General features: G+C 64.9%; 16 protein-coding genes and 1 pseudogene. 9 read left to right on the plus strand and 8 right to left on the minus strand.

The features are described from left to right. Positions 1–200: 200 nt before the first annotated feature. Positions 201–2438, plus strand: coding sequence for a 3'-5' exonuclease (locus ACFP3H_RS18250; RefSeq protein WP_378607609.1), 2238 nt, complete (start codon positions 201–203; stop codon positions 2436–2438). Here the strand turns inward: ACFP3H_RS18250 and ACFP3H_RS18255 are convergent. Beyond that, on the minus strand, positions 2431–7374 hold the full coding sequence (locus tag ACFP3H_RS18255) for a DEAD/DEAH box helicase (RefSeq protein ID WP_378607611.1): 4944 nt from the start codon (positions 7372–7374) through the stop codon (positions 2431–2433). The two genes, ACFP3H_RS18250 and ACFP3H_RS18255, sit on opposite strands and share 8 nt — an antisense overlap. Continuing rightward, complete coding sequence (locus tag ACFP3H_RS18260) at positions 7371–10751, minus strand: hypothetical protein (protein WP_378607613.1); 3381 nt, start codon at positions 10749–10751, stop codon at positions 7371–7373. Before ACFP3H_RS18260 ends, ACFP3H_RS18255 begins: the two co-directional genes overlap by 4 nt. A gap of 204 nt (positions 10752–10955) precedes the next feature. On the opposite strand from ACFP3H_RS18260, the gene ACFP3H_RS18265 reads away from it, so the two are divergent. After that, positions 10956–13097 carry a DEAD/DEAH box helicase gene (locus ACFP3H_RS18265; RefSeq protein ID WP_378607615.1) on the plus strand — a complete coding sequence of 714 codons (2142 nt, stop codon included), beginning with the start codon at positions 10956–10958 and terminating at the stop codon, positions 13095–13097. Here ACFP3H_RS18265 and ACFP3H_RS18270 read toward each other — a convergent pair. The 3 genes from ACFP3H_RS18270 to ACFP3H_RS18280 form a co-directional block, all read right to left on the minus strand. Then, positions 13094–18277, minus strand: coding sequence for an AAA domain-containing protein (locus ACFP3H_RS18270; protein WP_378607617.1), 5184 nt, complete (start codon positions 18275–18277; stop codon positions 13094–13096). The two genes, ACFP3H_RS18265 and ACFP3H_RS18270, sit on opposite strands and share 4 nt — an antisense overlap. Positions 18278–18383: 106 nt before the next feature. Then, on the minus strand, positions 18384–19805 hold the full coding sequence (locus tag ACFP3H_RS18275) for a serine/threonine-protein kinase (RefSeq protein ID WP_378607619.1): 1422 nt from the start codon (positions 19803–19805) through the stop codon (positions 18384–18386). Next, positions 19798–20502, minus strand: coding sequence for a hypothetical protein (locus ACFP3H_RS18280; protein WP_378607621.1), 705 nt, complete (start codon positions 20500–20502; stop codon positions 19798–19800). Before ACFP3H_RS18280 ends, ACFP3H_RS18275 begins: the two co-directional genes overlap by 8 nt. A gap of 238 nt (positions 20503–20740) precedes the next feature. Here ACFP3H_RS18280 and ACFP3H_RS18285 point away from each other — a divergent pair, with 238 nt between their 5' ends. From ACFP3H_RS18285 to ACFP3H_RS18295, 3 genes are read left to right on the plus strand one after another with little or no spacing between them, the layout of a single operon-like run. Next, complete coding sequence (locus ACFP3H_RS18285) at positions 20741–23608, plus strand: helicase-related protein (RefSeq protein WP_378607623.1); 2868 nt, start codon at positions 20741–20743, stop codon at positions 23606–23608. A gap of 2 nt (positions 23609–23610) precedes the next feature. Continuing rightward, the gene (locus ACFP3H_RS18290; protein ID WP_378607625.1) at positions 23611–28197 is read left to right on the plus strand and encodes an Eco57I restriction-modification methylase domain-containing protein; all 4587 of its coding nucleotides are present in this window, start codon (positions 23611–23613) and stop codon (positions 28195–28197) included. 16 nt (positions 28198–28213) lie between these two features. Further along, entirely contained in the window at positions 28214–32347 is a 4134-nt protein-coding gene (locus ACFP3H_RS18295; RefSeq protein ID WP_378607627.1) for an NACHT domain-containing protein, read from the plus strand. A gap of 296 nt (positions 32348–32643) precedes the next feature. On the opposite strand, the pseudogene ACFP3H_RS18300 reads toward ACFP3H_RS18295, so the two are convergent. Next, a pseudogene (locus tag ACFP3H_RS18300) lies at positions 32644–33788 on the minus strand (IS3 family transposase). A gap of 886 nt (positions 33789–34674) precedes the next feature. Here ACFP3H_RS18300 and ACFP3H_RS18305 point away from each other — a divergent pair. The 3 genes from ACFP3H_RS18305 to ACFP3H_RS18315 are packed head-to-tail and all read left to right on the plus strand — an operon-like array spanning position 34675 to position 45485. Continuing rightward, positions 34675–41040 (plus strand): DEAD/DEAH box helicase, encoded by a 6366-nt coding sequence (locus tag ACFP3H_RS18305; RefSeq protein ID WP_465263766.1) that lies wholly within the window; start codon positions 34675–34677, stop codon positions 41038–41040. Beyond that, positions 41040–43247, plus strand: a complete 2208-nt coding sequence (locus tag ACFP3H_RS18310) for a 3'-5' exonuclease (protein WP_378607631.1) — start codon at positions 41040–41042, stop codon at positions 43245–43247. Before ACFP3H_RS18305 ends, ACFP3H_RS18310 begins: the two co-directional genes overlap by 1 nt. Before the next feature lie 21 nt (positions 43248–43268). Then, on the plus strand, positions 43269–45485 hold the full coding sequence (locus ACFP3H_RS18315; RefSeq protein WP_378607633.1) for a 3'-5' exonuclease: 2217 nt from the start codon (positions 43269–43271) through the stop codon (positions 45483–45485). 697 nt (positions 45486–46182) lie between these two features. On the opposite strand, the gene ACFP3H_RS18320 is transcribed toward ACFP3H_RS18315, so the two are convergent. Then, positions 46183–46560 carry a hypothetical protein gene (locus tag ACFP3H_RS18320; protein WP_378607635.1) on the minus strand — a complete coding sequence of 126 codons (378 nt, stop codon included), beginning with the start codon at positions 46558–46560 and terminating at the stop codon, positions 46183–46185. A 112-nt stretch (positions 46561–46672) separates the two neighbouring features. Next, positions 46673–47755, minus strand: a complete 1083-nt coding sequence (locus ACFP3H_RS18325; protein WP_378607636.1) for a thioredoxin family protein — start codon at positions 47753–47755, stop codon at positions 46673–46675. A gap of 111 nt (positions 47756–47866) precedes the next feature. Between ACFP3H_RS18325 and ACFP3H_RS18330 the strand changes: the two genes are divergently transcribed. After that, positions 47867–49165, plus strand: a complete 1299-nt coding sequence (locus tag ACFP3H_RS18330) for a dicarboxylate/amino acid:cation symporter (protein WP_378607638.1) — start codon at positions 47867–47869, stop codon at positions 49163–49165. Positions 49166–49228 lie beyond the last annotated feature (63 nt).

Raw genomic sequence — 49228 nt, forward strand, 5'->3', positions numbered from 1 at the left:
CGCCGATCCGCAGAGAACCTGTTGCCGCCCAGGCCCTTTCACAGACATAGATGCGTTCCGACGCTCGCGCTGTTCGCATTTCAGATAACGAATGGTCCACGATCGGGGCGCAGCGGGCTTGCCGTAGCAGCACCAACGATCGCCCATGTGGGACCGCGCCAATAGTATTGCCCCGACGAGCGAGAACGAACGGGGAAACTGTGGCACAGGTCGTGGTGGCGTCGAACAACAAGTCGATGCCGAAGCTGAGCGGTGTGGTCAAGGATCGCATCTACCGCTACCTCGACCGCGTGGGCGCGGATGACACCAGTGTCGATCTCGGCATCGAGACGTTGCCCGGCGCGGTCGACCCTCGGGTACGAACCGGACAGGTCGACCCCGAGCATCGCGTGATCATGTTCCGGATCGAGGACAAGTCCGGCGATCCCACCTATATCTATCTGGGCACCTGGCACAGCGACACTGCCCGCGAGCTGGCGGCTGCGTCGACGTTGCAGGTGAACAAGGTCAACGGTGTGCTGGAAGGCATTGTCGGCGCGCTGGACGGCAACAACGACCGACGCAAACGCACCGTCGTTCCGGACCGCCGTGGCAACCTCGTCGAGCTGGCCGCGCAGTCGCCGACCGGCTACCTCGCCCGCGCCGGGTACACCCTGATCCAGCTGACCGAGCATCTCGGTCTCGGCGGCGAGCTCGCCGCGGCCGCACTGGCCGCCCCCGATCGCGACGCGATCCATCTCGCCGCCCAGGACTCGCCCGTGACCTGGCAGCTGAACGCCGTGCTCGAGCTGGCCGCAGGCCGTGGCATCGACGAGATCCGGGAAGGACTTGGCTTCACCGATCAGCCGGTCGACCACGATCTGGACGAGAACGAGCAGATCCTTGCCGCGCTGGCGCATCCGGCCACCAAGATGCAGTTCACGCTCGTCGACGACAGCGACGAATTGCGCCGGGTGATCGAGGAGGGCGATTTCAAGGCGTGGCGCACATTCCTGCACCCGAACCAGAGCCGCTTCGTGGAGAAGGATAACCGCGGCGCGTTTCGTCTCTCCGGTGGTGCGGGAACCGGGAAAACCGTTGTCGCACTGCATCGGGCGCGCTACCTCGCGCGTCGTGATCCTGATGCCCGTATCGTCGTCACCACCTTCAACAAGACCCTCGCCAAGTCGCTGCAGGATGATCTGCGCGCACTGGATCCCGGTGTCGTTCTCGCTGAGAAGCCCGGCGACAAGGGTGTGTACGTGGCCGGTCTCGACAAGCTCGCAGCCGCTGTCCTCACCAACAGCCGAGAACTCGAGCGGAGCTTCGCGGCCGTGTACGGTCCGGGCACCTCGACCCGGCGTGGCAAGCGGTGTGGCGCGGAGTTCGGCTGGGCCGAGGCGGTCGACGCGGCGGGCACCGACCTCGATCCGCGGCTGCGCACCGCGTCGTTCCTGGCTGCGGAATACGTCACCGTCGTGCTGGGCAACCGGGTGACCTCGCGTGAACAGTATCTGCGGGTGCCGAGGGCCGGACGTGGTGTTCGACTGTCACGTCCGCAGCGGGTCGCGGTCTGGCAGATCTTCGAGCAATACCGCAGGATCGCCCGGGCCGCCGGTCGACTCTCGTTCCCCGAGGTGCTCGCGGTGGCGGCGGCCGAGCTACAGCTACGCGCCGAGTCGGCCGGTGAACGCCCCGCCGACCATGTCATCGTCGACGAGGCGCAGGACCTGCACGCCACCCACTGGTCGCTGTTGCGGGCGCTGGTCGCCGAGGGCCCGAACGACCTGTTCATCGCCGAGGACTCCCACCAGCGCATCTACGGTCAACCGGTTGTGCTCAGCAGACTCGGGATCAACATTCGTGGCGGCCGATCCGCCAAACTCACGCTCAACTACCGCACGACCGCCCAGAACTTGCATTTCGCGGTGAGCATCCTCGAAGGCGGCGAATACCGCGACCTGGAGGAAGGCGAGGAATCGACAGCCGGGTACACCAGTGCCCGCCTCGGACCCAACCCCCGACTCATCGAATGCCCTTCTGTCACCGAGGAACTCGGTGTCATCGCTGATCAGATCAAACAGTGGATCGAGGTCGATAAGGTCGCCCCGGGCGATATCGCGGTCCTGGCCAGGGCACAGCAGGACCGTGATCTGATCGCCCGCGCCCTGCGCGAACGGGAGGTGAACGTCGAGATCCTCGATGACGAGCTACCAGGCGGCGACCGCGCGTTGGTGTTGACGATGCACCGGGCCAAGGGCATGGAGTTCCGGTGCGTGATCCTCGCGGGTGTCGATAGCGAGCATGTCCCCTCCCAGGCACAGCTTCGCGGCATGCCGGAGGAGGAGCTGGCCGAGGCACAGCAGCGCGAACGGTCGCTGCTGTACGTCGCGGCCAGCCGCGCGCGCGACGAGCTGGTGGTGACGTGGAGCGGTCAGATCTCGGAGTTGCTCACCTGATCGCCACCAGTGCGCTGACCCGCTTCGCCGCGTCGGAGGATTCGATCGCGATCACGTGGTAGCCGTCACCGCTCAGCCCCGAGTCCCGATCGCTGTCGAGGCCTTCCACCACAACGACTTTCGATGAAGGCCACGCCAGCTCGACCGGCCAGTAGTGTCGACCCTCCTCGATGCCGATCTCCGGTTGCGGCACACCGGCTTCGGCCAGTTCGGCGAGCAGCGCTCGCACCACCTCCGACATTCCGCCGGGCGCGAGGTCCCAGTCTCGCGCCACCGCGTCCTTTTCCTCGCCGGGCAGACCGATCCCGCCGAAGACGGCCAGCGCGCCTTCCCGGGTGAGCCGGTCGTGGAACCGTTCGTTGCGGAACGAGCGCAGACAGCCGTAGCACGAGGTCTCGATGCCGCAGTCACAGTGCGCGACCCGGTCGGCCGCAGCGCGCAACACCAGATCGAGTTGTCCCGCGATCTGTTTCGACGCCCCCGCCCCGGCCGGCACCGTGTCGAACAGCACGATGCTGCGTCGCCCGTCCGCGCTCCACGACAGCGTTCCGTCGATGTCGTCGCGACTGATCTCCAACGCCTCGGAGGCGCCCTCGAGCAGCGCGTACAGTACCGACAGCCAGCGTGCCTCGGACTCGCGCGTGTAGGCCAGTTGGGTGGAGAAGGTGATCTCGGCGACATCGGTCTCGTAGCGGTGCGCCAGCGAGACCACTTCCAGCGGGCCCGAGCACGCGATGCCGGTCGCGGGCCGGTGGTGCCCCTTGGATTTCGCGCGATTCGGTCCGAACGGATCGGCCCACCCGCACCACTCGCACAGCAGGAACCCGCCACCGGAGCCTTCGCCGATCACCGCCAGCCGGGCCCTGGTACCCGAACGCGCCCGCACCTCGACTCCGGTGGACGCGCGCCACGGCGGCAGCTCGACCGATTCGCCGATGTGTTCCACATAGCTTGCCCCGAACCAGGACCGTTTCGGCGGCTCGGATTTCACGTCCTCGGGCTTGCGATCGGCGACGAACCCGAATTCCGGTAGCACACAGCGCTTGGTCTGCTCGAACTCGGCTTCACAGTTGGAACAGACCGGTGGCCCGTCCAGCACGTGCCCGCACTCGAAGTGGTTGCACTCCTTACACACCCGGTACTGGAGGGTTTCGAGTTCGCGCTTGGGAAGTTTGTGCAGACCCCGCGAGGTCCACAATTTGCCGCCGGCGACCACCTGGTTGCCGGGCGCGTAGTCGTAGATGGCCTGGCCGAGATCACGGGAGAGCTCGAGCCGGGCACCGACGGTTCCCTCGCAATGGGAGGTCCGCAGTTCCACGGTGTCGACCGGAAATCCGTACTTGGGCAGGACATTCTTGTTGGCCAGGTAGCCGAGCAGCTGACGCTTGTTGATGGTCTCCAGGGTCTTCTGCAACTTCTGGGCGAGCGCGAACTGCCGTTCGGCGGTGGCCTGCGAGATCAGCTCGTCGAAGGTGGCGATATCGGTGCGAATGTCGTTCTCGGCGTCAGCCAGCTGGTCGCACAGTCGTCCTACCCACGCGTCGTCCTCGACGCCGATCTCATCCTGGATCGGTCGCGGCAGCGCGGCCCGCAGCGATTCGCGGACCGACTCGGGTACCGGACTCAAGAACTGCCGCAGCTGCGCGGCCGCCGAATTTTGCTGTCCCGGTTCCGGTGTGAAGAACTGGCCAGCCTGGCGCCACTCTTTTCCGTAGCGGTCGTAGCAGTGCCGGAAGTAGGCGGCCAGTGCGATCGAGTGGGCGTGGCGTCGCCCGATCCGGTCGTTGTCGATCGGTATCCACGGAATGCGCATGCGCCCGGCGATCATCGATTCCGGGTTCTGGAATTTCGACAGATCATGGGAACTGCGTTTCGCATAGGTCACCACCAGTGCGGCCGAGGCCGCACGGCGCCCGGCTCGACCGGCTCGCTGCACATAGTTCGCGGTTTTAGGCGGCATATTGCGCAGCATCACCGATTGCAGATCACCGACGTCGACACCGAGCTCGAACGTGGTCGAGCACGACAGCACGTTGACCTGTCCGGCGACGAAGTTACGTTGGATCTCGGCGGCCGCGGTCGCCTCCCACTGAGCGGTGTGCTCGGCCGCGGACAGGGGCAGCATCGCCATCGTGCGGTAGGCGGTGCGGTAGTGGTTGGTGTCGTCGGTGTCGGGCAGGGAGAACGGCGTCAGTAGTCCGTCACAGTTCCCCTGCGGGCACAGGTCGCGAATGTTGTGGGTGGTCAGGCGGCGGCACGCACCGCACTGGTACCAGTCGCACTCGGCGCCGGGCCGGATCCGCAACTTGTTCTGATCGAGCTGAAAGAGCGACCCGGCGACCCGATCGTTCTGCTCGGCCAGAAAATTCCTGTCCAGCAAGAAGTCCCAGCACGTCTCGAGCACCCGTTCCGCCATGTCGACCTGTGCTCCCACGGCCGCGAGAACCTTGCGCACCAAGAGGATCCGGTTGTTGGTGGTGCCGGGCTTGCCGCCGGGCAACCAGCTGATGATGCGGCGGTTCCGATCGGCGGAGCGTGAGCGAATCCAGATGTGATTGGCCCGGGGCTCGAAGATCGGATGCGTGATATCGACGTCGTCGAGCACGCTCATCGCCCCTTGCAGGCGAATGGTTTTCACGAGCTCGTCGAGCAGCCCCCAGAACTCCTCGTCGGTGATCCCGAACTTCGCGAACCCCGCGGGTACCCGGAACTCCCTTGGGCGCTTGAGCGATACCGCCAGCAACCCGAGTCCCTCGAGGGACATGCGCTGGTCCATGGCCATGAGTTCGGCCATCACCCACGGATTGACCTGTCGGCGCATCGCGGTGCGGGTCGCGTTCTCGTCGAAGTGGAAGGCGGCGTCGGCGACAGCGCGCGCCCCGTCAGCCAGATCCTCCGGACTCAGTTCGTCCCCGGCGTATTTCGGCGAGGCCAGAGTGTGCGCGAGGTAGCGGCGCTCGAGCATCCGCCCGTAGGTTTCGGCGAGGTAGGGCGCCGCGAAGGCCGCTGCCTGCCGTGAGTCGGAAAACATCAGCAGCTTGCGACCCCCGCCGACATTGACCGCGGTCTCGTCATCGGCGGCGGGCAGGTTCTGATACAGCGCGGTGGTGATGACCGCGGGCGCGGCATTGGTATCAGTCCGCAGGCGTCGGATCACCTGCCGCGACCTGGCCCCGCATTCGGTGCATTTGCTCATGATCCGTTGCGCACCTGGATGTTCCCGCACTCGCAGCAGTGGACCACCAGGGCAGTCGAGCCCGCACGACCCGGCACCCCCGTCGAGCCTGCCGCATCCCGAACACAGTGATCGAATCCCGGTACTCCGGTCCGCTCCGGCGTCCTCGTCGAGGGTCGCGTCGTCCTCGTCGACCAGGTCGGCGGCGTCGCTGTCGGTGATGACCAGCCATTTGACTTTCGAGTCCCGCTTGGCGGGCCGAAAGTACTCCCGACCGCCGAACGATTGCGGTTCTCCCGCCAGGTGCACGGCGCCACAGCGCTGGCAGGTGCCGAACTCGAACACCGCCCGGCCCGTCACCGGGTCGATCTCGTGCCGGCTCAGCAGCACCCTCGGCGCGTCGTCGGTGAAGCTGACGAAGGCCCCCTCGGTGGCCCGCACGAACAGGTGATAGCGCGCGGAGAGCACCGGGTTACCGTCCGCGCCGGTCACTTTCGATCCGATGGCGACCAGGGCTTCGAGTTTGGCCGCCGCGAGCTCGTCACCGGGCCACAGGTGCGCGGCCAGGTCGGTCAGGTTCGCCGGCCCACCGCGCGCGTACTTCTTGAGGTCGGCGGTCCGACGTTCGGCGTGCAGCGCATCGGCGATGTCGCCCGTGGCCGCGTTGGCACCGATCCCCGCCAGATCGGCGTCGGGCTCGGCGAGCCGGAGCAACGTGTCGTCGTCGAGCTGCCAGGTCGGTTCGGGTCTGCGCGGCATCCGGGTCGCGGTGATCAGATCCTGCCGGTCGAGGTCGCCGTCGACGAATTCGAACGGCACGTCGAAGAGCTTCTTCGCGAACAGCGTCGCCTCGAGCCCCTGTTTGTCATCGGTACTGCCCGACAGTGAGGCCGAGGTGGCGATGCACTGCACCGGGCGATCTCCGGCGACGCGATCTCGCAACCGCCGCAGCAACAGTCCGACTTCGCTGCCCTGGGCCCCGTCGTAGACGTGTGCCTCGTCGAGTGCGATGAATCGCCAGGTCTGCGCGTACTTTCCGTCGAAGAGCTCCATATCGCGCGGACGCAACAGCAGGTACTCGAGCATCGCGTAGTTGGTGAGCAGGATGTTGGGCGGGGATGTCCACATCTCCTCGCGACTGAGCAGTTCGTTGGGAAGTCGTTCAGCGCCGGCGAACATCGTCCGGTACGCGGACAGGGCATCGGCGGTGCGCTCCTTGGTCTCACCGGTGTATCGGCCGAAGGTGATATCCGGTGTGCCGGCGAGCAATTGGCGTAGCCGCTTGAGCTGATCATTGGCCAGCGCGTTCATCGGATACAGCAGCAGCGCCCGCACTCCCGGCCCGAGTGTGCCAGCGGCTTTCTCCGCGATCAGCGCGTTGAGGATCGGCAGCAGAAAGCTTTCCGTCTTACCGGAACCGGTTCCCGTGCTCACCACCAGATTCCGGCCCGCGACGGCCTTGCGCACGGCCGTTTCCTGGTGCTGATAGAGCGGCCGGTCCAGGGCGATGGTCTGGGCGAATTCGGTGAAGTCGGGATGGAGAACACCCTCGGAAATCAACGACCGCAACGACGCGCCTGCCGCATAGGGCGGTGTGAGTTCGAGCAGGGGTCCCTTGGTGAGCAGGGAGGTCTCGTCCACCGCGCGGTCGAACGCGGCGGAAAGGGCCGGATCACGCGGTGCCAGGAGCGTTTTCAGGTACCTCTTGTACCCGGCTTCGATATCTGCGCCTGCCGCGAGTGGATCGAGCCGCTCGGTCACCGTGGTTCTCCGATCGTGTTGACGAGGTCGTGGTGCAGGGCATAGGAGGCGAGCGCGTCGGCGATGAGCACGTCGGTGGCCACCAACGCCGGGCACAGCGCGGCCAGTCGTGCCCATGATTCGCGCATCGGTGCGGGCATCGTCCAGTCTCGGATCACCGAGCGGGCGCGCAGCCGGGCGACGGCGGCGAACAACAGCGACTGCATCGACAGCAGTAACCACGGGAATTCGGTGGTGTCCGCACCGGTCAGCGCCTCGTTGCGGGCCTTGACCAGGTCGTAGACCGATGCCGAGGCACGGCTGAGCAGTCGCGTCAGCTCCGCCGAATACACCGTCATCGTGGTCCGCTCCGGATCGTCGCACCAGACCAACCGTTGGGCGAAGGCCTCGAACACCGCGCTGCGGCGGGTGTCCTCGTCGAGCAGGGCCGCGGGCACGATCTCACAGGCCTGTTTGATGGCGGCGAACTGCTCGTCGGGCATGTAGTGCAACGGAACGGTCTTCGCGTCGAAGATGTCGGCGCACGCGGCACGAGGATCACCGGAGAGCAGCTCGATCAGTGCGTCGCCACCGTAGTTGACCAGATCGGCGCGCATTTCCACGGCGGCCGAATTCGCCTGGTGGAGTGCGACGAAGGGCAGGTCGGCCACCCCGACCAGGCATCCGAGCCATGGGTCGGTGAGGGTGCCGGTGCGAATCGGTGAGGACAGATCCTGTTCGATCACGCCACTGCTGATCAACAGCGCCGGGACGTCGTTGCGCGCGATCGTGCTGCGGTCCAGCGCCTCGACCGAGGATCGCGGATCGGCGCGCAGCACGTCGAGCAACCCCGACCGCACCGAGGATCGGTGCACCTGTCCGACGCGAGCGGCCGCGTAGACGGTCCAGGCCTCCGGCAGGGCCGAGGTGGTGCGCGGCAGCTCGCCCTCGCCGGCCAGGTATCGCGCCAGTTCGGATCGGCCGAGATCCGCGTCGCGCATCCACCCGGGTTGCACGACGGTGTAGGCGGTGTCGTCGGGATGTTCGGGCGCGGTGATCACGCCCCATGGGTCGTCGACGAACACCTGCACGGTCAACGGACCCGCGTCGACGAATTCCTCGGGCAGGGTCGCTCGTCCCGCGTTCAGTGGGACCTGGATCGGCGCCGACCACGGGGCGGTGCACGGCCAGACGTAGGTGGCCAGGTCGGCATCGGTCGCACCCTCGAAAACCAGCTCACCGTCGCGCAGAACCACCCCCTCGCACAGCCTGCGCGGCTGGATCCGGGCCAAGGTCACCGAGGTGGTCGCACCGTCGGTGTCGACAACACGCACCACGAGCCGCGACCGCCGCATTCCCCGCACCGTGTCGGCGAATTCCCTTGTCGGAACCTGGAATACGTTGTCGCGAAGAGCCTGCGGCTTCGCACGCTGGACGACTGCACCGGCGTCATCGATCAGCACGATGGCGACGTCGACCTCGCCGGGAACCCGCGCGGCGGCCATCCGGTACTCGGCGAGATCGTCGTTGGTCAACACCGGCGCCACTGTCCGCCAGCGCGCGGCGGCACCGATCGGATCCACCCGCAGTTCCACCGCGGGTGGCCGGACCATCAGCCGCTCGGTCACCGCCCCGGCGGTGACCGTGAGATGCGCTTCCCGGTCGGTGACGCCGAAGGCGATCTCGGGTCGGTCGATCCGCAAGGGCGCCTCGGCCGACACCGCCGTGTGCGTCGGCGCCAGCCCGTTCGGGACCGGCACCCGGAATTCGGCCGCGTGCTCGACGACGAGCCCTTCGGCGAGAAACAGGCTGTGCCGGATGTCCTGGCCGAGCGGGCCGCTGATGACCACGTCGAACAGGCCGAGCAGGCCCGGTTCCAGCCCGTCGAACGGGTCGAGCGAGGTCGGCTCGGTATCGGATTCCCAGATGTCGTCGGCCAGCCAGTCCACAGTGCCCGCGCGGCGCACGCGCACCCGCCAATCCACCGGTTCGACCACGTGGGCGGGCAGGTCCACGGCGGGTCGCTCGGCGTATACGGGCAGCCCCGACCGGGTGTACACCCCGTCGACCGCGTCGGGCAGAAACAGCCGAGCCGCCCCGGTCCGCCGCACCTGCCGCACGGGCCCGGACCGGTTGTCGTCGTGCAGGGCGACGGTGTCGGTGTCGGTCAGGTCGTAGACGCGCGCCACCCAGTCTCGCCAGCCCACCGGGGTCGCCTCGGTGAGAAAGTCGAGCGGCGCACCGGTGTGCGCGTCGGTGAGCCGCGCTCGCGCCGGGTGCACGGCGATCACCTCGCCGCGCGGCAACGCCACGTGACGCGACAGGTGCCTGCCCTGTTCATCGAAGATCAGCAGCGGATCGACCTTGTCCACCAGTGCGATTCGGTAGTGCTGACCGGCACCTTCATGTCGAAGGACCACCTCACGTACCCGATGTGGCACCGGGACCGGGGTCGGTGGCTGCGCGTCGGCCGCAGCGAGCCCCCACCCGCGGCGCGCGTGCACACTGGTGGTCTCACCGTCGAAGGACACCAGCCAGGGAACATCCGCGGATTCCGACAGATACGGAACCTCGATGACGAGCTGATCGTCGGTGCGCGAGTAGGCCAGCGCGGGTCGTCGCGCACGCACCGAGCGGGCGGTGGCGACCGGGCTCGCGCCGAAGGGTCTCTTGCTCCACCGCGAGATCAATGCTTCGAGCAGCAGGTTGGGAATGCCGGTGGTGGCGGTATCCAGGGTCATGTCGTTGGCGAAGTCGGGATGTTCGGTGGTGTAGTCGGCGAATTCGATGATCCGGTCGACGATGTCGACCGCCACCTCGCCACCGTGTTGGAGGAAGTTGCGCACCGGTGCGTCGAGATGGTTGAGGCGATACTCCAGCCCGGGCTGGGTGAGCCATTCGAAGACCGCGGCACCGTTGGGGTCGCGCCCCTGCGCGATGTGCTGTTCGATGAGGTCGATCAGATCGTCCAGGCAATGCACCGGCACCCCGGCGTGCACGGCCATCATCTGCACGTATTGGGTACCCAACTCCGGAAACTGCCGCATCCCGAACTTACGGAGAAACACCGGAAGCCTTGCGCGAAGCAGGTTCTCGAAGTCCTGTTCGGGGCGCAGGTCGAGTTCGGCCCAGAAGCTCTCCCAGTATTTGCCCTGCTCGTAGTCGAGCCCGGCGTGACCGATCAACGTGGTCAGCGTCAAGGCCGGGAAGGTGTCGATCAGCCGGGGCACGCCCAGTTGGGCGCGGTGCTGGCGGATCACCTGGCCCAGCAGATCTCTGGTGCGCCCGATCTCGTCGTGGTCGAGATTCAGCTCCGCGAACAGCGAAACCTGTTCGAGTCGTCGCGCCTGTCGGAATTCCTCGTCTCCCGCTTCGCGCCACGCGAACGTATCCGGCACCGCCGCTCCCCTTCGCCCAGCCGCTACCCACACACCGTCACGGCAAACCTTCCAATCAGCTCGCCCATCATCGCACCACTCGACGTGACTGTGTTGCTGAGTCGAGTACCTGGGTGCACCGCACTACGGTGCTCCGCGAAGACACGGTCCAGCCGCTACCCTCGTCCCAGGCCGGACAGGGCCGACGCGGGAAGGCGGTGCGGTATGGGTAGTGGACTGACGGAGCGGATCGTCACGATCTTGCGCGCTCAACCCAACCTGAGCGCACCCCAGATCGTCGCGTGCCTGGCCGAGCCCGGTGTCGACCGCTCGGTCATCAATCGCCTGCTCTACGCCGAGCACACCCGGTTCATCGTCGACGCGTCGGCCAACCCACCACGCTGGTCGCTGTTGCCGACACCGCCGTCGACCCGACCACCGACCGTCTCCTCGCCCGCACCGGCCCCCTCGCCACCACCGGAGCCCGCCCGTTCGCCGGCGTCGAAAGCGCCCATCGATACCGACGCACGACCGCTGCGAGAGTGGCAGCGTCGCGCACTCGACCGGTGGATCGACGGGGGACGTAAAGGCGTGGTCGAGGCCGTCGACGGCACCGGTAAGACGGTGCTCGGCGTACGGGCGATCGCCGAAGCCGTCGCCGCGTGCACGCCCGCTGTCGTCGTTGTCGCCGACCACCAGCAGTCCACCCGCTGGATGAACGAGCTGGTGGCGGTCGCCCCCGACTGCCGTGTCGCCGGGCCGAGTACCCATTCGCGGCCCGGCGACCAGCGCACCTGGGACGTGGCGATCGTGACCCCGGCTACCGTCGCCCGCCTGCGCCAGATCGCTCCCGTCGCCCAGTGTTCGGAGGCGCTGCTCGTCATCGATGATGTCGATCGGTACACCGACGGCGTGTTCGCCCAGGTTCTCACCGACCAGTTCACCACCCGTTTGGCTCTCACCCGCGCCCTCGATCGTGGTGACCAGACCGTACGGACCAAGCTGCTGCCCTACTTCGGCCCTGTCCTCGCCGGGTGTGACTACGCGACGGCTCGCGCCGACGGGGTTCTAGAACCGATCACCCTGATTCACGTCGCGGTCGATCTCGACCCGAGGGAGCGGGCCCGACTCGACCGCGCGCAGGCATTGGTCGACCGGGAGTGCGACACTCTGGTCGGAACCTATGGCGCACCCGAATCACCCGCTGAGTTCCGGGCTTTCGTCGAAGCGCTCGCGGTCGGGCGCGGCTCCGGCGCCCACCACGCGAACCGGTACCTGTCGGCGGTCGCCGATCGAGCCACCGCCCTGGCCGAGAGTTCGGCCAAACTGGATCTGGTCCGGACGCTGCCGACCGACGTGCTCGCCGCCACGCAGTCGGTCGTCTTCGTCGATCGGCCGGTCGCGGCCGGTCAGGTCCACCGGGTTCTCACCGAGAACGGCCTTGCCACCGCGACGACGAATCCCACCCTGACCGCGCAGCAACGATCCGCCATCGCGGAGGGTCTGCGGAACAGATCCCTGTCGATCCTGGTGGAACAGCGCGTGCTCGATCCGACGCTCACCGTCCCCGGAGCCGAGATCGCGCTCATGCTGGCCCGCGCTCGCGACAGCACCCAGGTGGTCCACCGGCTCAGCCGGATCGTGCGACCGGGCACCTGTGCGCGTCGGCGGCTCGTCATCGTGGCCTTCGTCGCCGGGTCGGCCGAGGACCCGCGCCACGATGACTCCGGAACCACAGCGGTCATCCGTCCGCTGGCCGAGGACACGATCCGAACAGATCTCGCCGGCCTGATGACTTTTCTGCGCGAATGGCTCGACGCGCCAACGGTACTCGCCTCAGATTCGGCGCGAGCGCCACATCCCGCCACCGAGCCCGCAGTGGCCGAACCGGAGTCCGAACTCGATCAGTACGTGGTCGACCGCCGATTCGACAGCGACGACGACCCGATCGACGAAGACCTCGACATCGGTTCGCTCGTCCCCGAGTTGCTGGACGAACTGCTGGCCGAGCTGACATCGCTGGGCAGCATCGGCACCAGCGAGGAACTCGGCGACTTGATCGGCTGCTGTGACCCGGCCGAACTACGCGAACTGGTCGACAGCGCGGCTCGCGCCGAGCACGTGGTCTTCCACGAAATAGGCGGTGACAGTGAGGATCTGCTCCTGATCGCGACCACCGACGGCGCGGACCGCCGCCACTCCCGCGCGGCGGCCGAACGAATCGCGGTCTGGGCGGCCGACGCCGACGACCCCATCGGCGCCCTGCACCCGCTGATCGCGGATCTGGACGGCCTGCGAGTCCCCCCGCACCGACTCGTCCAGATCGCGGCCTTCCTCCGTGGCACCACCCCGAAAGCCCTGCTCTAGCTCTCCTGACCCGCTCGCGCGGCAACGGGCAGGACGAGAGCGAGCATGGCGATGGCACGGTCGGTGAGCTGTCCTTGGCCGAGCAGTGACACCGCGCGCCGCATCAGTGCCGATCGGTCGGTCCAGCCCGTGGACGCGGCACCGCGCGTGAGCATCTCGGCGAGCTCTCGGGCGGGTACCTGTTCGATGGCTCGCGCGCCGAGCAACCGGGGTCGAAGGGCGGGCTGTGCTTCCGTGCGATAGGTGAACCACCGCGACTGCCCGATCTCGAGAAAGTCCTCGACCACCAACAACCCCTGCTGCACAGCGGCTTCCAGCGCCCGGTCGATGAGAACGGGCATCCGTGCACGATCCTCGTCGTCGACCGTCCGCGCACGGGCGAGCACCGCGTGCAGTCGCTCACCGGTCACCGGCCCCTCGACGTCGACGATGTGCAGTAGATCCTCGCGGATCGAGCCGACATTGGGCGCCGCGCCCGCCACTGACAGCAAACCGGAGAAAGCCTCGTAGTCGGCGATCTCGTCGGCCGCCCGCTCCCGGGCCAACCGTTCCCGAGCTCCCACCCGCAACGGTGGATACACCGATTCCGGCTCGACCGGCGGCTCCGGCTCGACCGACGGCTCCGACTCGACCACAACGGGATCCGCGATTTCCGTGGTCTCCTCGTCCCGTGTCTCATCGATCCACGGCTTGCCCCACTGGAAACCGTCGAGCACCTCCCGCACCGGAACCGCTTGGAAGACAGCCGCTTCCACCACTTCCGGTTCCGCCTCCTCGGCGACCGGAACCAGCTTCACCGCATCCAGCAGCTCCCACAGCGGTTCGAGCGCGCGCTCCGGGTCGGACACGAACTGCGACTGGCGAATCCGGAAGAAGGGCCACCCACACCGTTCGAGGTCGCGTTGCCACGACAGCGCCTGCCGGTAGGCCTGCGGGCCGTTCCACGCGTCGCCCTCGCACAGCACAGCGACCCTGATGTGCCCGCCGATGATGACCATGTCCAGGGTGTGGATCCCGACGTCGAAGTGGGCACGCACCTGATACCGCCGAGCCAGGATCCGATTGAACACCTGCTGCTCGAACACCGACGAGAACGGTGGCACCAGCCGGTCTTCACGGACCGGCTCGGGAAGCTCGTCGTCCTCGGAGGTCCGCGCCGCCTCGATGGACAGGCAGTAGTCCAGCAGCTGGTACCGCATGTCGTCGGGGTTGGCGAGGTCCTGTAGACGCAGAGAATGGAACACCCACATCTGGTCCGCGGCACGCGAGGCCGCGACGTTGTAGCGCTGAATCGCCGCTACCCCGGTCAGCGGCATGTAGCGGGTGTCGGAGTGCAGCGATTTCACCATCGACAGGAACATCACGTCGCGTTCGGCACCCTGGAAATCCGCGGCGTCACCGCAGCGCAGTTGCCGACGTTCGATCTCTTCCGGCGCCACGGCGAGCAGTAGCTTGTTCCAGATCAGGTCGGCTTGTGGACTCCCCAGCAGCGAGACCACACCGAAGGTCTTGCCCGCGTAGCGTGGATCGGCCAGGCATTCCACCACCCGGTCCACGATCCGGTCGGCTTCGACGGCATTGAGATTGCCTTTGGTACTCACCCCGTCGGCCACGAATTCGGTGCGAATGGGCGGCAGCCGATCACTGCCGAAAACCCGCACGGGGACGAGGGGTTTGGCGTCCTTCTTGTAGGCGATCTCGTTGGAGAACCCGATGATCTCGGGAACACAGCGGCGATGCTCGACCAGGGTGAGCCGCGAGGAGAACCGCATTCCCGCGTCCTCGAACAGGCTGCGTTTGGTGTCGATCCAACTGGCCTTGTGCAGGTTGTCGGCCAGATACTGCTCGGCCAACCCGTTCACGGTGTCGATCTTCACGCCCACGCCGGACGGCGAGACCTGCCGGTCGTCACCGATCACCACGATCCGCGGCGCCAGGTACTGCAGGAACACCGCCTCGGCCCCGGCCTGCGAGGCTTCGTCGACCACGACCACATCGAACATGTCCGGTGCGATCTCGAGCTGTTCGACCACCCGGTAGATCGGCATGATCCACACCGGCACCGCCGAGCGGCAGCGCCCCATCGTGTCCCGGATCTCGCGCCGCCGCCGGTCGGCGTGCGGGCCGGAGCCTTTCCCGAGCCGCCGCACCAGTTGCGCGTATTGGCGCAGGTCCATCCGGGTGGCGGGCCCGAGTCGATCGGGCGCCACCGCGCGATCCCACGCCTTGGTGACGGCCAATTCGGTCGCCTGATCCCGCAATCCGGCTTCCACATCATCGAGTTGGGCGAAGAGCGCGTTGACCGGTTCGGTGTCGACCGAGGCCAGCCACGCGCCGAGTCCGGCCCAGTCCCATGCCTGTTCGAGTTCGGCGAGTTGGCCGTCCCATACCGGTGAGACCGCCGTGGCGGTGACCGCCGAGCGCAACCGGGGCAGCCGGGTCATTCGCGAATCGAGTTCACTTCGCCGGGCGAAGCGAGCCCGCAGGGTGTTCAGCTCGCCCAGCCTGGTGTGGGCGCGCTGGTAGGCGGCGATATCGCGCCGTTCGATCGACTGGTGCAGCTCGTGCAGGTTGGCCGTGGCGCCGTGCTGGTATCGCAGCGCACCGACCCGACCAGCGACCGTGTCGAACAACGCCGCGGCCTCGACCTGCTCGTCGAGGGCCGCCGCCGCGTCGAAGGACGCGAGCAGGGCGCGTCGCGACGCCGGGTCCGACCAGTTCGGTTCACCCATCCCGAAGCCGCGCAATTGTTGTCCGGCACTGACCAATTCGGACCCGACGGTCAGCAGCATCCGCAGCTGCTCGGCGTGTTCACGATGGTGTGCCAGCCGCACCGACACGCTGCCCGCCGCCGCACCGCCGACCCCGTACCCGGCCCACACCTCGTCGAGTTGTTCGACCAGACGCTCGATCGCGTCGGAGCACAGGAACAAGCGCAAGTGCGCGGGCTCCACCGGAATCCGGCCGTCCACGCGCACGTGTTCGAACAGCGGCGCGGCGTCCTTGATCACCCGATTGGTCGCGAAACCCACCTTCGGCGCGCCGTCGGGCCGCAGCTTGAGCGCACCGTTCTTCTCGATCTGGGCGAGCACCGACTCGGCCAGCGCCACCAGCGCGGCCCGGTCACCACCGGAGACCCGCACCTGCGCGATCCCCAATTCGGCGGTCAGCGCCGATGCCGGATCGAGCAATTCGGTCAACCGCACCCGACGCCCGTGCCACACTCCGCCACGTCCTCTGGCCACGTCACCGACCGCGTCGCGAACCCAGCCGTCCTGACTGTTGGACAGGTCGGCGAGTTCGCGGTCGATGGTGCGCACAGTCGCCGCCACCTCGGCGCGACTGGTCGGCGTCAGCGCGCGGACCCCGTCGATCCAGGGTCGGGTCCCCAGTGCCGAGGACGCCGCGGCCCGTTCGTCGGCCGATCGCAGTCGGTCGATCCACTGCGCGATCTGCGCCACCGGCGGCAGGTCGTGCACGGTAACGAGTTGCGGCGCGGCCACTTCCGGATCCGACAGTGCGGAATCGAGCAGCAGTGACCGCCATTCGCGCGCTTCCAGTGAGGTGACCGCCGGTGTGGTCCCCGGCGCGACCGGGTCGAGCCCACGAATCCACCCGAAACGCTCGGCATCAGCCCGATGCCGCTGCACGAGGTCGGTCAATGTCCCACGGTAGGAACCGATTTCGTGGGTGATCACCTCCTGCTCGCGATGTCGCAGCAGCTGTTCACCCAGCGCCGCGCGCTCCGCTCGCAAGCGCGCGACACGCGCGTTGGCCGACTCGACTCGCCGCCGCGCGCCCGCCGCGTCGTGTTCGTCGGCGGCCGTGGCGATGCGCTCCATCGACAGCTTCAGGTCGTCGAAGTCGTCACGCCCGGCCCCGGCGACCGACACACACAGATCACGAATCTCGGGGGGCAGCTTGCCCCGCACCTCGGCCAACGCCCGATCGGTGTGCGCGGTGATCAACACGCGTTTGCCCTGGGCCAGCAGGTGTGCGATCAGTGCGGCCGCCGTGTGCGTTTTGCCGGTGCCGGGTGGTCCCTGCACGATGGTGTGCGGATGGCAGTCCACGTGATGCAGGATCGCCAACTGCACCGCGTTCAGCGGCAACGGCAGAAAGCTGTCGGGACCGTCGTGCACGATCGCGCCGTTGTCCGAGGGAAGCTCCGTTGTCGGTGTGTGGGCGGGATCGACCAGCGCGCGCAGCCCGGCCGGAACGCGCCGTTCATCCTCGATCCGATCGGCGATGGTTTCGAGCACCCGGGTGAGCCCGCGCGTGCCACGGGAGCGCACGATCAGCGCGGGTGCGTAGTAGCCGACCGGCTGACCGGTGGCCGCCGCCGGTGTCATCTCGTCGTGGAATGTCGAATCCGGTCCGAGGCTGTGCAGCAGTCGCCGCATCAGCACCGCGGCCGCATCCCGGTCGAACGGGTCGAGCCCGTTCAGGAACTCGCGCTCGACCGACCGCAGCAGCGCGAGATCCGCGATCTCGCCTGGATCGAGAAAATCGGACAACTCCATCGTCGAGCGACCAGCGTCCAGGTCGAGCCGCACGGTCAGCGCGCCCGAATCGGTGTCGAACTCGAATTTCACCGGCATGGTCAGCGCGTGCCTGCGGATCGTCCCGGTTTCGGGCCGCCGCCAGACCACACAGCCCAGGCCCAGCACGCCTTCCTTGCTCTCGGCCGAGCCGTTGACGTCGGAGTACATCCGGTAGATCGCCTGGTACCACTGGTAGGCGGGCTCGTCGATGCGCGCTTTCTCCGCCCACGCGCGCCATCGGACCAGCCAGGCCGCGAACCGCTCGGCGATCTCCGGGTGATCGGCCAGGCGCGCGATCCCCGCGCCACCGTCGACCCGCTCGGTCCGCAGGGCCGGTTCGGCGGTGTGATCATCGAGACGACCCGGTACCAGCCAGGCCCGCACCTCGGCTTCCGGTGGGCTGATCGGCCGCGTGACCGGCACCTTCTCCAACCGGAGGAACGGCTTGTCCTCCGAGGCCGGGGTGAACCGCACCGCCGTGCTCGCGGGTAGCTCACCGAGCCACTGCACCGCCCCGAGATCATCGGTGTCGAGGACGGCACTGCTACCGACCCCTTGCACGCGAGCCAGGAACCGGAACAACCGCGCGGCCCGATCCGCCAGATCGGCCTCCGCCACGGTTCCCGCGTCCGCCATCCGATCTCTCCTCACAACAGGCCAACTTTCACACGATATCGCCAGGTCAAGCGCGTTCGCTACCGGAGTGTCCGAACCGCGACCATGATCACGGACCTGCGCGCGGTCATCGCGAACCGGCCCTGATCTGGGTGATCATCTCCGCCAGCTGCACCACCCGCGCGTCGCTCTCGCCGTGCCAGGCGGCCAGTTGGGTGTGCAGTTTCCGTAGTCTGGTCAACGCCGCCCGCACCTGCCCGGCGCGCACCTGGCAGGTCGCCAGTTGTCGCTGGCAGTACATGACCTGATCGTCATAGGGCCCGCGTTCGGCCGTGAGGTCATCGATCAGATCGCTGTAGAGGGTGCTCGCCTGGGCGTTGTCCCCGGATTCCAGACACAGGTCCGCCAACCGCACCCGCGCGTCGACGACATCCCCATCGCGCGAACCCAGTTCCGGAACGGCAACGCCGAGTAGGTCTTTCAACCCATCGATGGCGGGCACGTAGCGGGATTCGTCGGCGAGGTCGCGGGCCCGCCGCACCGCCCGGTCGAGATCACCCCGAGTGAATTCGGGTGCGGGAGCCGCGGCATCGGCGTCGGTACGCAGTCGGGTCGTCGCGGTACGGGTCGCCGCGGACGCGCCGACCGCTGTCGCGTACAACCGGGCGGGACTGGCCGGTTCCGGATTCTCCATCAGCGCGTCCAGCGCACCGACATACCGCATCAACACCGCGTGCACGGTCGCGGCGTCGGCCGGGCGGTCGATCGGTTCCTTGGCGAGCATGCTCGTCACGAGCACCGCGAGTTCCTCGGGCACACCGTCGCGTTCGGGCACGAGAACCGGTGGGGGTGCGGTGATCTGGTTGTACATGGTGTCGAACTCCGAGGAGCCCAGCATCGCGCGCACACCGGTGAGCAGTTCGTAGATCACCAGACCGAGGGAGTACAGATCTGTCTGCGGCACGACGGTCTTGCCCCGCACCTGTTCGGGCGCCATGTATTCCGGCGTCCCGATGCCCGACCCCGTGCGCGTGAGCCGCGTCTGATCGGCGTCGAGCGCGACGGCGATTCCGAAATCCAAGACCCGGACCGTCCCGTCCGCGCACAGCATGAGGTTGGACGGCTTGAGATCCCGGTGGAAGATCCGGTGCCCGTGCGCTTCGGCGAGTACGGCCGCGGTTTGCGCCGCGATCCCGGCCACCGCACCCAGTGGCAGCCTGCCCCGCGTGGACAGGATCGCGTCCAGGGTGGCGCCTTTGATGTACTCCATGATCAGGAAGGGCTGCTCGGGCGGGCCCGGCTCGATCCCCGCGTCGAACACCGTCGCCATCCCCGGATGACTCATCCGCGCCATCAACTCGGCTTCGCGCACGAACCGACGTTCCCATTCATCGTTCTCGGCCAGCCGGGGATGAATGATCTTGATCGCGACCTGACGTTTGAGCTTACGGTCGAAGCCCCGGAACACCTGACCCATTCCCCCGCGCCCGATCACCTCGATCAGCTCGTAGCGCTGGCCGACGATGCGCGGCACCGGCCGCTCAGCCATGTGGCCCGTCCGTCTCCGGCACCGCGCTCCATGTGCCCGACGAGATACCCGCCAGACCCCGCTCCACCAGTTGTTCGACCACCGAACGCGTTCGGCGCCACTGGGTCTCGATGCGCAACAGTCGAACCACCGCCGCACCGGCCACCCGCTGCTCCCCGATCGGCATCCGAGGAAAGGCCACCGCGAACAGGTCGATCGGCCGACCACCCGCAGCGTCGCACCACGCCCGCACCACCCCGGCCAAGAACCCCGCGTCGATCACCTTCGGGTTCACCCGTAGCACCGCGATCCCGGGCCCCATCAGCGCGGTCTCCTGCCAGACCGACACCACCGAGGGGCCGCCACCGGTCACGAGCACTACATCGCCGGGCCGCGCGGTGACGGCGCCGGGAAGCGTACCGTCACCGTGCACGGAGGGCCCCCGATCGAGCCGCACGTCCTTCGCGCTGAACATCGCGTCACCGGCCGCGACAGTGACGAGGGTGGGCGGTGACTCCAGCACGGTGAGCGCACCGGCCGCGACGAGTTCACCCACCGACACGGTCGGACGCGGACCCTGTCCGACAACGAGTTCGGGCGCGGCGGGCACCCGGAACTCCGTGACGGCGGTCCGCGCCGCGGTGTAAGTTGCGAGGTCGGACGCAATCGCACCGTCGGCAACCAATTCTGTCGGCGCCCCCGCCGCGTTGCTGTCCACCGATTGCCACCTCCCCACCTGTCCGTTTCGAGTGCGACAACGGTAGCAGCGTGGCAGCCTCGGAGCGGGTCGAGCACCCGCCAATCCGATCGGTTAACAACACGAATACATCGATTGACATAGTTTTCATTTACACCTACTCTTTCCTTACGCATCGGCTAAACATGCAGAACCCCTAATGAATGCCATTTGGTACTAAGTTGGATGCCCTCAGCGTCGACCACCAGGAGCTCCCCGGATGACCCATGCCACCGAGCCTCGCGAGCTCAATGTCGCCCCCGGCTCGATCGTCGTTGTCCGCGACGAGGAATGGCTGGTCACCTCCGCCGAACAGGGCGCCGACGGCTGGCTGTTGCGCGTACGCGGCCTGAGCGAACTGGTCGCCGACACCACCGCGACCTTCTACCAAAGTCTCGACGACATAGCGGTTCTCGACCCGGCCGCCGCCAAGATCGTCGCCGACGGCTCGTCGGGCTACCGCGAGTCCCGCCTGTGGCTAGAGGCCCTGTTGCGCAAAACCCCCTTCCCCTACGGAGATCGAACGGTCACCGTCTCCACCCAGATGCTCGCCGACTCCCTCGGCTACCAGCGCGCCGCCGTCGCCAAAGCCCTCGATCCCCAACACATTCGCCCGCGAATCCTGCTGGCCGACGCGGTCGGCCTCGGCAAGACCCTCGAGATCGGCATGATCCTGTCCGAGCTGGTGCGCCGAGGCCGTGGCGAACGTATCCTCATCGTCACCCCCAAGCACGTGCTCGAGCAGATGCAGCACGAACTGTGGTGCCGCTTCGCACTTCCGTTCGTCCGCCTGGACTCGGCGGGTATCCAGAAGGTCCGCCAGAAACTGCCCGCCACCCGCAACCCCTTCACCTACTACAAGCGCGCCATCATCTCCATCGACACACTGAAAAGCCCGCGCTACAAGGCACATCTGGCCCGCCACCCCTGGGATGTCGTGGTGATCGACGAGTCCCACAACCTCACCAATGTGGGCACCCAGAACAACGAACTGGCCCGCCTGCTCGCCCCCAACACCGAGGCTCTCATCCTCGCCTCCGCCACCCCGCACAACGGTCGCGAGGAATCCTTCGCCGAACTGCTGCGCCTGCTCGACCCCACCGCGGTCGCCGCCGACGGCACCTTCACCAAGCAGGACGTGCAGAACCTGCTGATCCGCCGCCACCGTCACCACGACGAGGTCGCCGCGGAGGTGGGCAGCGACTGGGCGGAGCGCGCCGAACCCGTGCACCTGCTCGTCCAGCCTTCACCGGCGGAAAACGCCGTCGCCCAGGAACTCTCGCAGGTCTGGCTGCACCCGAAAGACGGGCCGTCCCCCTATTCGGGCGAAACCAAGGGCCTGTTCCCCTGGACCCTGGCCAAGGCGTTCCTGTCCTCCCCCGCCGCCCTGCGCGAGTCGATCAACCAGCGCCGCGACAAGCTCCGCGACGGCAGCCCCGAGCAGCACGTCGAACTGGCCGCCCTGAACACCCTCAGCGATCTCAACGACAAGGCCTTCACTGAATCCGCGGGCAAACAGGCCGCACTGGTGTCGCGCCTGAAAGACATCGGCGTCGGCCCCAAGTCGTCGACCCGCGCCGTCGTCTTCGGCGAACGCGTCGCCACCTTGAAGTGGCTCGCCGAACTCCTGCCCGCCGCCCTTGGCCTGAAGCCGGAGAACATCGCCATGCTGCACGGCGGCCTCTCGGACGTGGAGCAGCTGGCGATCGTCGACAGCTTCAAACTCGAGACCTCACCCATCCGTGTGCTGGTCACCGGCGATGTCGCCTCCGAGGGCGTGAACCTGCATGCCCAGTGCCACAACCTGATCCACTACGACATCCCCTGGTCGCTGATCCGCATCGAACAGCGCAACGGCCGCGTCGACCGCTACGGTCAGAAGTTCCCGCCGGTCATCTCCTCGCTCATCCTCGAACCCGCCGATCCCGAGTTCTCCGGCGACCTGCGTGTCCTCTCGCGCCTGCTCGAACGCGAGAACCTGGCCCACACCACCCTCGGCGACGTCGCCTCCCTCATGGGCAAACACTGTGTCACCGAAGAGGAATCGGCCATCCGCGACGTCCTCGCGGGCAAGGCGACCCTCGACGACCAGGTCCGCACCGTCGAAGACCTCCTCGACGGCGACGATTTCGACGCCTTCTTCGCCCAACTCGACGCCGAGGACGCCCCCGAACTTCCCGTTCTGCCCCGCCAGAGCCTCTACCGAGATGACATCGGCTTCCTCGACGAGGCCCTGCGCGCCGCCTACAACGACGTCCCCCACGCCGCCCCCACTGCGGGCGGCATCGGCTGGACCGTGCACGCCAATCACGGTATCGCCGAACTGATCCCGCCGCCCGACCTGCGCCAGCGCCTGGCCAACCTCCCGCAGAACTACCGCGAGCAGGGCAACATCGACACCCGCCTCAAGCTCGCCACGAACGTCCAGGTCGGCGATGCCCAACTCCGCGCCGCCCGCCAGGGCAAAGGCATCAACAACACCACCTGGCCCGAAGCCCACTTCCTCGGCCCCCTGCACCCCGTGCTCGACTGGGCCAGCGACCGCGCCCTGTCCGCCTTGGGCCGCAACCAGATCTTCGCCCTGCGCGGCGAGGTCGACGCCGTCACCGTCGTGCTCATGGGCACCCTCATGAACCGCCGGGGCCAACTCGTGTCCCGCGTGTTCTCCACCGTCGAATTCCACGACCCCGAGCGCCCGTCCCTGGCCTTCACCAGACCGCTGGAAAACCTCGACTTCCTGCTCACCGACACCGGTTTGAAGCCGGGCACCGCCAACCCCGGCCCGATCCCCGACCCGGACCGATTCCAACACCTGATCCCCCTCGCCGTCGCCAACGCCACCCAGTCGATGAAACTCGTTCTCGGCGAACAGGAGCGCACCGCCAACGAACGTCTGGCCCAGTGGCGTCACCGCGCCGACCGCTGGCATTCCGGCGCGGACCAACTCGAACTGTTCGGCACCGCCCGCAAGAAGGTCGACAAGTACGCCCAGCGCATCGCCGAAGAGCAGCGCCTCGCCGAATCCCTCGCCCCCACCCAGCAATTGGTGCGCCCGCTGCTGGTGATCGTCCCCGGAAAGGACCAGTAATCGTGGCCTCTTTCGATTCCATCGTCGTCGGCGAGGATTGGATCTCGGAGCACTACTTCACCACCGATTCGGTGAAGGAGTCGTTCCACGGCAAGGTGATGGAGCTGCGCAAGGCGTGGGACGCCGAGGCCAAGGAGGGCCGCAAGACCGTCCGCAGCTCGCTGCTCTCCGCCGCCGGTGACCTGCACACCGCTCTCGGCGCCCTCGCCGAAAACCCCGAAGCAGCCCCGAAAGCCCATGCGGCCGTGCGCACCGCCTTCGGTTTCGACGGCGAACTGACCTCCTTCACCGCCGAACGCGCCGGCTCCGCCTTGGACATCCCCGATGCCGCGCTCGCCGGAGCACCGAATGTGCTGTTCCTGCAAGCCGATCCCGTCGAGTCGATCGAGGACTTCCTCGGCACCGGCACCCTGATCACCCCGGCCGTGGAAGACAACAAATCGCTCGAATCCGCGTCCAAAGCAGTCTCGGCCGCCTTCCGCTCCGACACCCCACCCGCCTTCATCGTCGTCCAGGCGGGCCGCTGGCTCCTGCTCGCCGAAGCCGAACGCTGGGCCGAGGGCCGCTACCTCGCCCTGGACCTCCTCGTCGTCGCCGAACGCCGCCACGATGCTCGCGGCGGCGAAATCGACCGCGCCGCCGCCATCTTCGGCCACCAGGCATTGAAGCCCGACGCCGACGGCAACATCTGGTGGACCGGCGTTCTCGAAGACTCCGTGAAACACACCGTCGGCGTCTCCAAGGACCTGCGCGAAGGCATCCGCCTCTCCATCGAGATCATCGCCAACGAGGTCGTACGCCGCCGCCGCGCCCGCGACCTCCCGATGGACGACATAGACGGCAACGACCTCGCCAAACACTCCCTGCGCTTCCTGTACCGAATCCTGTTCCTGCTCTACGCCGAGGCCTCCCCGGAGATGCAGGTCCTGCCCACGAACGTCCCCGAGTACGAGGAGGGCTACGGCCTCGACCGCCTCCGCGAACTCACCCTCACCGAACTCGTCTCCCCCCACGCCCGCACCGGCACCCACCTCTACGAGTCGTTGTCGAAGCTGTTCTGGTTGGTGGAAAACGGCCACATTCCCGCAGTGCGCGATACCCCCATCGATGACCCAGCACCCGGCCTGGAATTCAACCCCCTGCGCGCGGACCTTTTCTCCCCCAGGGCAACCGCCCTCATCGACGAGGTCGGCCTCGGCAACGAAGCAACCCAGCAGGTCCTCGCCCACCTCCTGCTCACCAAGGAATCCAAGTCCCGCAAGGGCGCCGACCGCGGCTTCATCAGCTACGCCGAACTCGGCATCAACCAACTAGGCGCCGTCTACGAGGGCCTCATGTCCTACACCGGCTTCTTCGCCGAGGAAGACCTCTACGAGGTAGCCAAGGACGGCAACCCCGAAAAAGGCTCCTGGGTAGTCCCCGTCCACCGCGCCGACCACCTCGCCGAATCCGACTTCGTCCGCACCGAAGACCCCGCCACCGGCGAAAAGAAGCCCGTCCTCCACCCCAAGGGCACCTTCGTCTTCCGCCTGGCCGGCCGCGAACGGCAACAGTCCGCCTCGTACTACACCCCCGAAGTCCTCACGAAGTTCGTCGTCTCCCAGGCCCTCGAAGAACTCCTCGACCAAGACGACCACCGCACCACCCCCGAAGAAATCCTCTCCCTCACCATCTGCGAACCCGCCCTCGGCTCCGGCGCCTTCGCCATCGAGGCAGTCCGCCAACTCGCCGCCGAGTACCTCAAGCGCAAGCAAGCCGAGATGGGCGAGTTGATCGATGCCGATGAGTACACATTTGAGTTACAGAAGGTGAAGGCACACATTGCCCTCCATCAGGTTTACGGTGTGGACCTCAACGCGACTGCAGTAGAGCTGGCCGAGATCTCCCTCTGGCTCGACACCATGGTCGCCGGGCTCCAGGCACCGTGGTTCGGTTTGCACCTGCGCCGCGGCAACTCGCTCATCGGTGCACGCAGGGCCGTCTACGCTTCTAGCGACCTCACCAAGAAGGCGTGGCTCAAGACCATCCCGCGAGACATCGCCCTCGGCACCGACACCGAGGCTGGGATTCACCACTTCCTGCTGCCCGCCGAAGGGTGGGGTGCGGTTGTCGATACCACCGAGGCCAAAACCTACGCGCCAGAACAGCGCGAGCGCCTTCGCTTGTGGCGCAACGATATCCGCAAGTCCCCCTCCAAAGAGATCACCAGACGCCTCGCTTCGCTCGCCCAGCGTGTAGAAGCTCTTTGGGCTTTCACACTCCGTCGTCTCACCATCGCTGAGTCGGAGAACCGTCGCGATCTCTACCTGTGGCGCAAAGTCCCTGAAGACCATGTCCCGGTTGTCACCCGCGAACAGATCGAAGCCATCTTGCACGACGAGAACGGCCCCTACCAGCGGTTACGTCGCGTAATGGACGCGTGGTGCGCACTGTGGTCATGGCCAGTGACAGCAAACGTCTCCGCGCCTGATTGGGACCAGTGGGTCGGCGGCCTCGAGGCCGTGCTGGGGACCACTGCCAAAGCAGGAAAATTCGAACGATACGGCCAGACCAGTTTCGCTTCCGACATGGACTGGTCTGAACTCGACATCGCGGAAGACAACGACAGAATCTTCGCTCAAGTCAAACCCATCGCTTCCGCAGTATCCGAGTTTCCGTGGTTGACATTGGCTTCCAGCATCGCCCGAGTCCAAGGATTCCATCACTGGGAACTCGACTTCGCTCCGGTCTTTGCACGGGGCGGATTCGATTTGCAGGTGGGAAACCCACCATGGGTTCGTCCCGACTGGGATGAGGCCAGCGTGCTCGCCGAATTCGACCCGTGGTGGCAGTTGGCACATAAACCGTCCGAGCCCGAGAAGAACATCAAGTCGACCGAAGCGCTCGGACAATTCGATGTTCGAGTTGCACTATTGGATGACCGCGCCGCCCAGGCAGGAAATAACGCGCACCTCGGCTCCGCCATCGACCGCCCCTTCCTCGCGGGGCTACAGCCTGACCTCTACCGCTGCTTCATGGACCGGACCTGGCGGTCCGTTTGCTCTAACGGCATCGTCTCACTCATTCATCCTGAGAGTCACTTCACCGAAGCTAGAGCCCGTGGACTACGGCGAGCCTCATACAGACGACTCCGACGCCATTGGCATTTTCGGAATTCCCTAAAGCTATTCGAGGTAGACAACGGTATCGTATTCGGCGTCCACGTTTACGGATCCGAATCATCGCCAAGATTCCAGATGGCCTCGTCCCTGTATCATCCCGATACCGCCCGACGATCATCACTACACGATGGTACCGGCGAAGCTCCGGGACTCAAGGATGGTGAGGGAAAGTGGGATATACGCCCACACCGGGACCGGTTAATCACAGTCACCTGGGCTGAACTTGATGGCTGGGCCGCGCTGATCGATGAGCCCGAAACTCCCGCCGACCAGGCCCGCATGTTGTATCCCGTCAACCGCGCAAGTGCCGCAGTGGTCAACAAGATCGCGGCCGCGCCCAGAACATCCAGCATCGGTTTCGAGTGGACTAGCGGATGGCATGAATCTTCCGACCGCAAAGCCGGTTACTTCGATTCGCGATCAGCGGTTCCCGACGATTGGTACTCAGTGATCCTTCAGGGACCGCACTTCACTGTTGCAACACCACTGTTTCAACAGGTAAATGCGACGATGCGAAGCAACAAGGATAACTCACGAATCGACCTTACATCGGTTCCCGATAACTTCATACCAAGAACAAATTACCAAATTGCGCTGCCACTACACGAATATCAGGCTTCATATCCAAAGTGGGGATCAAGATCCAGCTATTCATATTTCCGTCTCGCGTGGCGCGAGATGGGAGATGTTGCCACCGTCCGCACGTTGCACTCCGCACTAATCCCTCCGGGCCCGGCTCATGTGCACGCCGTCCACACGCTCAGCCTGAATGATGATCACCGAGGCCTGGCACTCCTCGCAGGTATCAGCCATTCAATCGTCGCCGACTTCATGATCAAGGTGATCGGCAATGCCCACATCAAGGCATCAACCTGGCTACAACTCCCCTACCCCGCCGACCACCCCCTAGTCCCCCACCTGATCCACCGAACCCTCCGCCTCAATGCCCTAACCTCCGCCTACGCCCCCCTCTGGTCCGACCTCTACACCCCAACCTGGCAATCAGACACCTGGACCCCCAGCATCCCCACCCCCAACTCGACCCGCACCCCCCTCAACAACATCACCGAAACCTGGACCTGGCACACCCCCCTACGCACCGATGCCGACCGCCGCCAAGCCCTGATCGAAATCGACGCCATCGTAGCCATAATGCTCAACATAACCGCCGAAGAACTAATAACCATCTACCGAACCCAATTCCCCGTCCTCCAAAAATACGACCGCGAAGCCCTCTACGACCCCACCGGCCGCCAACTCCCCACCAAACTAGCCACCGAATACCGCAAGATGGGGTTCCTCCCGCAGGCTGATCTCGCTGTCGGCGGCATCACCTACGACGAACCCTTCGCCGGCGTCGATCGCGAACGCGACATGCTCCTCGCCCATGAACACTTTTCCCGCTGCGCCGAGGCGCAAGCCATATAGGCATCAAGGATCCCCGATGACAAAATACGAACTTGGTCGACTCGGCGCACAAGAGTTCGAGAATCTCATCCAGGCGCTTGTCAAGGAAATTCTCGGAAATGGCACTATCACATTTGGCGTCGGCCCGGACGGCGGTCGCGAAGCAGAGTATACGGGCGACGCCCCATATCCTTCTGCGACGAACCGATGGGCTGGAACATGGGTCATCCAGGCAAAATTTCACGACACCGAGCTACTCACAGTCAAGAAGTCCCGACAAACGCTGATCGGCGAGCTGCCGAAGGAACTTAATAAATTCATAGAGCGGGACATAACCAATTATATCCTTGCGACGAATGTGCCTCTATCCCCAAACGAGGGCACGGGCACTATCGACACCTTGCATGCGATAGCTACGTCGCACAAATCGGCTGTTGCGAACTTCCACGCATGGGGAGCAGAGGAGATATCTCGATTCCTCGACAAGTACCAGAACATTCGTTCTACGTATGCGCACTTCCTCACCCCAGGCGACCTTATCGCCAAGCTTATAAACCGCTATTCGGTAGAGAGCGACTTCGATAGTACAACCATTCGCGCATATCTATACACGACCCTTCGCCGAGAGCAAGACGCACAACTGGACCAAGCTGGCGATGCGACCGATAATCATCTGCAGCTGGAAAAGGTATTCATCGAACTGCACGGCAGCATACAAAAGCACAGAACACACCAACATTTGGGCAACCAAAACCTCCCCGAGATTGAGAAATACCACAGGTCTGTGCGCCGAATTAGCATCGACGCAGCTGACAAATCCCAAATACCAATCGTCCATCTACTACTGCATACGGAAGCCCCCCGTGTAGTATTGATCGGCGGCCCCGGTGAGGGCAAGTCGACGGCTGGGCAGTATCTCGCCCAGCTCCATCGAGCAAGGATCGTGGGCAATGTCAAGAATATCGCAATATCCGCAGAGTACATACCGCAGACTCCCCGGCTACCGTTTCGGATAATACTTCGCGAATTTGCACAGTGGATCGCTGAGACCAAGACCAGAGGAACCAATGACTCAAACGGAAGCCTCGACGACTACATCTGCCATCAAATTCAACGCACAACATGCCGAAAGATGACACCGGCAGGACTTCACAAACTCTTCAACGAGAATCCCATTCTGCTAATCTTGGACGGCCTTGACGAAGTAACCGATCCGTCGCTCAAGCGGACTGTTACTGATACCACTGAAGAGTTTGTCGCCCGTATGTCAGATATCTTCATGTGCAACATGCAGGTCTTAGCCACAACTAGACCGACTGGCTATAATGATCAATACAATCCTGAAACCTACGTGCACCTCGTACTTGAAAATCTTCAACCCAATCAAGTGCGAACATATGTGGATAAATGGGCGAAGGCGCGCAATCTAGATATCGATAAATCTGACAAATTGAAACGTGGGATCGAGGAATGTCTCAATGATCGACACGTTAAGCTTCTCATGAATACACCACTTCAGGTGACAATACTTATTCTGATTATCACGTCCGGAGGCAGGCCGCCTAACCAGCGCGAAGCGCTATTCAACGAATACCTAGACGTCATATATCGACGCGAGCAAGGCAAGGGTAGCAACATTATCTCTACCGACAAGGAACTCCTCGTCGGCCTCCACAAGTTTGTTGGGTATACGCTACAAGAACGAGCCTCATTTGTTTCTGCCACCGACTCAACCCTCTCGGCAGAATCGTATATCGACGTAGTCTCTCGGTTCCTTCTTTCGAACGATCCGTACTCTGACAAGCAGAAGATGAAGCAGACCCTGGACGCGATTACAATTGACGCTGGCGAGCGCCTCGTACTACTCGTCGAACCCACGGCGTCGCGCTTCGGGTTCGAATTGCGATCTCTGCAAGAATTCTTCGCCGCATGCCATCTGTCAGATACATCCAACGGCACCCAAGAACGATACTATCGATTCGAGGCAATAGCGAGAAAGTATCACTGGCGGAATGTTGCACTATTCTTTGCAGGTCGCGTCGGGCGGACCTTGCCAGGCGAAGCCTCTAACATTGTAGCGGTGTGTAAGGCTATCGACCAGGAGGGAATCGATCACCGACTAAAGCGAGGAGCGGAACTCGCGCTCCTCATCGCCTCGGATCGTGCACTAAATCCAAATAGAAGACTTCAACGAAGCCTCCTGGAAATCGGCCTGAAACCTATTTCAGGGAAGTTGACTCCTGGTCAATACGCAGCGATTGAAGAAGTCACACTTCGCCTTCCCGCAGAGGATCTGATAGATCATGTGAAGCCAATTTTGAATGAACAAATCACCACACTTGCCGATGCATTGATTGAACATTCAACTGATCTACTGCTCAAGATCGATCGGCACCACCCCAGCCTCATTCAGGCCATATCTCGAATGAGCTCTGTTGAGAGTCTGGGCACGTCCGCACTTTCACTCGCCCTACGGCTGCCAATTACGAATTCGAGTATTGCTCTCGTGGGTGAACTCGTCAACCACCTTCCTAGCCAGGTTCGAAAGAATGCCTACGTGCATGCGGGTCGCGCCGTGGAACCACGTGTCGTATTCGACGCTCTGGCCAATATCGATAATTTTGAACCGATCGCATTGGAATTTCTCCAGACGTACGCCACCAGTTTCCACATAGACACAACCGATTCAGACCTGGACAAATTTGATCCGAGCCCCGGCCTCCATTGGATCCTGCACGCAATTCTAACGTTGGACGTTGTGCTGTCAGGAAGCCGAAGAATGCGCGCCCGAAATCAGGCGCCCTGTATTTTCGATTCGCATCTTCGAGAGAAGCTGGATGAGATCTATCTCGATGGCGACGGCGAAAAATTTGCTAGGCTGTCAACAATTTCTTCATCCGATCCTCTTATGGCGCCGTTTTGGGCCGTACACCTATGGATTGGAGATGTGACGACCGAAACCGCACAATGCGTGATCGATTTTCTTATCGGGAATCGCGTCGATGGTGCTTCTATTTCAAGCACTCGGGGCCAACGACCTGCGTTCGAGTGCCTGTGGAACATCGCAAAGAAAGGCAGCTCAGAAATATCCCGACTTGATCTGCTTCCATGGCTAGGTAACGCAGGCTGGAGCAAATGGACGGAACTGAGCCGCGCGATCGCCGATTTCAATCGAAGCGTCCACTTGCAGCTGGAAAAGAGCGCCGATTACAGCGAGGAGGACGTAGATCTCCTCCTTCGGTCACCAGAGTACTGCGCGAAACGGGCAGACATCCTGGACGAACTTCCGGCTATCGAATGGGCCCTTTACGTCATGCTGGAGCCAGGCTTCGGACCAACCAGCCCATCATACATTATCGGAAACACCGAAGCACAGCTGGATGTTATTCTAGCAGAGGCTCCCTTGACTTCATTTCGACGAAGAGCGCTCAAAACATTGTTGATGTTTATCGGTCGGACAGATCAATTTTCTAGTGCTAGTCGAATTCTTTCCTACCTTGTAGCCAACCGCTCACATTCCGACGGCGGACTTATTTGTGATACAATATCAATCTTGTTCCACCACAGCCTGCCCCCACAGTCGCTGGTTGACACAGCTCTCTGTTCTATCGGCAATAATCCCTCCGCATATTGGCAGTCTTCGATCCTGGTACAAGCGCCTCCGAACTCGCTAGCCAAGAAATTGGTCAACATGCTAGGACGGCAAAGCTCACCAGAGTTGAAAGCGGGTGCCGCCACCCTCCTTACTGCTATCGCACGATCGGTTACCTACCGAGGGCCATCAAATGCAGGACTCGAGCAACCGCGGCTGGCCCGAATCCATCGCGATCTCTGCTCCAGCGAAGTCGTCTCGCTTAGAGCTGCAGGAATCAGTTTATTCATTCTCAGGCGTGATTGGGTACCGGAATTCTCGATAATACTGCGAAGCGCCTTCCTTCACTGCAATTCCGAAATCGAACTTGATATACTTCACCAGCTGATGGCTTTCGAGATACAACAAGCTCTGCATGTCGATATTTTGACTGCAGTACTAACAGACTTGATTGACATCGAATTGTATCCTGGTCTGGATCACCTAGTTTGTGATGGGATGCGAAGCATTCTTCAGATGGGCGATCAGAGCATTGGAGAAGAGGAGCGCAGCCTCGGCCTTCCGATGCCGGTGTACTAGCACTGACCGACATCCCGGGCAGCGGCGAACCATAACTGGGGTGATTGTCTGTAGATCGGCTCGGTTACATACCAGGACGATTCGCGCGTGGCTCTGAACATCCATTCATTGACCAACGAACCTCTGGAGGTGCGTGAGGGCGGATACGACTGCTGCACGGATAGTGACGTGAAAAAGTCTCGGCATGTTCCCAATCGACACCCGCCGGCTCACCACACCTCAAGTTGATAGGCAGTTTGGCGAGTCCCCGATAACGAGTCCACCCGGTAGTAGAGCCGGGTTGTTTTCGATCCGTATCAGTTGATACCACAGGCCACCGGATGGTGACGGTGGCTGCAGCGGGCAGCGTACTCGGCCGGGGTCAGGTAGCCCAGCGCCGAGTGTCGATGCCGTAGGTTGTGCTCGGTCTTGAAGTCGCCGATCACCACCCGTGCTTCAAGCAAGCTCGTCCAGTGGTTGCGGTTGAGGCATTCCGCCCGTAGCCGCCGGTTGAACGATTCGATGAAGCCGTTGTTCCAGGGTGTGCCCGGCGGAATGTAGGAAATCCCGACCCGGTCACCGCAGAACTGTTGCAGCGCAACTGAAATGAACTCGGGACCGTTGTCCATACGCAACACCCTCGGTGGGCCGCCGGCGGCGTCGAAGACCTTGTCCAGTTCGGTGACCAACCGGTCGGCGGTGATGGATCGCTCGACCAGGTGCAGCAGCGATTCGCGGGTGTGTTCGTCGATCATCGACGCGATCTTCACCGCCTTGCCGTCGACTGTGGAGTCGAACTGGAAATCCAACGCCCACACCACTTTTGGTGCGTCAGCATCGACTTGGGGCACCGAGGACGTGCCGGCTCGTTTGCGTGGGGAATGAGCCCGGATCTGCAGGCCTTCCTCACGCCAGAGCCGGTGGATCTTCTTCTTGTTCACGCCGTGGCCCTCGTCGTGGCGCAACGCCGCCTACGCGCGCCGGAATCCATGGCCGGGGTGTTTGGTGGCGTACACGCGTAACCAGGCCCGCAGATCGGCATCAGGATCGGCGGGAGTCTGGGCCAGCGGGACGCGTCGGTACGTGGAACGAGCGAGCCCAACAGCCTTGCACGCCAACCGTTCCGACATACTCAACGTGTGTTTGAGCATGTCCACGGCTCGACGTTTAGCGGCTGGGCTCAGAATTTTCCCTTCGCGACCTCGCGCAACGCGTCTTTTTCCAGCTCGGCATCGGCGAGCAGGCGCTTGAGCCGGGCGTTCTGCTCGCGCAGCTCTTTGAGCTCTTTGGCGGCGTCGGTGTCCATGCCCGAGTACTGGCGGCGCCAGTTGTAGAGGGTCGCCGCAGATACTCCCAGCTCAGCGGCGATCTGCTCGCCTGTTTTGCCTTCCGCGGTCAACTCGTCCGCGCGACGCAGTTTGCGCACGATGTCCTCCGCGGAATGCCGCTTCCGACCAGCCATAACTCTCAGTGTCCCTTCCAGCCCATGTCGGGGCCAACAGGACTCCAATACCGAGTGGTCTCATCCACCGGGGTCAGGCCAACCGCCCTGAGAGTCGTCGCAGTTCAGTTGCCGTTCAGTTCCGCCCGGCACTGTTCGACCGTCTTCACCGCGGTGCACTGGATCCATTCACTTTGGATATCACCGGAAGTCGGGGGTTCGCCGCAGAGGCGCCCGCAGCGGTCAGCGCCGATTACCGGGGTGCCGTCCGGCCAGAAGCAACCGTTCGGGCCGCATTCGTAGCCCCGGCCGTTCGATGGAGCACCCGACTGGGACTCCTCTTCGAGGTACTGCTCACCACCTCGGGTGTCGAAGCACCATTGGGAGTAGCGCTGGGTTCCGTCGCTCCAGATCGCCGGTCCCGGCGTTCCTTCCAGGCACTCGACCGGGTGGGGTTCGGGTGCGGTGGTCGGTTCGGGTTGGGCGGCCGGTTGCGTCGGCGTCGCCGAGTCGGACTGAATGGGTGGCGGGGCGGAAGTGGTCGGGGCAGAGGATGTTTCGGTGAGTGTCGGTGCCAGGGTCGACACCGTGGTCGGCGAGGCACTGACGGGGACGGGCTGGTCAGCCGGAGCCGCGCATCCGGCGAGCCCGAGGACCGCAGCGAAAACCAGGGCGCAGGTCCCACGCCCGATTCGAATATTCATCGATCACTCCTTCCAGCACGATGCTTCAGCAGTGCAATCAGACTAGTCCGGGTTGAAAACATCGTCAACCATTGCTTACAGGTCGTGGCCATGTTAGCGTCTGATTGTCGTCGACTCCCAAGTCACACAGACCTTTCCGACCGGAACCGTCCGGTCGACTAGCATTCGACCGACGTGGCCAGCACCACGACGACCCGGCTGGGATGAGCCGGCTGATACTCCGAGGAGCGCATGTGGGGGTCCTGCTTCCTACTCTGCAGGCAGAGCGGCTGCGGGAGGGTTTGACCGACTATTTGACGACGACCTTCGCGTTGACCGATCCGGATACGCAGGGGGCGCTCACCGACTTCATCGGGCATCCGCAAGAGGGGTTGTTCAAGGGGCCCTACGCGCGGTTGCGGTTGCCTTTCGCGCCGGCGCGTGGCAATTGGGGGATGCACCTGGACTGGTGGCCCAAGCCGTTCGACCCGTATGGGCATCAGGCGTTGGCGTTCGAACGATTGTCGACGAAATTCCAGCGGCGGCCGCTGCCGACGCTGGTGACGACCGGGACCGGTTCCGGTAAGACCGAGTCGTTCCTCATTCCGATCCTCGATCACGTGCTGCGAGCCAAGAAGTCGGGCGTGGTGGGGATGAAGGCGCTGCTCATCTATCCGATGAACGCCCTGGCCAACGACCAGGAACAGCGGTTGGCGCAGATGATCGTCAAGCATCCGGAGCTGTCGGGGGTCACTGCGGGTCTCTACACCGGTGAGCAGTCCTCGGGCGGGCGGACGCTGGTGTCGGAAGCGGGACTGATCACCGATCGGCGATTGATGCACGATTCGCCGCCCGACATCCTGCTCACCAATTACAAGATGCTCGACCACATGCTGTTGCGGTCGGATCGTGCGGCGATGTGGCGACAGTCGGCGGACTCGTTGCAGTACGTGGTGCTCGACGAATTCCACACCTACGACGGGGCCCAGGGAACCGACGTGGCCATGCTGCTGCGGCGGCTCGGATTGACCGTCAAGGCGCACTGGACTTCCACCTCGTCGGTCACCGACGCGGACCGGGAACGGCCGCTGGGCAAGATCACCCCCGTCGCTACCTCGGCGACGCTCGGATCGAAAGAGTCCTCGCCGGAGACGATGTTGGCGTTCGCGAAAACCGTCTTCGGGGAGACCTTCGACGAGGACACCCTGATCGGGGAAACGCGCCTCACGGTCGAAGACTGGCTGACGCGACGCGGCACCGCGCTGGATCGCACCTTCTCACCGATCGAGCCCGTGGTAGCCGATGCGGTCAGGGACCTGAATCTCGTCGCGACGCAGGCACCGACGAACAAGCGACTGACCGCCGCTGTGCTCGCGACACTGTTCCGACAGACCTCCGACATCGACGACACCTTCGAGCGCGCGGCAGCGAATCTGCATCGACTCGACGAGACCGAGATGCTCGACCTGGTCAAGCGACACGGCAACGTCGCGCGCTTGCTACGCAATACCCTCGACGCACGCTCGATCGCGGAGCTCGCGCGCACCGCGTTGCCCGCGCATACCGGTGAGCGCGACCTCGCCCGCGGGCAGGCCCAGCGTGAGCAGTATCTGCACTATCTGCTCGCGGCACTGTCGCACCTGCGGGCCGAGGTGGGACGTTCGGCACTGAATGTCGATGTGCACCTGTGGCTTCGGGAGCTGTCGCGGGTCGACCGGGCCGCCGCGGTGACACCGCTGTTCCGGTGGGCCGACGACGGCAAGCTCGAGGACACCACCACCGACTACTACCCGTCCCTGTATTGCCGACACTGCGGGCGATCCGGCTGGGGAGTGCGGTTGGCGCCGACGGGGAGCACGCTCGATGCCAGCGACGACGATATTCGGGGCTATCACGCGACCGGCGGCCCCCGTTTCCGCGCCCTGATCTCGGCACCCACCGAAGCCGAACTCGACGACACTGTCGACGGATTGCACTGGTTGCGGGTCGATGACCGCGAGATCGTCGACAAGCGGCCCGATACCGACAGCCCCGAGCTGCTCGATGGACGAGTGCTCCCGGTGCTCTATCTCAGCGGCGTGGGCGCCGACGAGAACTCCATGAAGGATCTCTGTCCGGCCTGTGGTGTCGAAGACGGAATCCGGTTCATGGGTAGTGCCATCGCGACCCAGCTCTCGGTGGCACTGTCGAATCTCTTCGGCGACGCGCGCCTGGACGAGGCCGAGAAGAAGGCGCTCGTCTTCACCGACAGTGTGCAGGACGCGGCGCACCGGGCCGGATTCGTCCAGGCCCGGTCACACACACTCAGCCTGCGTTCGACTTTGCGGAACGCACTGGGCGACAGGGTGTCCGGCCGGCAGATGCTGACCCTGTCGGAACTGTGCGCCGCGGTCATCGAGCGGGCAGGTGAGGATCCGAACCGTCGATACCGGCTGTTGCCGCCCGACATCGTCGAGCATGACGAGTTCACCGCGTACTGGCAGGCGGACCGACCCGCGCCACAGCGTCGGAAAGCGGCCGTCAACGTGGCGCGCCGAGTCCAGTTCGACATCGACCTCGAATTCGGCTTGCAGTCACGACTGGGACGCACCCTCGAGCTGACCGGCAGCGTGGTCGCCGAAGTCGATCTCGGTTCACCGCAGCGAGTCTCGCAGCTCGGCGCAGCAGCCTTGGCCCGCACCGAACACCAGCTCGGTTTCGCCGAACCCGACGCCGCCGCGGTGTCGCGGTGGGTGCGCGGTGTCGCCGAACGGATGCGCACGCGTGGCGCCATCGCCCACGAATGGTTGACGAAATACGTCCAGCGCGACGCGAACCGGCACTCGGTCTGGGGCGGCCGCCCCCGGGGTCAGGGCATGCCGGCCTTTCCGAAAGGCCGGCCGGCTCCGGCATTTCCCGCCGTCGGTCAACGTGTGATCCCGGAAGGCTTCGACCCGATCACCGCGGCGCCCTCGTGGTACGCGCGGTGGGCGTCGCGATGCCTCGACGTGTCACCCATCGACGGTGGACGCCTGGCTCGGGCACTGTTCGAGGTACTCGCCGAAGAACGTATTCTCTCGACGGCGAACACCGAGAAGTCGCTCACCGCCTACCAATTGACGCACGACACGGTGCTCGTCGGTATTCCCGACACCGAGGGTCTGGCGACCGGGCAGTATCTGCTCGTCTGCGATGTCTGCCAGACCCCGACGCCCGGCAGCACGACCGTGGTCGACCAGCTCGAGGGCGCGCCCTGCCTGCTCACCCGGTGCCCCGGCGCGCTCATCCGGGCCGCCAAGCACGACAATTTCTATCGCGCTCTCTACGACAGCTCGGAAATGAAACGCGTTGTCGCGCGGGAACACAGCTCGCTGCTCCCGACGAAGACCCGACTGGAATACGAGACCGCGTTCAAGACCACGGCCACCGACCCCGCCGCACCGAATGTGCTCGTCGCCACGCCCACCCTCGAAATGGGTATCGACATCGGTGATCTGTCCACCGTCATGCTCGGTTCGATGCCGCGCACTGTTTCGTCCTACCTGCAGCGGGTCGGTCGAGCAGGTCGTCTCACCGGCAACTCCCTGGCTCTGGCGTTCGTGCGCGGACGGGGTGAGCACCTGCCGAAACTCGGTGAGCCGACGTCGGTGATCCAGGGCGAGGTCCGACCGCCCGCCACCTTCCTCACCGCCGAGGAGATCCTGCAGCGCCAGTACATCGCGCACATCGTCGACCGGCTGGCACGCAAGGCGGGCGCGGAGGACCCCGGCAGCGCGACCAACGTCTTGTCGAGCTTCGACGAGGGGACCTGGATGGGCACTCTCATCGAGACGGCCGACGACGACGCGGATCTGCTCCTCGACGAATTCCTCGCCCAGTTCGGCGACGCCCTCGGCGAGACCACCACGACCAACCTGCGAACCTGGGCCACTCCCCCGGGGCTCGGCGAGCACAGTCGACTCGGGGTGCTGTTGCGTGAGGCTGTGCACCGTTGGAACCGTGACGTCAACGAACTGCGTCACCGACGCACCGCCGTGGACGCCGCCCTGCCCGACTTCGAGCAGCGGGCCAACTCCCCCGCCGCCACCGACAACGACAAACGCGACCTGCGCACCGCGCGCGGCACGCTGAAACTGTTGTCGCGCAACATCAACGAACTCACCACCGAACACTGGGTCGGCGTGCTCGAACGCTACGGCGTGCTGCCCAACTACACCCTGCTCGACGACGCGGTCACCCTCGATGTGGGTATCACCTGGATAGACCCCGATACCAACGACTACGCCGAGGACAGCGCCAGCTATCGCCGTGGCTCCCGGGTCGCGCTGACCGAACTCGCGCCGGGCGCCACCTTCTACGCGCAGGGCCTGGCCGTCGAGATCGACGCCGTCGACCTGGGCGCGGGCGAGTCCGCCATCCACACCTGGCGGGTGTGCCCGTCGTGCGGCTGGACCGGGATCAGTCACGGCGCGGATCAGACACCGCCGCCGATCCAATGCCCGCGCTGTCACAGTCCGGCGATCGCCGATGTGAGTCAGCAGTTGCAGGTCGTCGAGATGGCGAAGGTGTCGGCCGAGGTCCGCCGCGACGAGGCGGCGATCACCGATATCCGCGACGAGCGGCGCAAGGAATCGTTCACCGTGCTGACCGCCGCCGATATCGATCCCGACAACATCACCAAACGCTGGTTCGTCGCCGATCAGGATTTCGGCGCGGAGTACCTGCGGCGCATGGACATTCGTTGGATCAATATGGGTCGGCGCAACTCGCAGGGCAGCAAACGGATGATCGCGGGCGCGCCGACGACCGGCGGACTGTTCCGGGTGTGCTCGGGCTGCGGACAACTCGACAAGGTCGCGGGTCGCAACGAGCCGCACGAGCATCGCAGCTGGTGCAAGTATCGAAAAGCCGACGACGAGAAGCACGTTCGGGAGATCGCGCTCGCCAGGACCCTGCAGACGCAGGCGGTACTGCTGCACCTGCCCAGCCGACTCGAATACGACTCGTTCGCCCACCCGAGCCTCAGCGCGGCGATCCTGCTCGGATTGCGCCAGGTGATCGGCGGCTCGCCCGAACATCTCGATGTCGCCACGATCACCGACGCACTGCACGCCCCGCAGCAGCGGGCCCTGCTCATCCACGACACGGTGCCCGGCGGCACCGGATATCTCGCCGACTTCGCCAATCCGGCACGGGTGTGGGAAGTGCTCGTCGCGGCCCGCGAGGTGGTGAAGAACTGCGGCTGCACCGATCGGCTCGCCTGCCACAAATGCCTGCTGCCGTTCGCGCCACCCCGCGAACTCGATAAGGTCTCCAGAATCACCGCCGCAAAGGTGCTCGACGACCTGCTCGCGTGCCAGGACGGCGAACCGAATCCGACCGCCTGGCTCGATTCGATCACCGAGGAGACCCCGGCCAAACCGATCGGTAGCGAGGAGTCACCGCTCGAGCGCGAGTTCTATCGGGCCTTCACCGAGCGCCTCACCGCGATGGGCGCGACCGTGACCGAGAAGCCGGGCACCTACGGCCCGACCGCCACGATCAGGTTGCCCGGCACCAAGATTCGGACCTGGCAGCTCCAGCCGCAGGTGCTGATGGGCAACAGTCAGCCCGACTTCCAGCTCAGCACCGCCGATCCGGACGTTCCCATCATCGCCCTGTTCGCCGACGGTCGTCGATTCCATGCGGTGCCCGGCAAGAACCGGGTCGCCGACGATGCACGCAAGCGGGAGATCCTGCGCTCGGGTGGGGTGATGGTGTGGTCGTTCGGTCATGAGGATCTGCAGCGCTTCAACAATGATCAGCGAGTCCAACCATCCTGGTTCACACCGAAACTCGCCAAGTTCACCGTCGGTCACGGGAATCTGCGACCGGGCGTGTTCCAACTCCTCGATCGCGACCCGATCTACCAGCTGATCGAATTCATGCAGCACCCGCATCGTGATGATTGGCACGCCGTCGCGCACTGGCTGCCGCTGATGTTCATGCTCGACGGTCGCGTACACGGCGACGGCGATGCCATCGCGGGCTGGGCGCTGGATCTCCTCGAAGGCAATCAATCCCAGATCGCCGCTGGCGAGTACGCGTGCTGGTCCTACACCGACGGTCCGTTGACCCTCACCGCCGCCATGCGCAAGGACAAGAAAGTCGTCGACGCCGTGATCGCGCTGGACGATCGCGACGAAGCGCTCGAACTGCGCGACGGACACGCGTGGAAGGAATGGCTGAGACTGTCCAACTGGCTCGGCCTCGCCGACCACGTGGTCACCACCCGCAGCCTGCTGTCCAGCGACAGCGTGGTCCCTGACCGGGGCCCGGACTCCACCGGGGCAGGTCTCACCCCCGAATGGCAAGCCGTCTACGACGAGACCATCTCCGATGCCGAACGCACACTCGTCCTCGGCCTCGCAGCGGTCGGCGCCCCGGTGCCGGAGCTCGGAGTGGAAACCGAACGGGGTGATGTCATCGACATCGGCTGGGCCGAGGCCCGGATCGGGGTTCTCCTCGAGACCCCCGAGGCTGCTCCTACGATGACCGAGCAGGGTTGGACGATCTGCCCGGCGGATCCGGCGAAGCTCGTCGAAGCGCTCGAAACGAACGGGGTGATGTGATGGCGCACATCGTCATGACCAGCACGAGCCGCACCGGCGGCGAACGCGACCGGGCCGTGCAACGCAAGGTCTACGACTTCCTCGACACTGTTCAGAACGACGAGACAACAGCTCGCGGGCTCATCGAGTCGGTGCCCGGCGCGCACGACGAGCGTGTCCGCCTCGGCCGGATCGGCTTGGGGCACAGTGCGATCCTGTTCCATGTCGTACCCGCCACCGGCGATGGTTCCTACGTCTACGTCGGTGTGTGGGACGACGCCGCGGCCGCCGACCTGGCGCCCCGCGCCGAGCTTCGGGTCAACCCCGTCAACGGGGTCTTGGATCTGGTTCTGCACGATGCGGACGCGCCCCTCACCACCGTCGACGAGCCGGTGCGATCGGCGCCACGCGGCTACCTCGCCGAGTCGGGTTTCACGCTCACCCAGCTCACCGACGAACTCGGACTCGCCCCAGCGCTCGCGGCGAAGGTCCTCGCGGCCGTCGACGACAACGAGATCAACGACCTCGCCGCGGAGGTGGAGTGCTGGCAGGGCTCGGCGATTCTCGAACTGGCCTGCGGCGTCGCGATCTCCGAGATCCGGGCGAAGCTTCGCCTCGACGAGAATCCCGTCGACCCGAGCTCGGGCGAGGACGAACAGATCCTGCAGGCGCTCACCCATCCGGCATCCCAGCTCCGCTTCACCTATATCGGCGAGAACACCGACGAACTCCGACGTGTCATCGAAGGCGGCAGCTTCGCGGCGTGGCGGACCTTCCTGCATCCCGAACAGCGCGCTTACGCCGAGAAGCGCTACAACGGCGCCTTCCGACTCTCCGGAGGCGCGGGAACGGGCAAGACTGTCGTCGCGTTGCACAGGGCACGAAACCTGTGGCGGCGGCACAGGAATGCCCGCATCGTCCTCACCACGTTCAACCGAACGCTGGCCCGCCAGCTGCACACGGACCTGCTCGCACTCGAACCAGACATCACTATCGCGTCGGCTCCGGGCGAGCCCGGCATCTACATCGACGGTGTCGACAAACTCGCCAGCGACGTTCTCGCGCGCGCGGGCGATCTCGTTCCGGTCGCCGAATCGGTCCTTGGCAGCGCCACGGCGGTCTCGACACGACGCACCGACACGACCAAGGTTTGGCGCGAGGTCACCAAATCAGTGGAAACCACACTGGATTCACGGTTGACCACGCCGACATTCCTCGACAACGAGTACACCGCCGTCGTCCTGGCCAACAAGGTCACCACGGTGGCGGAGTACGCGAAGGTGGCACGCGCCGGGCGCGGCGTGCGCCTGAACCGCGCACAGCGCCTGGCGGTCTGGAAACTGATGGAAGCGTTCCGCCGACACAGCCGGATGGATGGAACCGTCAGCTTCCCGGAGGTACTCGCGCTGGCAGCGGAGTACCTGCGCCGCCGCGACACCGAGACGGAGCAGTTCCTCGCCGACCACGTCATCATCGACGAGGCCCAGGACCTGCACGCCACCCACTGGGCCATGCTGCGCTCGCTGGTCGCCGAGGGCCCCGATGACCTGTTCATTGCCGAGGACTCCCACCAGCGGATCTTCGGCCAGCCGGTCGTCCTCGGACGGCTCGGGGTGAAGATCATCGGCCGCTCCCGCCGACTTACCCTGAACTACCGGACAACCGCGGAGAATCTGCGCTTCGCGGTCGATATCCTCGCCGGCGGCGACTATCAGGATCTGGAGGAGGCGGACGAGACGACCCACGGCTATCGATCCGCCCGCACCGGCCCCGAACCCGTTCTTGTTGAATGCGCTTCGCTGTCCGAGGAACTCGACCGAGTCTCCGAACTGGTCCGAGAGTGGCTCGACGACGATGTCGAGGCGTCGAGCATCGCGATCTTGACCAGGGGCCGCAACGAGCGCAGCCAGTTCGTCCGGGCGTTGGGCGAGCGTGGCATCGAAGCCCGTGTGCTCGATGACAATCCAGCGGGCCCCGGTCATGTGCAAGTGCTCACGATGCACCGGGCCAAAGGCATGGAGTTCGCCAAGGTGATCCTCGCCGGTGTCGACGACGCGCATGTGCCCGCCAAATCGGTGCTGAGCGAGGCGCCGGAAGAAGAGCGCGGTGAGGCCGAGCTGCGGGAGCGGTCCCTGCTCTACGTCGCGGCCAGCCGGGCCCGCGATCAGCTTGTCGTGACGTGGAGTGGGCGAGCGTCGGCACTGTTGCGAACCGCGGTCGCGGTGTGACCGGAGTGGAGTGAACCGCGCATGGCCAATCTCGTTCTACAGAACGACAAGTCGATGCCGAAGATCGACGGATCGATCAAGGACAAGGTCTGCGAGTTCTTCGAGAAACTGCGCGCCGACGACACCGCGCCCGGCCTGCACATCGAGCCACTGCGCGGCGCCGCCGACGCCCGCGTCCGCACGGGACGGGTCGATCTGAATTTCCGGGCCGTCATGTTCCGGATCGACGACCGATTCGGCGAACCGACCTATATCTACCTCGGAACGTGGAAACACGACGTCGCCAACAAGATCGCGGAGCAGGCGAGATTGCGGGTCAATCCGATCAACGGCGTCCTGGAGGGCATCGTCAGCCAGCTCGATGCCGGGCAGCCACGACCCGATGTGCCGGGTCCGTCCCCGCGATCCGGCGCGGCACCGACGCTCGGCTATCTGGCGCGCGTCGGCTACACCGTCGACGAACTCACCGACCGCCTCGGTCTCGCCGCCGAATTGGCCGACGACGTGCTCGCGGCCCCGGATCAGGACGGGGTGTTCGCGGTGGCACAGTCCGCAGACCTCGCCTGGCAACAGAACGCGATACTCGAACTGGCCGTGGGACGTTCGATCGATCAGGTTCGCGATCTCCTCGGTCTGGCCGAACCACGGTCCGGGGCGCCACTCGATGACAACGACCAGATCCTCGCCGCCCTCACCCATCCGGCCAGCCAGATGCAGTTCACCCTCATCGACGACAACGACGAGCTGCGCAGGGTGATCGAAGGCGGTGATTTCGCAGCCTGGCGGACCTTCCTGCATCCGACGCAACGTCGCTTCGTCGAGCAGGATCACCGTGGCACCTTCCGGCTGTCCGGGGGCGCCGGAACCGGCAAAACCATTGTCGCCCTGCACCGCGCGCGACTGCTCGCGCGGCGGAACCCGGACGCGCGGATCGTGCTCACGACCTTCAACAAGACCCTCGCTCAGGGGCTTCGCGACAGCCTGCTCGCCCTCGACCCGAGTGTCACCCTGGCCGAGAAGCCGGGCGACCGCGGCATATTCGTCGCCGGGATCGACAGGTTGGCCGCCGCGTATCTGCGAGCCACTCCCGACCTCGACCACGCGTTTCGCACCGTGTTCGACACCGACGCGCCCCGCCGTCGAGGCCAGACCGTGGCACCCGATATCGGTTGGGCGGAGGCCATTTCATCGACCGAGCACAACCTGGACCTCCGGCTGGCCCAACCGGGTTTCCTGACAACGGAATACGTCAACGTAGTGCTCGGAAATCAGGTGACGACACAGGCCCAGTACCTGAAGGTGCCGCGAGCGGGACGCGGCGTGCGCCTGAGCCGATCCCAACGCAACGCGGTGTGGCAGCTGATCACTCAGTTCCGCCGCCTCGGTCGGATCGACGGTCGACTGAATTTTCCCGAGGTACTCGCGCTCGCGACAGCAGATTTGCGCCATCGCGCCGAAACCACTGGCGAACGGCTCGCGGACCACGTCATCGTCGACGAGGCCCAAGACCTACACGCCACCCACTGGACACTGCTGCGCGCCCTCGTCGCCGAGGGAGCCAACGACCTGTTCATCGCCGAGGACTCCCACCAGCGCATCTACGGCCAGCCAGTCGTGCTCAGCCGATTCGGGATCAATGTGCGCGGCGGACGCTCCGGCAAACTCACCCTCAACTACCGAACCACAGCACAGAACCTGCGTTTCGCGGTCGGGATCCTCGATGGCACGACCTACAACGATCTCGCCGACGGCGAGGAATCTACGGCTGGCTACACCTCCGCCCGGCTCGGCCCGGCACCCGCACTGATCCGATGCGACTCCCCTACCGCCGAGCTGCGGGCGATAGCGGACCAGCTCGACACCTGGATCAACGAGGACGACATCGGGCGTGGCGACGTCGCGGTACTCACCCGCGGCGTGCGCGAGCGGGGCACAGTAGTGCGCGCGCTGGGCGAACGAGGAATCACGGCAGAGATTCTCGATGACACGGTGCCACCCGAGAACCACGTCGCGGTGCTGACAATGCACCGGTCCAAGGGTTTGGAGTTCCGGTGCGTGGTGCTGGCCGGCATCGACAACGAACACGTCCCGTCGCGTCCCAGTGTGCGTGGTGTCCCGATCGAGGAGCGCGAGGAAGCCGAACGACGCGAACGATCGCTGCTCTATGTCGCGGCCAGCCGGGCCCGCGACCAGTTGGTTGTCACCTGGAGTGGGCAGATCTCGACACTGTTGGAATAGCGCGCGTCACAGCCCGTTCCGGCGGGGCGGCCTGGGCGCGGCATCCGGATTCGCGCCCGTCACTGTCTGATCGCTATCCGGATCCTCCGGTTCGACAACGAACTGAGAAACCCTTTCAGGAGTAGTTCTTGCCGCCGGACTTCTGCGGACGGGAGATCAGTGTCTGTTTTGTGCCTATCGCCCAGTAGTTCCTCGCCCAGTCGAGCCATCGGCAATGGATGCACCCATGACTGCCTCGAACATCCGTGCGCCGCAGGGCATTCGCCGAGATATCGCTACCAACAGGAGTGACCTTGATTACCGAACGGAGCTCTGCCGTTGTCGACGATATCGGTTCGGTGCACGTTCGATGTTGGCGTACTCGGCGCCGATGACGCCGCGCCGTGGGAACTCGCGTGGCATCGCGCCATGACCCAGCTCGCACGGAGACCACGAGCACTCGACCGCCACATGGCGAGTCACGCGACGAATCCCGATGGCCCATTGCCCACAGCGGCTCTGAGCCTGCTCTCCACCGGCGCCCATGGCGACCTTGTGCGCGCTCGGCCTACCCCCGACGGAGTGAGGGCGCCGCTGATGCCAGCCGACTTCGCTCGACGCGGACTGTTCGCCTTCGCGTGCCAGTCCGCGTCGCTCCTCTCGGAACGAACTCCACTGCGGAACCTCGCCGACTCATCGGGGGTTGTTGTTTCGGTGGTCACGTCACGTCCCTCTTCAGCCAGAAGGTCGTGCAGCCTGTGCCGATTACCGTGCCGCTGAGCACGGTGGTGCTCTCTGTGCGGTCGGCGATGAGGTCGACCATGAGGTAGGAGGCTGGTCTGGTGGTCCAGGTGGACTGTCGGAAGAGGATTCGGGCTGGTTCGGCTTGCCAGGTCATCGTGAAGGTGCCGGAGGCGACTGTGGGGTTTTCCGGTAGGGGGTAGAAGGTGAAGTCTGCCTGGGTGTTCGGGTGCACGGTCAGGGTGAGGCCGGTTGTGCCCTGGGCGCACTGGTAGGAGCCGATCCAGGTTCCGGTGAGGGAGTGCTGGTCGGTGCGGGGGTCTTGGTGGGTGGCGGCGACGGCGGTGCCGTTCACTGTTTGCGCACATCCTGTGAGGGTGGTCGACGCGAATACGACTGTTGCACAGATGAACTCGCGCGCTCTCATATTCCCCCCTCCGAATCCGTAGTAGCGCAGCCGAACCTGACTAGTGGTCGAGCGGGGCCAGGTGTGGTTCGAGCTCGGCGATCAAGTTGTCCTTGCCGCCGAAGCCGATGACGCGGTGGATTTCCTTGCCGTCCTTGAACATCAGCATGGCGGGGATGCCTCGGAACTCGAATTTCTCCCAAATGCCTGCGAACTGGTCGACATCGATCTTTCGGACCAGGAGGCGACCGGCCCACTGGTCGGCCAGGCTCGCCAGGACGGGTGTCACTTGGCGGCAGGGGCCGCACCAGGCGGCCCAGAAGTCGACCAGCAGGGGGACGCCTGTCGAGCTCTCCGCCTCGATATCGTCGGGGGTGATGGGGGCCAGTTGGTCGCGGGCGGTGAGGTAGTCCTGTAGGTCTTTCGCTTCTTGCGCGAGGGCTTCCGCGGAGACGCGGTCGCCGTTGGCGCGGACCCAGGTCGTGAACTCGTCGAAGCGGGGTCCTGGGGCGTCGTGCTTGCCGGATGCCATCGAGACGGCTTCGGTCAGTGCCTGTAAGGCCTGGCCGGGACGTTCGCCGGTGGCCTCGAGCTCGAATGCGCGCACGGTGACGGTGTCGCCGTCTCGCTGCAATTCGGCGTCGCGCCAGAGGTTTACGACATACTGCTCGTCGTCGGTGACCTGCCATCGCACACTGGTCTCGCGCACCTGCGCCAGTTCCCGGGCGGCTACTTCCTCGTCGGACAGCCGGGAACCGCGCTCCCGCACGTAGGCCGCGAACGCGTCGAACTCGGGGGTGCCGGGGCCAGCGGCGATCCGCTGTTGCAGGCCGCCGAGTAGCTCCTGATAGACCGTGCCCGCGCTGTCACCTCGCGCGTGCAGGTCGAAGGCCGACCAGTGGCCGACAGTCTCGCCGGCCTGATCGTCGATCTCGACACCTTCGAGCAGCTTGACGCGATAGGTGCCGTGACCGGGCAGAACAACAGTGAACTCGTGACCACGCTCCATGGCCCCCTCCAAGTGCTCTCGAGCGATAGCGCAAAAATACCAGCTCGACGACCTCCCGGAAGCTGAACGCAATTTCACTGCGCCGAAGGCTGATTCACGATCCGGGCGGATCGATATATCGCCGAGGATACGCACCGGCAACCCACCTGCCATCGCCGCGCAGCTCACCCGGCACACACTGGCGACAGAGCGGTGTCGGCGAGTACGTCGGCATCCACGCTGCCGGTGGCAGGTCAGGAGGATCCGATGAAAACTCTATCCAATCCCGCACTCCAGATCGGGGTGGGAGCCGTCGGGGGGCTCGTGTTCGGGCTCGTAGTCGGCGAGTGGGCCGCGAATCTGAAGTTCATCGGGGACATCTTCATCCGGTTGATCCAGATGTCGATCGTGCCGCTGGTGATGGCGTCGGTGATCGTGGCCACCGGGTCGATGGCGGGGGCGGGCACCGGGAAGGTCGCGTTCCGGACGTTCAAGTGGATGCTCGGGTTCTCGTTCGTCGCGGCGGTGTTGGCGTGGGGGCTGAGCGTGGTGATCCGGCCGGGGGCGGGGATGGTGTTCGCCGGGGAGCTGGATTCCTCGTTGAAGGCGTCCGCGGACAAGGCGCTGGGGTGGCAGGAGACCTTGCTGAACTTCGTGTCCACCAACGTGTTCAACGCGATGTCGACGGCGACGATGGTGCCGATCATCATCTTCTCGCTGCTGTTCGGCATCGCGCTGCGCAAGCAGATCAACAAGACCGGCGACACCTCGGTGCTCACCTTCATCGACCAGGTCCAGCAGATCGTGCTCACCATGATCCGGCTGGTCATGACGCTCGCGCCGATCGGTGTCTTCTGTCTGCTCGCCGCGCTCGCCGGTGATGTCGGGTTCGCGGTGGTCACCACCACGCTGAAGTACCTGGGCACAACGCTGCTCGGGGTGGTGATCCTGTTCGCGCTGTTCGTCGCGGTGGTGACTGCGCGCACGCGCCTGGACCCACTGAAGCTGCCCGAGAAGCTCGCCGAGCAGACGACGATCGCGGTCACCACGACGAGCTCGGCGGTGACGTTTCCTGCGGTGCTGAAGAACACCGTCGAGAAGGTCGGCGTCAGCCAGAAGATCGCGAACTTCACCCTGTCGATCGGGTTGACGATGGGCTCGTACGGGGCCGTGCTCAACTACATGATCGTCGTGATGTTCCTGGCGCAGGCGGGCGGCGTCGACCTGAGCATCGGGCAGATCGTGCTCGGCATCGGGTTGGCGATTCTGCTGAACATGGGCACGATCACCGTTCCCGGCGGGTTCCCGGTCGTGGCCATGTTCCTCGCCACCTCGCTCGACCTGCCGTTCGAGGCGGTCGGTCTGCTGATCGCGGTCGACTGGTTCGCGGGCATCTTCCGCACGTTCCTGAACGTGAACGGCGATACGTTCGTCGCGATGCTGGTGGCCAACGCCGATGATGAGATCGACCGCGACGTCTACAACGGGACCAAGATTGTCACGGCCGAGGAGATCGACCTCGAGGAATACAGCGAGGTGATGGCGCGGGCCGATCAGGCGGATTGATCGCCGAACGCAAAGAGGCCCCCAGCAATGCTGGGGGCCTTTCGCAATGATGTTCCGGCAGTG

The organism is Nocardia lasii (genome assembly GCF_042658545.1).
GTDB lineage: Bacteria > Actinomycetota > Actinomycetes > Mycobacteriales > Mycobacteriaceae > Nocardia > Nocardia lasii.

What these genes read in the sequence shown, in the direction of transcription:
- ACFP3H_RS18265 (WP_378607615.1), top strand. Translation starts at nt 10,956, where the DNA reads ATGGGTAGTGGACTGACGGAGCGGATCGTCACGATCTTGCGCGCTCAA.
- ACFP3H_RS18270 (WP_378607617.1), bottom strand. Translation starts at nt 18,277, where the DNA reads ATGGCGGACGCGGGAACCGTGGCGGAGGCCGATCTGGCGGATCGGGCC.
- ACFP3H_RS18275 (WP_378607619.1), bottom strand. Translation starts at nt 19,805, where the DNA reads ATGGCTGAGCGGCCGGTGCCGCGCATCGTCGGCCAGCGCTACGAGCTG.
- ACFP3H_RS18285 (WP_378607623.1), top strand. Translation starts at nt 20,741, where the DNA reads ATGACCCATGCCACCGAGCCTCGCGAGCTCAATGTCGCCCCCGGCTCG.
- ACFP3H_RS18295 (WP_378607627.1), top strand. Translation starts at nt 28,214, where the DNA reads ATGACAAAATACGAACTTGGTCGACTCGGCGCACAAGAGTTCGAGAAT.
- ACFP3H_RS18305 (WP_465263766.1), top strand. Translation starts at nt 34,675, where the DNA reads ATGAGCCGGCTGATACTCCGAGGAGCGCATGTGGGGGTCCTGCTTCCT.
- ACFP3H_RS18310 (WP_378607631.1), top strand. Translation starts at nt 41,040, where the DNA reads ATGGCGCACATCGTCATGACCAGCACGAGCCGCACCGGCGGCGAACGC.
- ACFP3H_RS18315 (WP_378607633.1), top strand. Translation starts at nt 43,269, where the DNA reads ATGGCCAATCTCGTTCTACAGAACGACAAGTCGATGCCGAAGATCGAC.
- ACFP3H_RS18330 (WP_378607638.1), top strand. Translation starts at nt 47,867, where the DNA reads ATGAAAACTCTATCCAATCCCGCACTCCAGATCGGGGTGGGAGCCGTC.